Genomic DNA, 57,671 nt, shown 5'->3' with positions numbered 1-57,671 from the left:
TGCTATCGTTAAATGCAGTGATGCTTTCCAGGTCAAGATGGTTGGTTGGTTCATCCAGCATTAACACATTAGGATTCTGCAACATCATCTTGCTTACCATACAACGCACTTTCTCTCCTCCGCTCAATACATTCGTCTTCTTCATGATCTCATCTCCCGTAAACAACATTTTACCCAGGAAGCCACGTAAAAAATCCTCATCCACATCTTTTGTTCCGGGTGGTACATATTGGCGCAACCAATCCATTAAGTTGTAGCTGCTGCCGGTAAAATATTCGCTGTTATCGTTGGGCAAATAAGCGGTGGTAACCGTAGTACCCCATTCGTAAGTGCCTTTATCAGCTTTTATTCTGCCATTCAAAATTTCGAAGAATGTGGTGAGTGCCATCGGATCTTTACTTACAAAAGCGATCTTATCTCCTTTCTGAATATCAAAACGCACTTTGCTGAACAAGGTTTTTCCTTCTATAGTTTTAGTAAGATCCTCTACTTTTAAAATTTCATTACCCACTTCCCTCTCCTGCTTAAAAATAATACCGGGATATTTTCTGCTGCTTGGTGTAATATCTTCAAACACCAGTTTATCCAATGCTTTTTTACGTGAAGTAGCCTGTTTGCTTTTAGAAGCGTTGGCACTGAAACGGGCAATAAATTCCAACAGGTCTTTCTTCTTCTCTTCCATCTTCTTATTCTTGTCTCCTGCCTGCCTTGCTGCCAGCTGGCTACTTTCGTACCAGAAGGTATAGTTACCGGTATAAATTTTTATTTTGTTCTTATCCACATCAGCCACATGCGTACATACCGCATCTAAAAAGTGACGATCGTGACTTACCACCAAAACGATATTCTGATAATCGGCCAAAAAATTCTCCAGCCAGCTGATGGTTTCCACATCAAGGTTATTGGTAGGTTCATCCAGTAATAAAATATCAGGATTACCAAAGATGGCCTGTGCCAGCAATACCCTTACTTTAATGTTTGCCGCCACGTCTTTCATCAGCAACTGGTGCAGTTCATCATCCACTCCCAGTTCGCTGAGCATGGTAGCCGCATCACTCTCGGCAGTGTAGCCACCCATTTCGCCAAACTGTTCTTCCAGTTCACCAGCTTTAAGGCCATCAGCTTCGGTAAAATCTTCCTTAGCATAAATAGCATCTCTTTCATGCATCACTTTCCACATTTTACTGTGGCCCATCATTACTGTATTCAGTACCGTGATTTCATCAAATGCAAACTGGTTCTGGTTAAGTACCGCCATACGTTCGCCGGGAGTAATATCCACGGTTCCCTTATTCGGTTCTATCTCACCGCTCAATATCTTTAAAAATGTAGATTTACCGGCACCATTGGCACCAATGATACCATAACAGTTCCCTTTGGTAAAATTGATATTTACCTCATCAAACAAAACCCTTTTGCCGTACGCCAGCGTTATATTATTTGCACTTATCATAATTGTAAAAAAGTGTGCAAAGATAGGGAGGGATTGCGGATTTTAGATTGATGATTTTGGATTTAGGAAAAACAGGTTGCCGGCCAATAATAGTTTTAGCATTTATTTTGCCTGCGGCTGAAGCTAATGCGGATTATTATCCTCATATTTATGAAAACAACTTTATGAAACTTACCCTTTTATACGCTCTTTTGTTGTTGCCATTTTTTGCGGCTGCACAAAATGAAATCGGCACCGCAGTGTATTTTGATTTTAATAAACACCAGCTTACCCCTGCGGCAAAAGCAACACTGGATAGCTTTATCAATACCGCTGCCGGTCAGTCTGCTATTGAATTACGTGGTTATTGCGATGCCATTGGCAACAATGCTTATAATGACCGCCTGAGTGTGCAAAGGGTGCAGGCCGTAAAAAAATATTTACTGCAAAATAAATTACAACTGGCAGCTTTTAACATTACCAAGGGATATGGTAAGAGAAAACCGGTTAATAACAATTCCACCGCAGCTGAACGGCAGGCCAACCGGCGGGTGGATATTTTGGTATCTTCAGCAATTGTGACAGAAAATGTAAGTACACAATTGCAGGATACCGCTGTAAAAGCAGGCAGTAATATTGTGTTACAAAACATCAACTTTATTGGTGCCCGGCACCAGTTATTACCCGAAAGTTATCCTGTACTGAAAGACCTGTTAGGCGCTTTAAAGAAAAATAAAAACCTGGTGATACAGATACAGGGCCATATCTGTTGCCTGCCCGGTGATGTGGACGGATTAGACGAAGAAACGGGATTGAATAATTTATCTGAAGCAAGAGCAAAAGCTGTTTGGGAATACCTGGTAAAAAATGGCATTGCTGCAACAAGACTTTCGTATATCGGGGTTGGGCATAATCAACCGCTATATGCATATCCTGAAAAAAATGACACCGAAGCCAAATTGAACCGGAGAGTGGAGATAAAGATCATCAGCAAATAAAACAGCTCTGGATATTTTTTTAATCAGGCAGTATTTAATTTTTAAATTATTAGTTCTTTTCCACAAAGTCACGAAGACCACAAAGTATTTACCTGATAAGCTTTCTTAGTGTTTTTTGCGTCTTAGTCGGATACAAATTATAACTGCATCATTACTGTTAATTGCTTATTGCCAATTCGCAATTATCTTTGCACCATGTCAGTAGTAGAAAGTTTACAAAAAAGTGCCGTAGCAAGTTTAACTGCATTATTTGGCCAGTCCTTTACAGAAAAAGATTTCCAGGTTAACCAGACCAAGCCCGAATTTGAAGGGGATTACACCATTGTGTTATTCTCGTTAGTGAAATCATTAAAATTATCGCCGGATGCCATTGGAACTAAACTGGGTGATCACCTGGTTGAAAATAACCCTTTGCTTTTTACAAAATACAATATCATTAGTGGCTTTTTAAACCTTACTGTTGCTGATGCGTACTGGATGGATATTTTATCAAAGCATCACAACGATGAAAGTTTTGGCAAGCTGGCATTGAATGGCAAAAAAGTAATGGTGGAATATTCTTCTCCTAATACCAACAAGCCCTTGCATCTTGGCCATTTAAGAAATAATTTTTTAGGCTGGAGTGTGGCAGAAATTTTTAAAGCCAGTGGTTATGAAGTAATAAAAAGCTGCATTGTAAACGACAGGGGCATTCACATTTGCAAGAGTATGATTGCATGGCAGAAATGGGGTAATGGAGAAACTCCTGAATCAACCGGAACAAAAGGAGATCATTTTGTTGGGGATTATTATGTAAAATTTGAACAGGAATTAAAAAGACAATCTGTCGATTTAATTGCAAAAGAAAACAATAACGACTTCGCTCATTATACTGAGGAAGAAAAGAATAAAGTAATTGAATTATCAACATTAAAAAGCCGGCTACTGAGTGATAACAATGACAAGAATAAAGAAAAGATCATAAAACTTGATGATGATATTACTGAAATAAGAAGGTCGGCAACTGATATTATGAAAGAAGCAAAACAAATGCTTTTTGATTGGGAAGCCGGTAAGCCTGAGGTAATAGCCTTATGGGCAAAAATGAATAGCTGGGTGTATTCGGGATTTGACATTACCTATAAAACGATTGGCAGTGATTTTAATAAAACCTACTATGAAAGCAATACTTACCTGTTAGGTAAAAAGATTGTGGCTGAAGGTTTACAAAAAAATGTTTTTATTAAAGAAGAAGATAACAGTGTATGGATTGACCTTACCGCTGATGGTTTAGATAAAAAAATTGTGCAACGTAAAGATGGCACTTCGGTTTATATTACCCAGGACATTGGATTGGCGCAACAGAAATACGAAGAATATGGCATTGACCAGAGCATTTATGTAATTGGCGATGAACAGAATTACCATATGAAAGTATTGAAACTGATTGCTGAAAAATTGCAATTGCCTAATGCTGAAAATATTTATCATTTAAGTTACGGCATGGTGGAATTGCCTACCGGCAAAATGAAAAGCCGTGAAGGCACAGTGGTAGATGCTGATGATATTGTAGAAGAAATGGAAAAAGTAGCGCAGGAAAAAACAGAGGAATTGGGTAAAGTAAAAGATTTTACTGCTGAAGAATTAGCGGCATTGTATCATACCATAGGGTTAGGCGCTTTAAAATTTTTCTTATTAAGAGTTGACCCTAAAAAGAAAATGATCTTTAACCCCGAAGAGAGTATCGACTTTCATGGATTTACGGGGCCGTTTATTCAATTTAACCATGCAAGGATAAAATCTATATTGAGGAAATCGGCAGATGTGAATGGTGAATCGATAGTGGTGAGTAGTGAGTCGTCGGTTGGAAACAGCTTTCTGCCATTGGAAAAGGAATTAGTAGTAGCCTTAGAACAATACCCCACTATTGTTACACAGGCTTGTAGTGAAATGAATCCTTCTGCCATTGCAATTTATGTGTACCATATTGCTAAAACATTCAGTTCGTTTTATACAGAGCATTCTATTGCCAACGCAGAAACAGAAGAGAAAAAACAATTGCGTTTACAATTAGCTGCTATGACGGCGAATGTAATTAAGAGTGGGATGAATTTAATGGGTGTAGAAGTGCCTGAGCGGATGTAATTTAATTGCCCGGCTTAATATCAACAGTGTTTTGGTCGCCTCCGCCAACCTCAACATTGGTGGTGATTCTGTCTTCACTTATGCCTTGTTTCTCTATAAGGTATTTTTTTATATTGTAAACCCTGTAGCTGTAAATATATTGGCGGCCACAAGATCCTGCATAGGCATTAACTGTAATAAGAGCATCCGGTACTGCTTTCATTTTTGCCGCTACAGCCGCCAGTATGGCTTTATTATCAGCGTTTAGTTTATAGGCATTTGTTTTAAATAATAAACTGGGCAAAGCGCCTAATTGATCGGAAGGTGGCATAGCTATACCCATTGTATGAAAGCCCTCTCCTTTTTTATTCAGCACCACATCATAAGTGGTAGATAACATTGCCGGATGATAATTACGAACAGCGGTAATAAGGTCACCATAATTAAAATACAATGTGTGGCTGGTGGCAGCTGCTTCGGGCAATTCAAAACTAAATTTTCCTTCTTTATCTGTTACTGCAACCTGTGCCACATCAAATATTACTGTTGCATTTTCTAATGGATGGCCTTCACTGTCTTTTATAGTGCCGGATATTATCACCTTACCGGAGGTGGGTATTTTTTTAGCCGCATAATCGGCATCCAGGATAGTTGTTGTAGTTTTTTTATTGGCCTGTAAAGACAAAGAGCGGAAACTAAGTACTGCAAAAATGGCCGCAGCAATTTTAGTAAACTTATATGGTATTACATTTCTCTTTGAAGCTATAGGTAAAATATCTCTTTGCAGTTGTGTATTATGAAACCTGCCGCAATGTGTATCGGGCCGCTGTTTAAAAAAATTAAATAATTCAGTATCGCTCATTTGCGAAAAATCATAAATGGTAGTATGGCATTGCATACAATGCCTGCCCTCTCCTTCTCCGGGCATCGCATCCCAATTTTGTGAACAGGGTTTGGGAACGGTAATATGGAGTGGCGTATTTTCTTTCATTGCAATACGAATAACTTAATTAAAGTTACAAAAGAAAAGATTAAAATCTTATGAGCTGTTTTTTTGAAATTACGTTTCTCTTTATAGTATGGTCGGTGAAGACACCGACCATGGTGCGAAAGTTACAAAAGAAAAGATTATAATCTTATGAGCTGTTTTTTGAAATTACGTTTCTATTTATAGTATGGTCGGTGAAGACACCGACCATGGTGCGAAAGTTACAAAAGAAAATATTATAATCTTATGTGCTGTTTTTTAAAATTATGTTTCTTTTTATGTTGTGGTCGGTGAAGACACCGACCACGGAGTGAAAAGACACCGGCCACGGCAATAAATAAAATGTAACGATTTTACCCTAATGTTTTTTTAAGGCCTTCATTAAAACTCACTGGCTGGTAACCCAAATCCCGTTTTGCTTTTGTAATATCAAGCCCCGTTTTTAATGGCCGCTTCGCTGCCTGCACAAAATCTTTTGCCGTTATTTTTTTTATCAGAGAAGTATCCAATTGTAAAAAGGCGCCGGTAGCTACTGCCATTTCATAAGGTGTAAGTACATCTTCGCCGCAGATATTGTAAATGCCGTTTACATTTTTTTCCAGCATGGCATTAATTGCCCAGGCAAAATCGCCTGCATAAGTTGGTGTACGTACCTGGTCGTGAAAAACCTCATACGCTTCTCCTTTCTCTAATTTTTCCTGTACGATTGTTAAGATATTATTACGTTTATTAAAAGGCTTACCATAATTCAATACCGTTCTTACAATGTTCCAGTGGTGTGGATATTGTTGCACCAATGCCTCGGCCTTTACCTTGGTTTCGCCGTAATAATTTACAGGAGCAGGCGTATCTTCTTCATTGTACATGCCTTTTATACCATCAAAAATAAAATCGGTACTGCAGAATAAGAAAACTGCCGCATAATCTTTTGCTGCGGCTAATAAAATTGCGGTACCCTCTATATTTACTTTATCTGCTACTGGTTTATTTAATTCGCATTCATCGGGCTTGCTGATAGCGCCTGCATGAATAATATGTGTGGGCTGGTGTTTTGCAAAAATTGCAGCTACTGCTCCTGCATTGGTAAAATCCAGTTCCTCATACATAAAATGAGGGTGAATAAAAGGTAACCGGCTTTCTCCTTTTCCGGTTGCAATTACCGTGTGGTTATTGTTAAGCAATTGATCCACCATGTAATAACTTAAAAATCCGTTAGCTCCTGTAATTAATATTTTCATTAAAACAAAGATGCTGTATAAATTTTATCAGAACAATTTTTATTACCACTAAATATGCATGGTGTTTGTTAATCAGAATTTGTTGTTTAGAGAAGTCAAGTCTTAAAGACTTGAATTCTCTTCATTACTCCCGTATAACAGTTGGCGTATTACTTACCATCCAGGTGGCAAATGTTTCTGCTATCTTCCAGGTATTGCCGGCATATTTTTGAGGCCTTGCTATTACATAATCTAAAAAATCTTTTACGTTGGCATTGGTAACTATTTGCATAGCTGTAAACAATTTTTTACCATTAAATATTCCTCCGGTAATATCCTGGTCTTGCCCATTGTTTTGCTGCAGCATTTCTTTGCCGGTAAATTTTATATCGGCCACTAAAGAATCGATCAAGCTACTTTCCTGTTGTTCATTTAAAGTTGCCGGTGTATTAAAATCATAAAAATTGCCGCCAGTTACATGTTCAAAATAAACGGCATTTTTCACCATACCATATATCCGTCCTTTGTATTTTACGGGATAATTAACCATGGTGTATATCAGGTCATTTTTTTGCGGCTTTTTTTGGGGATCGTACAGATGCAAACCAAAATAATAATAGTCGCTCTTTATCAAACTACACTTGCCCCATCCTGTTTTTGCAGTATCAGTATTGTCGTTTGTAAAGTTGCGCCTGAGTAAGCCTGCCTGGCCTTTTTCAATAACGGCTTTAGCACCTGCCGGCATTTGCACCTGCACCACAGTGATACTATCGCCTGCGGCAACGATATAACCGGTAATAGTAAATACAAAAAGCTCTTTTTTACTCTCTTGCTGCGCTGTTAATTGCAATGCTGCAAAAAACATGATATAAATCATCACATAAAATTTCATTGCTATAAGTTTTAATAAATGTAAGTTGTTGTTATTATGCAGTAAATACCTTGTGCAGGGTATATTTATTTTGCTGCAACGTCAAAAAAGTATTAATAATTTGTGTAGAAAAGTATCGCAACCGCTAATGTGTATTTTTGACACATCAAAAAATCAAGTCTTTAACTTATCTTTGGCACATGGAAAAGAAAGTAACAAAAATAGGTGTACTTACTTCCGGTGGTGATAGTCCGGGCATGAATGCTGCCGTACGTGCAGTAGTGCGTACCGGTATCTACCATGGGATGGAAGTATTTGGCATTATGAGAGGCTATAGTGGCATGGTGGAAAATGACATTTTTCGTATGGAAAGTAAAAGTGTGGCCAACATTATTCAGCGTGGCGGCACTATTTTAAAAACATCACGTTGTAAAGAATTTTTTACCCCCGAAGGCAGAAAGATCGCTTACGAAAATTTAAAGAAGCATGGCATCAATGGCCTGGTGATCATTGGCGGAGATGGCAGTTTTCGTGGCGCACAGATCTTTAGTAATGAATTTGATATTCCCTGTATTGGTTTACCTGGCACTATCGATAAAGATATTGCAGGTACTGATTTTACTATTGGTTTTGATACTGCAGTAAACACTGCTGTTGAAGCTATTGATAAGATAAGGGATACTGCAGATGCTCATGATCGTTTATTCATCATTGAAGTAATGGGCCGTGATGCCGGCTATATTGCCTTACATAGTGGTATAGCAACAGGTGCCGAAAATATCCTGATCCCGGAAAGAAAAACCATCATCACAGATATTGTAAAAGCCCTGGAAGAAAAAGAACGCCGTCATAAACTGGTGAACCTGATTGTGGTGGCAGAAGGCGAAGAGTTTGGTGGTGCCGATGAGGTAGCTAAAGTGATCAAACAAAGATTACCACAACAGGAAGTAAGGGTTTGTATTTTAGGACATATCCAGAGAGGTGGCAGCCCGAGCTGTATGGACCGTTTACTGGCCAGCCGTATGGGTTACCATGCAGTGGAATGTTTAATGGAAGGCAGATTTAATGTTTTTGTTGGAATTGTAAATAACAAAATACATTACACGCCATTGAATGAAGCCGTAAAGAAAAAACAAAGGATCAGCGAAGAATGGATGACAGTGGTGAAAGTATTAAGCAGTTAAATAAGAGTTACGGGTTTGTTTTGTTACGGGTTATTTTATCGTTTGCGATTAATTCATACAAACAACAAAACAAACCCGTAGCCCGTAACACGTAACAAAAAAAAAGACAGAAACTATAAAACACGTAACTCGTTAAAAAATCATGAGCAAAAATCTTACGCAATACCTGCACCGTCAAATGGATAAACAGGCAGGTCTTGAACACTCCCAGAAAAGAACCAAAATTGTAGCTACTGTAGGCCCGGCTTGTGATACCTACGAAAAGTTGCTGGCACTAGTTAAAGCTGGTGTAAATGTATTCCGGCTTAATTTTTCGCATGGTGCTTACGATAGCAAAAAACAAATTATCGATTACATCCGTGAGATCAATAAAAAAGAACCTTACAATATCGCTATACTGGGAGACCTGCAAGGCCCTAAATTAAGGGTAGGCGAACTGGAAGGTGGCAGCCTGGAATTAAAGGAAGGCGATGAAATTATTTTAACCACCGAAAAGATGGTGGGCACCAAAGAAAAGATATATGTAAGTTATCAAAACCTGGCTACCGATGTAAAACCAGGAGAACGTATATTTTTTGATGATGGCAAAATGGAAGTACAACTGGTAAAAGTGTTAAGCGATAAAGAAGTTCTGATAAGGGTAAGCCTTGGAGGAACGCTGCTTCCTAAAAAGGGGGTAAACCTTCCCGATAGTGAACTGACCATGCCTTCACTTACACCAAAAGATATTGAAGACCTTGAATTCATTATTGATAATAACCTGGATTGGGTAGCGCTTTCATTTGTAAGAAAAGCCATTGATATTACTGATCTTAAAAAAAGAATTAAAGCAAAGGATAGTAAGATAAAAGTGATCGCTAAAATTGAAATGCCTGAAGCGTTGAAAAACATCAGGGATATTATTGTAGAAAGCGATGGTATTATGGTGGCCCGTGGCGACCTGGGAGTGGAAGTTCCGGTAGAGCAGGTGCCGATCATTCAAAAAGAACTGATACGCAAATGTATGCACCGTGCCAAGCCCGTAATTGTGGCTACGCAAATGATGGAAAGTATGATGGAGCGTACCAAACCCAACCGCAGTGAGGTTACCGACGTTGCCAATGCGGTACTGGAAGGTGCGGATGCCGTGATGTTAAGTGGCGAAACTGCTATGGGAGATTATCCGACACTCGTTGTGGAAATGATGAGCAAGATCATCCAGGAAGTAGAAAAAACGGTGTATGATTACGACAGAGATGATATCCTGAAGCCACAACCCCACTCCCCTTCATTTTTAAGTGATGCCATTTGTTACAGTGCCTGTAAACTGGCACAGGATACCAATGCCACCGCTTTGATAGGTATGACACAAAGTGGTTACACCGGATTTATGCTCAGTAGCTATCGCCCTAAATCCTTGTTGTATATTTTCAGTAAAGAAAGAACGCTGATCAACCAGCTTAGTCTAAGCTGGGGCGTTAGAGCCATTTATTATGCCGAAGAAGAAAGCCTGGATGATATCATTTCAGATGAAATAGAGATATTGAAGCAAAGAGGATTTTTAAAAACCGGCGATGTAGTGGTAAATACCGGCAGTACGCCTGTGGATCTTCATTTACCTACCAACATTATTAAAGTAACAAAAGTAGAATAGAGTAAAGCTGCCAGGCAAGCCTGACACTTCAATAAAAACGGTAAGACTTTAAAAGCCTTACCGTTTTTTTATGGTCTTATTTTTACTGCCAGCAGCAAACAATAATTGCAGCAATAATATTCCCCACCACGGTATAGCCACAGTTGATAAGGTACAAACCCCAGGGCCTTTTTTCGTACAGGTACGAAACAGATATGGCAGTAGTGCCAAATAACAAACCTGTTATGGCACCAATCTTTACGCCACTCATCCAGCATGCAGTAATATCCATACGGTGTACTAAAATTGAAAGACCTGCTGCAGTTAATACCATCAATACCAGGGAGCCGCCAAACATTATCCCCATTCCCTTTTTAGCTTCGGGGTCGTTAGGGTTAATTTTGGTATACTCCAGCCATTTTTTTGCAAATAGAACTTTTGAATACCATACTGCGCCAATTGCCCAGTAAGCAATGCCAGCTACCAATACGGCCAGCCAGTTAATGTCGTTTAAAAATTCGGTGTTCATGCCTGAAGGTTTAGGTTAAAGAAAATGATTAAACAAAATAGAAATAATTTTCTCAAATTGCAAGTATGTACAATTATCACAACAGAACTTTCCGCTCTGTTGCCAACAGCAGCAATGGAGAAGTGGATGCCACAACTGTCTTTACATACCAGCAATCGGGCATTATTGTTACCGCAACTTATAGTGGCGGCAATATTATCAGCGGCAGCTTAATTGCATTGGTTGATGCTAAAGGGAAATTAGATATGCGGTACCAGCATGTCAATACTCAAAACCAGTTAATGACGGGGATTTGCATTTCTACTCCTGAAATTTTACCTGATGGAAAAATAAGGCTGCATGAAAAATGGCAATGGACAAGTGGTGATATGAGTAAAGGAGAATCTGTAATTGAAGAGATGTAGTAATAAAAAAAGGAAAGCGTTTTAAACTTTGAGCATTCCCGTCGGTGAAGACACCGACCAGGGAAACAAAAAATAAGGCCGCATGAAAAATGGCAATGCACAAGTGGTGATATGAGTAAAGGAGAATCTGTGATTGAAGAGATGTAGTAATAAAAAAAGGAAAACGTTTTAAGCTTTGAGCATTCCGGTTGGTGAAGACACCGACCAGGGAAGCAAAAAATAAGGTCGTATGAAAAATGGCAATGCACAAGTGGTGATATGAGTAAAGGAGAATCTGTGATTGAAGAGATGTAGTAATAAAAAAAAGAAAGCGTTTTAAACTTTGAGCATTCCGGTCGGTGAAGACACCGACCAGGGAAACAAAATTAATACCGTATTTCTGACTTGGTACCCAAGCCACGTCGTGGCGGCATTTTGGTAACATGTCCGCTGTAAAGGCCCAAAAGCCCATCGGGGCGATATTTTATCGAAGCCTGCACTAAAGAAATGTCGCCCCGATGGGGCTTAGATAAAAAACCTGTTTTGTATTGTTACCAAAATGCCGCCACGATGTGGCTAAAACAATTTATTTCGCCTGCATAAACTTCAACAAATTCTTCTTCGCAGTATTTTTTATTTTATTCTGAAAAAACTTATTCCATCCCAGCAACCAACCGCTGAAGCCCAATGCCTGTGCACTCCATTTATGCAAACTGAAGGCATCACTATGTTCAATAATTTTACCACCAGCAAACTTCATATTCGCCCTCACTTTGTTTACCACTTTTCTACCTGTTTTACTAAATGTATACGTTGCTACCCAATCACAGGTGCTGTATTCTTCATCCAGATCGATAATGTTTCCATAGGTTAATGAAAAATCTTTGGCATTTTTACAAAGCATCTCCCACATACATTTTACTTCATCAGCTTTTAACAAACCAAAGGCAGGGTCAAAGAAAACAATATCATCGCTATAGCAACTGTTCATAGTTGCATAATCCTTTTTTTGAAATGCAGTATAAAATTGAGCAATCGTTTGTGCATTATTTGACATAGAAACAGTTTAGATTCGTTAAATTTAGCATTCAAATAAATACAAAATGAAAAAATATTTCCTTGTTCTCTTCTTTTGTTCTTTTATCGCAGTGCAACTTACTGCCCAGGATACCGATTCGCTTTGGGTAAGAGATAACTATTATAAAATTGAACGCATGATCACCATGAGAGATGGTGTTAAGTTGTTTACCGCCTTTTATATTCCTAAAGACAGTACACAAAAACACCCGATTTTGTTCAACCGTACCCCTTACACCTGTTCTCCTTATGGCGAAGACAAATTCAGCCCACGTTTGTACGGCTCTTACTGGATCAACTATTTAAAAGAAGGTTATATCATTGCCATACAGGATGTAAGAGGAAAATGGATGAGCGAAGGAGAATATGTGGATGTACGCCCATTTAATCCCAATAAAAAAGACAAGGAGATCGATGAGGCCAGCGATACCTATGATGCTATCGACTGGATGATCAATAATATTCCGGGCAATAATAAAAGAGTGGGTGTATTTGGAATTTCCTATCCCGGATTTTATAGCACCATGGCGGCATTAAGTAATCATCCTGCATTAAAAGCAGTGAGCCCGCAGGCGCCGGTTACCGATTGGTTTATTGGCGACGACTTTCATCATAATGGCGCATTAATGGTAATGGATGCTTTTAATTTTTATAGCGGCTTTGGTATTCCCAGGCCAAAACCAACCATGACGGGCAAACCTGGTTATGAAATTCATTCGCAGGATAATTATGATTTCTTTTTAAAGACAGGCGCATTAAAAAATTTCAGTAAAATAATGGGCGACAGTATTGCTTTCTGGAATGACCTGATGAATCATCCCAATAATGATGCCTGGTGGCAGGCACGCAATCCAAGAAATTTTGTTACCAATATAAAACCTGCTATATTGGTTGTAGGCGGATTGTTTGATGCAGAAGATTGCTTTGGAGCATGGAATTTATACAAAGCCATTGAAGAAAAAAGTAAGAACACCGATAACCGTTTAGTGATGGGGCCATGGTTTCATGGTGGCTGGGGTGGCAGAAGCGAAGGTGATTATTTAGGGAATGTTAGATTTGGCAGTAAAACAAGTGAATATTATCAACGCAATATCGAAATCCCGTTCTTTAATTTTTATTTAAAACTAAAAGGCACCGTACACGATATTGCTGAAGCCAATATTTTCTTCAGCGGTGCTAATAAATGGAAAACATTTAATCAATGGCCGCCTGAAAATATTGAGTACAAAAGTATTTACGCTAAATGGGATGGCACGCTAACCGAAATCAATGCAGCGTCGATGTTTAAACCAGAGGACAGGGCAAAGCGTCCGCAATCTTATAGTGAATACATCAGCGATCCGGCGCATCCGGTTCCCTATACCGAAGATGTACACCTGGGCAGAACAAGAGAATATATGACCGACGATCAGCGCTTTGCAAGCCGCAGAACGGATGTGCTTAGTTTTTCAACGCCTGTATTAAGCGATGAGGTGACTTTAGCAGGCCCATTGGTGGCCGACTTAATGGTTAGCCTCTCCACCACCGATGCAGATTTTGTTGTTAAACTCATTGATGTTTTTCCGGATGATTTTAAATATGATGAAAAAGAATCTGGCAAAGGAAACGGCAAAGATTACCCGATGGCTGGTTACCAGATGCTGGTACGCGGGGAAATCATGAGGGGTAAATTCCGTAACAGCTTCGAAAAACCCGAACCTTTTGTTCCCGGTAAGATCACCGAAGTAAAATACACTTTACCGGACGTTGCACATACATTTAAGAAGGGCCACAAGATAATGATACAGGTGCAGAGCAGCTGGTTTCCTATTGCAGATAGAAATCCGCAGACCTTTACAGATATTTATCATTGCAACGATAGTGATTTTCAAAAATCAACCATCCGCATTTATCATGATGTAAATAATCAAACCAAATTCATTTTGCCAATTATAAAATAATATGAGAAAAATATTTTTAAGTTTTTGCGGATTAGTGGCAATGCATACAATTGTATTGGCACAAGGTAGTTTTGTAAAAGAAAATTACACCAAGTTTGATACTACTATTACCATGAGGGATGGCATCAAATTATACACCGTGATCTATATGCCCAAAGACGAATCACAGTCCTACCCTTTTTTAATGGAACGTACGCCCTACTCTGCCGGGCCTTATGGTGCCAATAATTACCCCCGTTCATTAGGCCCTAATGAAAACCTGATGAAAGAAAAATACATTTTTGTTTACCAGGATGTACGTGGCCGTTACATGAGCGAAGGCACCAACTTAGAAGTAACACCTTATATCGCCAACAAAAAAAGCAAAGCTGATGTTGATGAAAGCAGCGATACGTATGATACAGTTGACTGGCTGATAAAAAATATTAAAAATAATAATGGCCGTGTGGGGTTAGCGGGTATTTCTTACCCGGGGTTTTATGCAACAGCATGTTTACCCGGCGCACATCCGGCAATAAAAGCAGTGAGTCCCCAGGCACCGGTTACGGATGAGTTTATAGGTGACGATGCTAATCACAATGGTGCTTTCTTTTTGTTAGACAATTTCAGTTTTATGAATTTCTTTGATATGGAAAGAAACGGCCCGGTTAAGGATTATGACAAACCACTTTTTAATGCAGGGTCGAGAGATGCTTATAAATTTTATTTACAGATGGGCACTATAAAAAATACCAATAGTGCAAAATATTACAATAACAAAAGTGTTATCTGGAACGAATATTTACAACACGATACTTATGATGCTTACTGGAAGGCAAGAAATATCCGTACACATTTAAAAAATATCAGTACACCAACATTGGTGGTGGGTGGCTGGTTTGATGCAGAAGATCTTTTTGGTGCATTACATACTTATGAAGCCATAGAAAAACAAAGTGCAAAAAACAATAACCGTTTGGTGATGGGCCCATGGACGCATGGTGCCTGGGCCGGTGGCGATTGGAGCAAATTTGCAACGCATGAATTTGGCAGCAACACCAGTAAATATTTTCAGGATAGTTTAGAAACCACTTTCTTTAATTTTTATTTAAAAGATAAAGGCAGTTTTACCGCCAGCGAAGCCACCGTATTTGAAACCGGCAGCAACCAGTGGAAAAGTTATCCTGCATGGCCTCCAAAAAATGAAGCACCAGTGGTTTACTATTTTAATGATAACAATACACTCTCTTTACAAAAAACAAATACACCCAATAGTTTTGACGAATACATCAGCGACCCTGCCAAGCCCGTGCCTTATACCAATGGTACATTCGGCAGGCGCAATAATGAATACATGGCCGAAGACCAGCGCTTTGCGGCTGTACGCCCTGATGTAGTGGTTTTTGAAACAGAAGAACTAACTGAAGACCTTACACTATCCGGAAGAATTAATGCCGATCTTTTTGTAAGCATTACCGGTACGGATGCTGATTTTATTGTAAAGCTGATTGATGTATTGCCTGATACTACTGCAACGCCTAAAGGTTCGCCAAGAGGTTTCAGTATGGCAGGATACCAACGTTTGGTAAGGGCCGAAGTAATGAGGGGTAAATTCCGTAACAGTTATGAAAAACCTGAGGCCTTTGTTCCCAATAAAATAAGCGAAGTAAAATTTGACCTGAATGATGTGGCACATACTTTTAAAAAAGGGCATAAAATAATGGTGCAGGTACAAAGCAGCTGGTTTCCGTTAGTAGACAGGAATCCACAAAAATTTATGCGGATACCCGATGCTACTGAAAAAGATTTTCAAAAAGCATCGATAAGGATTTATCATGATGCGGTGAATGCCAGTAAAATTGTATTACCGGTATTGAAAAATTAATTATACTGAATTGCCCCGGCCTGAAGGCCGGGGCAATAAAAAATAAAATGCTATGCAGAAAAATTATTTTTTAATCCTTTGCTTATTATTATCCTTAAAAAGTTTTTCGCAATTGAATATAGTTCCCATGCCTGCGGAAGTGAAGATGGGCAAAGGGAATATGCTGATCAATCCCAATACACAAATTGTTGTAGAAGGCAGCAACCTTGAAAAATGTGCTGCGGTATTAAACGATTACCTATTAGCCCGGTATGGAATGAAATTGAAAACGGTGAAAAAATATTCTTCCTCTAATTCAATAACACTGAATTACGAAAGACTGGATAATGAATTGCCCGGGGCTTATAATTTAACTGCTGATAAAAAAGGCATTTACATTACAGGTGACAATGAAGAAGGCGTTTTTTACGGTGTTCAAACTTTGTTGCAATTATTTGAATCACCGGACAAGAGTGCTGCCATTGTAAGAATAGCCCCACTGGCAAAAATACCTTATGTAAGTATACAGGACCATCCACGTTTTGCTTACCGTGGTATGCACCTTGATGTGGCCCGTCATTTCTTTCCGGTTTCTTTTGTTAAAAAATATATTGATTATTTAGCCGCTTATAAATACAATACTTTTCACTGGCACTTAACCGATGACCAGGGCTGGCGTATTGAAATAAAAAAATACCCGCTGTTAACACAAGTGGGTGGTTGCAGGGCACAAACATTAATTGGCCGGTACGGCAGCGATAAATATGACGGCACAAAATATTGTGGTTATTACACACAGGAACAAATAAAAGAGATCGTACAATATGCTGCCGACCATTACATTACCGTAATACCTGAAATTGAAATGCCGGGACATGGTATGGCGGCATTGGCAAGTTATCCTTTTCTTGGTTGTACCAAAGGGCCTTATAAAACTTTTGAAACCTGGGGTGTAATTGAAGATGTGTTTTGTGCAGGTAATGATAGCACTTTTACTTTTTTACAGAATGTGTTAGATGAAGTAATAAAATTATTTCCATCAAAATATATACATATTGGCGGAGATGAATGCCCCAAAGAAAGATGGAAGACCTGCCCCCTTTGCCAGAAAAGAATTAAGGATAATAACTTAAAAGATGAACATGCATTACAGAGTTATTTTATCAACCGCATGGAAAAATATTTAAACAGCAAGGGGAAAAATATTATTGGCTGGGATGAAATTTTAGAAGGCGGCCTTGCACCTAACGCTACCGTAATGAGCTGGCGTGGTGAAGAAGGTGGGATTGAAGCAGCCCAACAAAATCATGATGTGATCATGACACCGGGCAGCCATTGTTATATTGATCATGCTCAATCTGAAAATGAAGACAGTATCACTATCGGCGGTTATCTCCCATTAGAAAAAGTGTACAGCTACGAACCTATTCCTGCTGTTTTAAATGCTGCACAGGCCAAACATATTTTAGGCGCACAAGCCAATTTATGGACAGAATACATTGGTAATACCAGTAAAGTGGAGTACATGATCTTTCCCCGTATGATTGCATTGAGTGAAGTATTGTGGAGCCCGAAAGAAAAAAGAGATTGGAAAAATTTTGAAAGCAGGTTGCCTGCTGTTTTTGAAAGATTAGATAAACAGAAAATTAATTATAGTAAGGCGTATTATGATCCAAAAGTAAGTGTTACCGCCACAATAGATTTTGATGGAGTAAACATATCGGTTACTTCAAAACAAAAGAAGAGTATGTATTATTTTGGAAATAAAAATGAAAGCAAATTTTCTTTGTTCACAGATTCTATAAGTACAAAAATTAAAACATCAGGAGTATATGGCATTAGATTGCTTGGAAAAATGAATCCTTCCATTCAGGGAGAGAAATGGGGCGTAGCTATGCTCTCTCCATTTAATTACCTGTTTTCAACTGATATCCCATTCCATTTCAACAAAGCTACTGGCAAAAAAATAACCCTTGCAACTGAACCCAGCAAAAACTATCCCGGCAATGGTGCATTCACATTAGTAGATGGAGTGCAGAATGAAAAAGGCCTTGCAAAATCAAATGAGTTTTTAGGTTTTGCAGGAAAAGATCTTGATGCGATGATCGACCTGAAAACAACAAGCGACATCAGTAAAATAACGGTTCATGTAATGGATCAAAACGGCAGCTGGATCTATTTACCATCAGCAGTGGAAATAACTTATTTGCCTGACAGCGACCTTACTCCAGAACTTATTGCCGCTGCTCCAAAGGAAACAAAAATTATTGATCCTATAAAAGATAAAGGTGCTAGAACGATTGTGTTAGAAGCTAAACATGGCTGCAGGTTTGTGCATGTGGTGGTGAAAAATTTTGGCATCATTCCTTCCGGTAATCCCGGTGCCGGTTCGGCAGCCTGGTTATTTGTGGATGAGATTGAAGTAGAATAGGTTTCACGCAAAGAAAAATAAGAAAGCAAAGAGGCAAAGGGAATCTTTCTTTGCATCTTATGCATTAAACTTTTGCAGCTTTACGTGAAATTGTAAAAAATGAAGATGAAAAAAAACTTACTATACATTTTATTACTTTCTTTTTGCAACGTTAGTGCACAGCAACATTATATTGCACCAACGGATTCATTAGTGATAAAAAAATTATCCCAATGGCAGGATTGGAAATTTGGTTTATTGATGCACTGGGGTACGTACAGCCAGTGGGGTGTGGTAGAAAGCTGGAGCATTTGTCCCGAAGATGAAGGCTGGACACAAAGAGACAGCACCCATGGCAAAACCTATAATGAATACAAAAAAAATTACGAAGCCTTACAAACCACTTTCAATCCCCAAAATTTTGATCCTGCAAAATGGGCTGCAGCAGCAAAAGACGCCGGAATGAAATACGTGGTGTTCACCACTAAACATCATGATGGCTTTTGTATGTTCGATACTAAAGAAACAGACTATAAAATCACTTCGCCTAAAACACCATTTTCCACCAATCCAAAAAATAATATTGCAAAAGAAGTATTTGATGCTTTCCGTAAACAAGGTATTGCTACCGGTGCGTATTTCAGCAAACCTGATTGGCACACACAAAATTACTGGTGGCCTTATTTTCCTCCTAAAGACAGGAATGTAAATTACGATCCTAAAAAATATCCGCTGCGTTGGAATGCCTTTAAAGATTTTACCTATAACCAGATAAAAGAACTGATGAGTGAGTATGGCAAAATGGATATCCTGTGGTTAGACGGCGGTTGGGTAAGGCCGAAGAACACTATTGACACTGCAGTGGAATGGCAACGCACCATCACTTACGAGCAGGATGTGGACATGGCTAAAATTGCGGCTATAGCAAGGCGTTATCAACCCGGTTTACTGGTAGTTGACCGCAGCGTAGGCAATGAATATGAAAATTATGTAACACCGGAACAACAGCTCCCTTCTACCCTGTTGCCTTATCCCTGGGAAACCTGTATGACGATGGCCGGTAGCTGGAGTTATGTGCCGCATGACAAATACAAATCCACCAACGAACTGGTACATACCCTGGTGAAAATTGTTGGCACCGGAGGTAACCTGTTACTGAATGTTGGCCCTGATGCAAACGGCGAATGGGACACAGCTGCATACACAAGATTGAAAGAAATTGGTGAGTGGATGAAGATCAATGGCGAAGCGATCTACAATACCCGGCCTGCATCCATTCCAATTTATGACCATAGTTATTATACTATTTCAAAAAATAAATCTGCTGCTTATATTTTAACATTGTTAAAGGAGCAGGACCATTACTTTACTAATGGCGCTCTTTTCCAGGTGGAAGATCTGTATGGAGGAAAGTTTAATCATATCCAGATATTAGGTACCAACATTAAGTTACCGGTTAAAAAGTACAGGGCTACCAATGGTTTGCCCATGCTGGAGATCAGTTTTCCCAATGATAATGGCATCCGGAACCTGAAACATGCAGTTGTTTTTAAACTCATCAAATAAATGCAATCGTTACCGGTAAAAAGCCCTGCTCACCAGCAGAAAACCCTCCGCCGTAAACTGTTTTTAATTATCTTCGCTAAAACTTTATAAATCATGAATCTTCACGAGTACCAGGCTAAGGAATTGCTTAAGAAATACAATGTTCCCGTGCAGGAAGGCATCCCCTGCAACACCCCCACTGAAGCGGAAGAAGCTTACCGCCAAATTCATACCCAATACGGCAGCAAGTTTGCTGTTGTAAAAGCACAAATACATGCAGGCGGACGTGGTAAAGGCAAAATTGCCGGTACCGAACAACGCGGTGTGGCTGTGGGTAAAAATGCTGAAGACGTAAAACAAATTGCACAAAATATATTGGGTGGCACTTTGGTGACCATTCAAACCGGTCCTGCCGGTAAACTGGTGAATAAGATCATTGTTGCACAAGATGTGTATTATGAAGGGCCTACCCCGGTGAAAGAATTTTACCTGAGTATTTTAATGGACAGGGCCAAAGGACAAAATGTAGTAATGTACAGTACCGAAGGCGGTATGAACATTGAAGATGTGGCACATGATACACCAGAAAAAATATTTAAAGAATGGGTACACCCAAGTGGTGGCTTGCAGGGTTTCCAGGCACGTAAAATTGCTTTTAACCTGGGCTTAAGCGGTAATGCTTTTAAAAACTGCGTAAAGTTTGTAACCAATTTATACAATGCTTATGTTGGTTTAGATTGCGGTATGTTGGAAATAAACCCTTTGTTTAAAACCAGCGATGATAAAATTATTGCCGTGGATTGCAAGATGAATATTGATGATAATGCATTGATGCGCCATCCCGACCTTGCGGCGATGAGAGATATCAGTGAAGAAGATCCTACAGAAGTGGAAGCAGGCAAATTCAACCTGAACTTTGTAAAATTAGATGGTAATGTAGGTTGTATGGTAAATGGTGCCGGCCTTGCGATGGCTACTATGGACATGATTAAATTAAGTGGCGGCGATCCTGCCAACTTCCTTGATGTAGGTGGTACAGCTAATGCACAAACAGTGGAAGCCGGTTTCCGTATTATTTTAAAAGACCCGAAAGTAAAAGCGATCCTCATTAATATTTTTGGTGGTATTGTACGTTGCGACCGTGTGGCGCAGGGTGTTATCGATGCCTACCAGTCTATCGGCAATATCAGCATTCCTATCATTGTACGTTTACAAGGTACCAATGCAGATGTAGCTAAAAAATTAATTGACGAAAGTGGCCTTAAAGTACAAAGTGCTATCTTATTAAGCGAAGCCGCAGCATTGGTAAACAAAGCTGTAGCCTAAGCGATACCTTTTTAGATTTTTGTAACCAAACAAACGAAAGATCCTGTCTTTATTGACGGGATTTTTTTGTGGGTGGATGTGGTGTTGTGATTTTTGTTAGATTGCAGTAGATGAACCAGGTAACAAGATTGATACAAGCATAATTAAATGACAACCAGGAATCAAACCATATTAGTAATTTTTTTTGCCGCCTATCTTTTTACAGTTTTATTTACTGATATATCTTTAGTAGGATTTTGGACAGATATCATTTTTTCAATTTTGTTATCCCAGTTTGCACTGCGGATTGTTTTTAGGAAAGGCATTATAAAATCATGGTTAACTGTTATACTAAAGATTTCAACAGTTTTTCTTTCCGCAATTGTGTTTGGTTTAATAGCGTATAGTTTTACAAATATGTTTATCCTGGATACTTTTAAAATGCGTAGCTTTTACTACCAAAAAGTTAACGGCAGAATTTTTCATGCTTACTTTAAACCTGTTGGAGCTTATGCTGGTGGCTACGGAAATTTTTGGATAACAGAAAGCCCGAAGTATTTTCCGGTAATTGAAAAACGTATTTATTATGACAGAACAGTGCATTGGAATTTTAATGACGATACCTGGGAAGGACAGCCGGTTGACAACTACGAAATGGTAAGAAATTATATTAAGGATGAAATTATCGATAAGGGAAAGTAACAACCAGGTCTAAAAAATTTATAATCATAAAAAAACATTTCACTCATGAGTATGATCGGCAATTTACTTCGGGTAACCAAAACAGACCTTGAAGCTTATTTAAAAGACAGTTCCTTATTAGAGAGCAGTATTTATGACGAAGAAACGGATGATGAAAATCCTAACCTGACAGACATTGACAAATCATGGGATGGCATTTTATTTTTGCTCACCGGGCAAAATGTTGCCAATACCGATCATCCATTGGCAAAGGTTTTATTCAGCGGGCAAATTATTGATGAAGAGCAGGACCTGGGTTATGGCCCGGCACATTATTTAACACCTGAACAAGTGGCTGACCTAAATGATCAGCTTTCAAAAATCACCACTGCAGAGCTGAAACAAAAATATGATCCTGAAAAAATGGAAGCCATAGAAGTATATCCATCCATCTGGACCGAAGAAGGTGATGGAGCTTTTGAGTATTTAAGTGAATATTTTAAAACTGTACAGGAAGTATATTCGGAAGCTGCAAAAAACGGGGAAGCGATAATAACTTTTATAAATTAAAAGAATCAGGCAAAAAATGACTTGCAGAATTGCCATTTGGAAAAAGGCTGATCTAAAAGGTCACCTGCTTTCTACTGGCGCTGCTACTACTACGTTTAAGTATGAAGAACAAACAGTCCCAAGTAAAAAATAAATAACCTGTCATGAAACCAATCTTTTCAACATTTTTATTCTGCTTTATTTGTACCGGCCTTTTTGCACAAACTCCTGCAAAGCTTTTAGCCGATACAAAAACTATAGCGCAGGCAAATAAAGTTGTAAAAAACTATCCTCAACTTGATGCTAAAATGTTTATGTTATTTTCTAATAAAGATACTTCCGACATTACGCTTCCGCTATTTGCTAAAAAAAACGGCTTTACTTTTAGCATTGATAACTATAGCTATAAGATCATCGATTCTATCACCTATCCCGAATTCAGGGCAAGCTATATTTATTTAGATGGTAACCAGCTATCTTTAAAATCAATTGACAGCATAAGAAATATCATTCTTGCAAAATTCAAAAACGGCAGTTCCTTTTTTGACCTCGTGAAAGAATATACGATGGATGGGAACCCCACAGGCGACTTAGGATGGTTTACAGAAAGCATGATGGCAAAAGAATTTGAAACGGCCATCCGGCAACATAAGAAAGATGACATCTTCACCATCGACATTCCTGAAAATAAATGGTACTATGTAACACTAAAAACCTTTGATGACAGAAAAGTAAAAGAGTTGGCGGTGCTAAAAATAAAAACAGGTCATTAAGATTTGTCAGCAGCAATTAAACTGAACCCGATACTCATGCCTAACTTCTTTTACAAAACGCTCTACTTTGAAAGTTTTACTTATGTAACAGACACCACTCCGCAACTGTTAACCGGTAAGCTGGAAGTACTATTTAATGAAAAACAAGGCTGGTTTAAATCGCCCAATTTAAAAGGCGAATTTTTAGAATACCCTGCTATATTTAGTATAACACCCAAAAGATGGTTGGTGCAAATACGGGGCGGAGAAGAAAGGGAACCGGCAAAATTAAGCGGCATCATTTCTTCCCTCAATACCACACAAACAAAAATAGACATTGTAGTAAAGCCTAATGCAGTATACCGCTTGTTGTTTTTTGTTTGCTTACCCTTTGCAGTTTTCATCATTATCAAATCATTGCTAACAATGGAATTCCATTTTTCGCTGTTGGGCCCCTGGCCTTTTGTATTTGGTTTGTTTTTTTTATTTATCAGTGCAAAAAATGCAGCTACCAAACTTAGGAATAACTTTGAAAAATATTTAAATATTACGCCTGTTGACATAAAAAATGGGCAAGTCAATAATGAGTAAAACCAACAGAGCCGTCCATATTTATGCAATTCCTTCTCTCTCTGCATCTCAATAGTATTATGCGAAAACTATTATTCCTGTTATGTCTTTTTAAAACAGGTAACCTGTTGGCACAGGAAATAAACTTACAGGGCAGTTATGGCGCCAGCTTCATCGGCGGAGAGAGCATCAACTTTGTTGGCAAAGATTCTTTTTATTTCAATGGCTTTTATTGCACTTATGGAGTTCAGGGTAAAGGCACCTGCGAAATCAGAAATAATTTTTTATACCTGTATTTTGAAAAAGGTAAAAGCAAATTAAAAAAGGATACTTTAAAAAAAGCCATCGTTACAAAATCAGTAACTACCGATAGCAATTCAGTGATCCTGGTAAGAGTCAGCGATAATCATGGTATTCCAATACCCTATGCCACTGTATTTATAGAAGGAGAACATTCTTTATCCACTGGTACTACTACAGATTCATCAGGACAAGTGACATTGAAAGCTAAAAGTAATAACTACCCTCTTCTTATTAAAACCTATGCCTTTGGTATTGAACCCGGGCAATTAAAACTTGACAGTAGTGCCGATTACCACATTACGTTATTTCACCGGCAAGACCAGGCAACAAATAAAGAATTAAATCACGGCGAAGTGTATGTGTATGAAATTGATGAGCTTTCAGAAGACCAGATAGTAATGCGGCCGGAAAAATCTTCTGAGCGGTTTAGAAAATACAATAAGAAAAAAGAATAGTGTGATATTGCTGTAATTACATTTCGTTACCATCAGCATACATAAACAATTCAAACTCCCCTATTTTTGTTGAAACTAAAAACCGGCCTATAATTTTGACGCAGCATACTATTCAGCTTTTAATTATCGGAAGTATTTTTTCCATTATAGGAATAGCTACGCTTGTATTTAAAAAACAGAAAAAAAAGACGGGATTTATTCCGCTTACAATCGGGTTACTTGCCATTACATTAACCATTGCCGGCCCGCTTTCGCAAAGTTATAAACAACTCGATGCCATTCTTACCATTGACAAAAACGATATTTCAGAAATCCAGATCAAGCCTGCAACATACAAAGGAAACGAAACGTTAAGCTTACTTAAGACTACTATTTCCATCACCGACCAGGCAACCATTGACAGTTTGTGTACTGCTATAAACTCCGGTACTATAAGAAATGCAGTAATAAAAAATCCTGCATGGGTCTGCCTGGTAAGGCTGGAAAAAAAGCATGATTCATCTATAGAATTTGCAGTAAAAAATGCAGGCCAGAATACCATAATAGAAGTAAATTCGGATGTAGAGCACGGCTGGAATTATGGCACTATTGATGTACCGCTATTAGGCCAGTTGCTTACACGCATTTCAAAATAGAAATAAGATTTTTCTTTGTATTTTTAATACCGTAACCGTTTTTACCAATAAACTACCTTATCTACTTTTATAATCCTCTTATGCGCCTTACAACCCTTCTTTTACTCTTGTTCCTGTATTCCGGCATTGCATTTTCTCAAACCACTCCAACACCCAAAACTATGTTGTGGAAGATAACCGGCAATAATTTGAAGCAGCCTTGCTATTTATATGGCACCATGCATTCAAGAGATAAGAGGGTCTATTATTTAGGTGATTCTGTTTATAGCAGCATGAAGTCCTGTACCGGTTTTGCAATGGAAATTGACCCGGGAGAATATGTAGATACGTTTATTAATTCAATAGAAAATGAACACCTTGATATCAGCTACCGCCAGGCAGTAGAAAGCGACTTGTTGCAAAAGAAAACAGACCCATACAAAAACAGCAGCCGCCAGTTTGATTCTTTAATGATAAAAATGAGGGAACGCTATAATGATATTTCAGCCCGTGATATTGCCCGGCTGCGAAAGGCCTATCGCAGAAGGGACAGGAATGATATGCGTACAGCACTTGACCTGTATCTTTTTGACCTTGCAAAAAGACAAGGCAAAATAGTGGGTGGCATTGAGGATATTACTGACCAGACTTCTTTAAAGGATGAACTGGGTAATCCATTTGACCCGGATGAATTTTTAAAAAATCAACGAAAAAAATATGCCGATGTGGAAGAATGGATGATAGATAACTATACCAAAGCGGAGCTTGATAATATACACGAATTCAGTAAACAAAGCCAGTCGAAAGAACAGTTTAGTTTAATGCTGAGCAACCGCAATTATAAAATGAGCAGGCGTATAGATAGCCTGGGAAAGATCAGGAGTACTTTTTGTGCAGTAGGTGCAGCGCATTTGCCCGGTGATTCGGGAGTGATAAACCTGTTGCGAAAAAGAGGATTTACTGTTACCCCGGTTTTCTCTTCCAAAACAATTGAGCCCGGAGATATTAAGATCGATAACCAGTTACAAAAGCTGATCAGCATTTCTGATGCCGATTCTAATTATATAGTACAAATGCCCGGAAAGCCAACCATACTTACCAGTATTACCAACAAACTCTATGTTAAAACTTATAAAGAACTGTCGAATGAAATTCTTTTGATGAGTGGTGTTTATGAAGATGGTAACCTGGCGAAAACGATTGACGAGGAAGTGGCAGAAATGACAAGATTCTTTTCACGCAATGACATAAAGCTATATTCCAGCAATAAGATAGTACGGCAGCAATTAAATGGCTATGATGTAAATTTTAAAAGCCGTGAAGGTTTTATCAGGATACAGTTATTTTATAATGCCGGAAAAACCTACATGTTTGCCGTTGGTTCTAAATACAAAGACAGCCTTGGTTCTGCCCGTTGCGAAAATTATATCAACAGTTATACCATGATCCTCAACAGGCCGAAGCCTGCAAGCAATATGCTTTCTTTTACCTGTCCCGACAAAGCCTTCAGCGTGTCATTACCAGCACTGCCTAAAAAAGAAATAGTAGCAGGTGATAACACTTTCACTAAAGAAGATGTTACACTTTTCAGTAGTGTGGATACCAAAGCAAAAATCAATTACCTCGTACTTTTAAAAGAACCTTTTAAAGGATACTTCTTTGATTTTGACAGTACAATTTTTGTGCAAACTGTAAATGAAATTAAAAAAGGTATCAGGCAGACAGATATGTCTGTAGAAAATATTATCCTTGACGGATACCCTGCATTAAAAGTAAAAATAAGAGGAGAAGCAGACGATAAAAATTTTGTGATCTATGCTGCATTAGCCATACGCCATAACAGAATGTACAACCTTACCACCCGTAGTTTGATAACAGAGGATAATGAAGTATTATTTGACCAGTTCATTAATTCCTTTCGTTTTCTGCCTTATACTGCAACTCCTTTTGAAAAACAAGCTGGGGGCGATAACCTGTTTTCTGTAATGGCTCCATCTCCTGTTTATTACCTCCGTAACAATGTGTATGAACAGGAAAAACATAAAACCACATCGGTAAAGCGTACGGATTATTTTTCGGTTGATAGTAATACGGCCATGTCTTATGGCATTACAGCACTGGGTCTGGGTAAATATTATTGGGTGGAAGAAGAAAAAAAATTGTTAGATGATTATGCCAGGATCAATTTTAACGATTCGCTTGCTACGGATAATGTATTGAACACTGATTCTCTGGTATATAAAAAAAATGTTTACAACGGTGGCATTGAAGGAAGAGAATTATTGCTGAAGAACCTGGTCAACAATTCGTTTGTAAGATTACGTATCATGCATTATGCAGATTCTGTTTTTATCCTTAATTTAAAAGGAGACCAGGAGCTGGTGATGAATGAAAATACAGACCTGTTCTTCAACAGTTTCAGGTTTATTAATGAAAATTTTTCAAGCACTGCGTTTACTTCCAAAACTGCACTGCTTATCAGCGACCTTCAATCTGCTGACAGTAGTATCTGCATCGGTGCAGCGGCTGCATTGAGAAAAGGTTTCCGCTTTCCGAAGCAAGACCTGCCACAATTATTAGATGCATTTTTATTCCCGTACAAAACAATTAAAAACAACAGCACTAACCAGGCTGCACTTTTGGCACAAACAATTGCCCCCTATACCGGAACAACAGTTTTTGATTTTATAAAAGCAAACTATCCTGCATTACAAGGCAAACGTGAAGATATAAGAATGCTGATGCTGAATATTTTATCTGCAAGCAACAATGCAGCAGCTTACCAGGTATTGAAAACACTTTTACTAAATGAACCGCCGCCTCTTGCTGCTGACTACGGAATTGTATTAAGTAATCTGAGTCATTCGCCTGCAATTACAGCAAGCTTGTTTCCGGATATTGCTATTAAGTTAAAGAATGACGACCTGGCTCCTCTTATCATTGATATTGCCAATATGCTTACCGACAGTAATCAGCTGCAATATGCATCTTTAAAAAATTATGAGGATGATATTATACATGCCGGCAAACAATTACTGAAGAAGTACCGGGCTGAGAACAATGATAATTTTTATGCACCGCACACTATTGGTATATTACAAATGCTGGCCAAAATAAATCAGAAAACTGCAAGAGCTGTGCTGAATGATTTTATTGAATTAGGAAATTACACTTTAAATTCGGTAATTATTGTAGCCTTACTGCAGAATGATCAACCTGTAGCTGGTTCTGTAATAGATAACTTCTGCTCTAATCCTGAACGCCGTATCCAGTTATATGATGCTTTAATAAACGTTGGCAGGCAATCATCATTCAAAGGAGAATATGCAAGCCAGCGATCTTTTGCCGAAGCTTTTGCCACTGCGTATACCAACAATGAAATAACTGCAGACATCCCCAAATATTTTGACATTGCAGCCATTAAAGATGTAATGGTGAATGACACCATGCGCCGCTTTTATGTTTTTAAAGTAACCTGCCAATACAGGCGCAGCAATGAATTTTATACCTGTATTATCGGGCCGTTCTCAACAGTAACAACTGATCTTTCAATTAAGGCAGGCGAAGAAAAATTTATATTGTACAGGAGTAAATTTGACACCAATAATATTGATAAACTTTTTTCTGATTATATTGATAAATTTAAAAAATAAGAGTGGCAGAAAATAAAGACAATTAAGTACATAACACTTTTAATAGTAAAAAGCAAAATACTATCACCATATGAAAAAAGCATCATTGATTATCGTTTTTCTCTTCGGCAATTTTTTGCTGTGTGCAGCGCAGGAAAAATTTTTGTATACCAAAGACTTTAAAATTATTCTTGCTAAAACAAAAGATGCCGGCAGCAACCTGTTTTATGATAAACTGCTTAAAAGATTCCAGGCTGATGATTCCACTTTAACAAGGCCCGAGATCTTATCATTATTAATCGGTTTTACTGATAAGCCTGCATATAAACCTTACACCGTTCTTGAAACGGAAAGGCTGATCTACAAACTTAACGACGACGGGAAATTTAAAGCAGCACATGATACTGCAGTAATACTTTTAAAAACATACCCGTTAAGTTACCAGGGATTAAAAGAATTATCATACAGTTACAGCAAACTGGATAAAGCTGATAGTGCAGAATATACTTTGAACCTCGTGGCTAAGATCATGTCGGCCATGATGTATAGCGGTGATGGCAGATCTGCAGAGACTGCGATGTTTGCACTGGGCCCTGCTGATGGACAACATTTAATTACCGGTGCAGGATTAAGCCTTGGAAGCATGGGTTCGGGAAGAGATAAGAGCGGCAATTTTTTAGATATGCTGCAGGCGGTAACAAAAGAAGGCGATAAAATTCAGATGTACTTTAATATTCAACATGCTGTTTTAAAAATGTTTGATGGCAAAAGCGCTAAAGAAATGATGGAAGAACAGGATAAGAAAAAAACAAACAATAAAAATTAAGCACCATTTGCTGCCGGAAATAAAAACTCCGCCACGTTTGCATTTGCAAGCCCGGCGGAGTTTGTGGTTACTTAAAGGATACGGAAGTTGAAACCGGTGCCCGCTGCACCTTATAAAACTAAAACTGCCGAAATTACTATACCTGGATAATAATTTCAGTATGCAAGAATACGACTGTAAAACAACCTGGCTTATGACGGGCATCATAAGAGAAGGTGATTCTTGTGTTTTGTACCGGTTTTTGATTACCTGACCAGATTTTGCTGCGTATTTTAACCTGTTTCTAATCTTTACTTTAACCAGCCCTCGGTATTTAATCTTAAATTTGAATACAACGCATTATATACAGCGGCATTGGATTGCGTTAAAAGAAACAACATGAACCCATTCCTTACAAATATTGTCATTCAAACCACACTCAGAAAAAAGGGTGAGCAAACTGGTAAAGAAAAAAAATATTCTGATTTTGAATTGGCTAAAGGTTGGTGGGAATTGAAGCTGACTATAATGCGTCATATCAGAGATTTTGTGCTCATCACACTTGGCATTTTTTCTGCAGCTTTTGGATTTAAGGGTTTTTTGTTGACCAATCATTTTATTGATGGAGGCGCCACAGGCATTTCATTATTAATTTCGGCATTAACAGATGTGCCGCTTTATCTTTTACTGATTGTAGTTAATATTCCGTTTATTATTCTTGGGTATAAAACTATTGGTAAAGCTTTTGCTGTTAAAACAGCGCTGGCTATTTGCGGTCTTGCATTAGTAGTAGGTACAGTACACTTTCCCGATGTAACAAAAGATAATTTATTAGTGGCTGTATTTGGCGGCTTTTTTCTTGGTGCCGGTATTGGTCTTTCGGTAAGAGGGGGAGCTGTGATTGACGGCACCGAAGTACTGGCTATTTATTTAAGCCGTAAACTGGGTACTACCATCGGCGATATCATTATCCTTATCAATGTAATTATTTTTTCTGCAGCTGCTTATTTTTTATCGGTTGAAATTGCATTGTATTCTATGGTTACTTATTTAGCCGCATCTAAAACACTCGACTTTATTATTGAAGGTATTGAAGAATATACCGGCGTTACCATCATTTCTTCTCACAACGAAGAAATAAGAGAAATGATCATTAATACTATTGGCCGTGGGGTAACGGTGTATAATGGCAAGCGTGGCTTTGGCAAAAGTGGTGAGGCAAAAAATATTGATATTGTGTACACTGTAGTTACCAGGCTGGAATTGAACCGCCTCAATTCGGAGATTGAAAAAATTGACCCTCATGCTTTTGTTGTAATGAGCAGCATAAAAGATACCAAGGGCGGCATGATAAAGAAAAGGCCATTGAAACATTAATTTCACCCTATAAACTTTCAGGGCTTATAAGAAACATAGAAATAGAAATGTTGACCTGTATAAGCTGCAAGTTACAAGCTCCAGGAGATAAGCATGCCGGTTAAATTCTTTTGCTTTCCCTTGTAGCTTTTCCCCTTGCAGCTATTAAAGTTTTTATATTGTTGATTATATTATTTGTCTTTGGTAAACAAGAATGTTCCACCACCCTGCTTTAAAGTCATCTCATTTTTTGTAGTGTCAAATTCAAATACAGCTCCTACTGCCACATAGCTGAATGTATCTTTACCCGTGCTCTCTAAAGTAACTTTATCCTGTCCGCTTGGTTCAGCTATTAATTTATTATCGTCTTTACTAAATGTAATTTTAAGGGGTATTTGTTTGGAACTGTAAGTGCCCATATATTTACTCAGATCTATATTGCTTATTGCAGCTGCCTTTGTTTTTGATGTGCCCCAGCTATTATCTTTTTCATTTGCATCTACATAAATGCCGCCATCTAATTTTAAGTAGCTGATTTTTTTTGTAGTCCTGATATCTATTGTAACTAATTGCTGATTTTTCTCCCACATTGCTGCAGTCTGGTGCAGGGTTTCGGTTGTGCCATCAGCATATTCCATTACAATATCTAACGGTATAGCAAAGCCGCCAATATTTTTTACTGTTATCGAATAACCGGTTTTTGTTTGTTCTACTTTATCTGCTGCCACATCCATATAATTACTGGTGAAGAACCAGTTGTTCCAGTACCAGCTTAGATCTTTACCGTTGATATCAGAAAAGCTGTTGAACATATCCCATGGTATCGGGTGTTTACCATGCCAGCGATCCATAAAACCGTGCAGGCATTTTCTAAATTGGTCATCTCCCAGCATATCCTTTAATCCTAAATAAGCCAATGCTGGCTTGCCATATTCATTATGGCCCATTGCCGGTCCGCTTAAAATATTTACCGGTGTAATAATCGGAACCTGTGTTTCATCAGTAGGATTCATTGCCCAGCCATTTACCCTGAACTGTTTAAAGAAAGTATTGGCTCTGTCTTTTCCTAAATCAACAATGCCGATCATATTTTCAAATGCGGTTGTCCAGCCTTCGTCCATAAAACCATACCGATGTTCGTTAATGCCCATATAAAAAGGAAAATAACTATGGCCTACTTCATGCTCTGCAATAAAACGTTGCATCACATCATCATCCTGCCTGCTGTCATTGGCCATCATCGGGTATTCCATATCTGCAAACCCTTCAATAATGGTACTCTTTGGAAAAGGATAAGGTACACCCGGCCAGTTATTACTATACCAATCCAATGAATGCTGAATATGTTTTACCTGGTTGTGAAAGTTTACCGCTTTATCATTAAAAGCTGCCTGCGTACTGGATCTTCTGCCTGTTTTTTTATCTACCACCACACTTGCAGCATCCCATACATAATGATCGCTGATGCAATACGCCATATCACTCACATTGGTGGCTTTCCATTTCCAGGTGTTGGTGGTATTTTGTGTGGTGATATTTTTTGTATCCAGGTCTTTTTGCGTAACCACATTGATCACTTCATCACTGGTAAGGCTTTTTTTGAATTTATCTGCATAAGGTGTTTGTAACACTTCATTTGCATTTAACAGATCACCGGTGCCCCACACTAAAAAGTTTTTAGGCACTGTAACCGAAACTTCGTAGTCATTAAAGTCGTTATAAAATTCCTGGGCATCAGTAAAGTTCATCCTGTCCCATCCGTTTACATCATCCATTACGGCTACACGAGGATAAAAATAACCCAGGAAAAAACTGGTACTGTCTAATTTACCTTCTCTCCCGCTCTCTTCGCTCAAGTCATAATGCCAGTCGAAAGTTAGTTTTACACTATCTCCGGAGGGTACGCCTTTATTTAAACGCACTCCAAAATTAGTGGAGCCATGTGGGTCACCAAATGGCTTTTCCGTGCCGTTCTCTGTATACTTATCAATATGAATACCTGTTGTTAAATAATCTGCTGAAGCATTGCCCTGCCTTGCGGTACCAGGACTGTGAATGTTTACAATTAATTTGATGGTTAATCTTGTTAAGGTATTCGGGCTGTTATTAATATACGTAATTGTTTCTGTACCCTTTACGCCTTTGGCAGGTGGCATAGTGGTAACACTGATATTGTAGCGGCCAAAATTCTGCCAATACTTATTTCCCGGTTTTCCATCCATGCTACGGGTGCCGTTATCAAATGCTTTTTTTACATTCTGCGGAATAAACAATGGCTGTTGTGCAGTGGCACCTGCAACAACCAACAGGCAAAGTAATGTGAGTGTTTTATTCATGGCTTTATTTTTTAAGAAGGGCTGAAATTAGGCTGTTGAATATTTTCAACCTATTTTTTATACCTGTTTTATATAAACGGTAGCAGCAACTTATTTAAAGGATACAGGTAAACAAACAAAAATCCCTTCGCTTAATGGCGAAGGGACTTTGAATTATTACAGGTTAGATAGAATCAATCTTGTTACCAGAACTTAACATATAATGCCAAAAGGATCAGTAGTGTAGCTACGATCATTGCAATTACAGAAGGCTTTAATTTGAACATAGTTTTGTCCAGTTCAAACGCCTTAGGATTAATTTTAGGGCCCGCAAGACTTACACCAATCATCACCAGCATAGTAATTACAAAAGCCCAACCCATGTTGATGAGGAATGGAATTTCATACACGCCATCATTATTTTTAAAGGCGGTATACATAAAATTTTCATGCCCCAAAACGGATACTGCAAAACTGTTAAAGAAGATCGCCATAACAAAGCCGGTAAGTAAACCTGCTACAGCAGCGGCTCCCGTAGTACGCTTCCAGAACATACCCAATATGAACATAGCGAATACACCAGGACTGATAAAGCCGGTATATTTCTGAATGAAAGTAAAACCACCGGCACCGCTTATCCCTAAAAGATCTTTCCATTCAAATATCACGGCCAGTACAATAGCCACCAATGCTACCATTCTGCCGATCCAAACCATATTTTTTTCTTCTCCTTCTTTGTGTGCTTCAGCAGCAACTGTTGTTAACGCATCATCTTTAGAGCCGGCATCCGTTACCGGTTTTTTTCTGAAATACTTCATGTAGATATCTAAAGTAAAGATGGTACCAATACTATTTAATTTACCGGCAAGTGATGCAACAATTGCTGCAGTCAATGCTGCAATAGCCAATCCTTTTAAACCTGAAGGAAGAAAGCCTAAGATAGCAGAGTATGCACCATCCATTCCGGATAAACCAGGAAGATGGCCGTTTTTATGTAACACATACGCTGCAATACCTGGCAACATTACAATGATCGGCATCATCAGTTTTAAAAATCCGGCAAACAAAATTCCTTTACGTGCAGTTTGCAGATCAGCGCCTAATGCTCTTTGTGTGATGTACTGGTTACAACCCCAGTAATTTAAATTCACTATCCACTGCCCTGCAAAATACATCGCAATACCAGGGAGTATTAAATATTTATTTACATCTTCCTGAGGTGTAACCCCTTCTACAGGTTTTTGCAGTATCATATGAAAGTGATCAGGTGCCTGTGACATCAAAGTTTTAAAACCTGCTAATGCATCGCTTCCCAAACCAAATTTTTCACTTACAATAGTTAATGCAAAATAAATAGTGGCAAAACCACCAATGATCAATACGGCAACCTGTATAACGTCTGTATAACCGATTACCTTCATTCCACCCAATGTAATGATGAGTGCGAATACCGCTAATGCAACCATTACAATGTGTAAATATTCCGGCCCTATCAAACCACTAATGGCAATTGCACCCAAATACAAAATTGATGTAAGGTTTACAAATACATATAGAAATAACCAGAAGATAGCCATGATCAGCGACACCGTTTCATTATACCGTGTTTTTAAAAACTGCGGCATGGTGTATATCTTATTCTTTAAATAGATGGGCATGAACCATACTGCAATAATGATCAATGCCAATGCAGCGATCCATTCGTAAGCTGCCACAGCAACACCTACAAAATAACCATTACCACTCATGCCTATAAATTGCTCTGCAGAAATGTTAGAGGCAATAAGTGATGCACCGATTGCCCACCAGGTAAGTGAACCTTCGGCTAAAAAATAATCATGCGATGCAGAGATCGCTGCTTTCTTCTTTTTACTGTATACCCAATAACCGTAACCGGCCACCAGTATAAAATAGACCACGAAGATCAGCATGTCTAAAGATGATAAACCATTCATAAGCAAGTTGCTGTTTTATAATTATTAAATATTATTTGCCGTTTATTTTGTAAAATACATCATTCCATCTTAATTCATTCTTTAAATTGTAAATGTTAGTATCCTTATTGATACAAACAAATTCAATTCCCGCCATGCCTGCAAAGTCTTCCATATTTTCTGCTGTAAGGTTCTGGCTGTAGCCCGTGTGATGTGCACCGCCTGCATGTATCCATGCAGCACAACCGGTTTGCATATTCGGATGTGGTTTCCACAACACTCTTGCCACAGGTAACTTAGGCAGATCATGCGTTGCTTTTACTGCATCAACAGTATTTACCAACAACCTGAAACGGTTGCCCATATCCATGATAGAAGCATTTAATGCAGGGCCTGCGCCAACATTAAATACCAACCGAACCGGATCAGCTTTTCCTCCAATACCTAAGGGATGAATTTCGCAACTGGGTTTGGTATTGGCAATGCTCGGGCAAATTTCCAGCATATGACTTCCCAATACCATTTCATTGCCTGGTTCAAAATGATAGGTATAATCTTCCATAAAAGAATTACCGCCGGGCAATCCTGTTCCCATTACCTTCATCGCTCTTACCAATGCCGAAGTTTTCCAATCGCCTTCGCCACCAAAACCATAACCATCCGCCATTAAACGTTGTGTGGCAATGCCTGGTAATTGTGGTAAACCATGCAGGTCTTCAAATGTATCAGTGAATCCTTTGTAATTGCCTTCTTCTAAAAATTTACGCATGCCCAATTCCATCTTTGCCGCATCACGTAAAGATTGATGTTGTGCATTACCCTTTTTTAAAGAGGGCATTAATTTATACAACTCAGCATACTCATCACACAATTTTGTTACCGCAGTTTCTTTTACACCATTGATAACACCAGCCAAATCACCAATGCCATAAGTATTCACGCTGTAACCAAATTTTAATTCAGCTTCTACTTTGTCGCCATCAGTTACGGCAACGTAACGCATGTTATCGCCAAAGCGTACAAATTTTGCGCCCTGCCAATCATTCCAGCCCAATGCAGATCTCGTCCAGCCTGCGATCTGTGCAATCACATTTTTATCCTGCCAATGCCCTACCACCACTTTTCTTTCCATACGCATACGGCTCATCATAAAACCAAACTCACGGTCACCATGAGCCGATTGATTCAGGTTCATGAAATCCATATCAATTTCTCCCCATGGAATATCACGATTGAATTGTGTATGCAAATGCAATAGTGGTTTTTGTACAATCTTCAATCCATTGATCCACATTTTTGCGGGAGAAAAAGTGTGCATCCAGGTAATGATACCTATACAGTTTTTATTACTGTTAGCATCAATTACCAGGTTGTAAATTTCTTCGGTAGATTTTAAAACGGGCTTAAAAACAACTTTTACAGGAATGGCTTCCGCATCATTCAATGATTTTGCCAGCATGGTAGAATGTTTAGCTACCTGCTTTAAAGTCTCTTCTCCATATAAGTTCTGGCTACCGGTGGCGAACCAAACCTCTAATCCTCTTGTGTTGATACTACTTTTCATGTTACATTTTTTTCAGAGAAGTCTTCTTTTAAAAAGAAGGCTTCTCTATGTTATTTAGTTAAGATTTCGATATCCTTTACTTGTGTTGGAAACCATACTGTCATTTCGCCTTTGCCCCTGTTGGCCCAACTATAATATGGTATTGCCGTAAAACTTTGTTTTTGTGTTGAGATATTATCATTGTTGACAATGATCACCGCAGGCACTTCGGCTTTTAATGTCATTACTCCATTTAGAATATCTTTATTGAATTCACTTTTAAAAACAGTGTTAGCAGGAATGATGAGGTTGCTCGTCTTACTGTTATTATCCACCCACTCGGCACAATACATAATGGGGCCACGTTGCAAGGCCACTTTACCAATATCATTTTTTACATTTTCATTAGCCACCACTCTTTTTACATCCATTGGCAGCTCCACTTCCACCACATCATTTTTTTTCCACGGCCTGTTAATGACCGCATAACCATTTTGCATTGCGTACTCTGTTGCCACACCATTTACTTTTATTACCGGTTTTACAGAAGATACGCTTGTAAATTTATAGAGGTCAGAAGGGATAGCATCGTTATTTACCCAACCCGGAATTCTTACCAGTAAATTAAACGCATTTACTTTGGCAGTACTAATAGTAAATTTCAGGTTACCATCCCATGGATAATTATTTTGCTGAGCGATCTGAACCGCTTTATTATTTACAGTAAGATCAACTGTGCTGTTGATAAAAAGGTTGACAAATAAATTATCGTCCTTTTGCGCATACATATAGCCCGGCACCGAAGGGATTAAACGGGTTAAATTAGTAGGACAGCAACTGCATTCAAACCAACCCGACCTTGTGGCTTCCATATCCGGGTGTGTAAAGCTGTTGCGTATTTCCATAGCATTAGTGTAGAAAAAAGATTTGCCATCCAAACCAATGCCGGATATCAAACCATTGTACAAAGTTTTTTCCAGTACATCAATATATTTAGCATCGCCATGCAATAAGAACATCCTGTAATACCAGTACACTTCTGCAATAGAAGCACAGGTTTCGTTATAAGCAGTGTTGTTGGGCAATTCGTAATTATCACCATAACGTTCGCCGGCACCAATGGCACCAACACCGCCCTGCACATAAATTTTCTTACTTACCACGTTGTCAAATATCCTGTCAATAGCTTTGGTCAAACTATCGTCACCAGTAAGCGCCGCCACATCTGCCACTGCTGAATATAAATAACCGGCACGTACGGCATGCCCTTCGGCCACATCCTGCAACACCACAGGTTTATCATCCTGCCAGTATGATCCGTTCTTCCATTCATCTTTATTCTTTGGATCGTATCCGTTATAGTGCCCTCTTGCTTCTATAAAAAATTTTGCCGTATTTAAATATTCTTGTTTGCCCGTAACACGAAATAATTTCACCAATCCCATTTCCACAATTTCATGTCCCGGTGCCACTGATTTTTTTCCTGGTCCAAAAACACTACAAACCAGGTCGGCATTTTTTAATGCAATGTCTAAAAGGTTCCTTTTTTTAGTTGCGAAAAAATGTGCTACTGCTGCTTCGTACAAATGGCCGGCATTATATAATTCATGGCTAAGTTCCCTTTCTTTCTCCCATCTTTCTTTACCTACCCAACTTCCCACATGCAGCGGATCAATTGTTCTTGCAGTATATAAATAGCCATCAGGTTCCTGTGCTGCTTTAATGATGGCGATTAAAGAATCTACATAAGCTTCTAATTTTTTATCGGGGTGTACGGCTAAAGAAAATGAAGCACCTTCAATGGTTTTATAAATATCCGTATCATCAAATGGATAGCGGGTGCAGAACTTACCCTGCTTTTGCGCTGCCATTACAAAATTCTTTACCCGCCCTGTATTCTCACAACGTTCAAAAGAAGCAGGAATAGTAACTGTACGATTGGTCTCTATTCTCGGCAACCAGAAATTATCAGACAATTTTACCTGCGTAAAATTTACTTCTTTAATAGCATAATCTTTTTGCTGAGCCATTACAGGCAAGGTTAAAAAGAAGGTGGCTGATAAAAAATAATTTTTCATACAATTATTTTAACAAAGAAGCCTTCTTATAAAAGAAGACTTCTTTACCAATTATTTTACTGAAAACTTATACAATGAAGTGTGGGTATATTTTTCTCCCGGTTTTAAAACGGTGTTAGGAAAAGTTGGTTGATTTGGACTGTCCGGGAAATGCTGTGTTTCCAGGCAAAGCGCTGCATGCTGCACATATTTTTGCCCGCCATTGGTATTGGTTAATGTACCATCTAAAAAGTTACCACTATAAAATTGTATGCCCGGTTCTGTAGTAGATACTTCCATATAACGACCACTTGCAGGATGGTATAAAGTTGCTATCACTTCCAATGTATTGGCGTTTTTACTTAATACCCAGTTATGATCGAAACCACCTTTTACTGCGGCTATATCTTTACCTATTTTTTTTGCAGTAGTAAAATCCATCGGCGTTCCTTTTACGTCAGGCAGTTTTCCTGTTGGTATTAAAAAAGAATCCACTTCAGTAAATTTATCTGCCTTCAGCATTAATTCATGATCTAAAATGGTAGAATCCTTTCCTGCTGATAAATTAAAATAAGCATGGTTAGTTAAGTTAACCGGAGTTGCTTTATCTGTAGTAGCAGCATAATCAATTTTCAATGCATTGTCTGCAGTTAAAGTGTAAATAACTTCCACCGATAAATTGCCGGGATAACCTTCTTCACCATCTTTACTGAGATAAGTTAATTTTAAACTGCTGTCACCTGCCTGTTTTTCTGCTTTCCACATTACTTTATCATAACCTTTAAGGCCACCATGTAATGATTGTCCGTTATTATTTTGCGCTAAAGTATAAGTAGTACCATCCAAGGTAAAATGCCCTTTGGCAATACGGTTGCCGTAACGGCCGATCAATGCGCCAAAAAACGGGTTGCCCTTTTGGGTGTATCCTGCAATAGAATCAAACCCCAGGATAACATCACCCAATTTTCCGTCTTTATCTTTTGTAAGAATTTTTGTGAGCGTGCCGCCATAATTTATAATGCCCACCTGCATGCCATTGGCATTGGTTAAAGTGTATTCAGTAACTGCTTCGCCATTGAAGCTGCCGAATGATTTTTCTGTAATGCCCATTTTAGTAGTAGTATTTGCGGCAGTAGTATCTTTATTTTCAGTACTGTTATTGCAGGAAAATAAAAACACCGATGCTGCCAGGATAAGTGATGATAATTGTTTCATAATTAGCTTTCGTTTTATTTTAAAGATGTTAAGTCTGTTTTTTATTTAAATATTCTAACTAACCCCCGGCTGGATCTGTAACTGCCGTCGGGGGATATACGAATTCTATGATTGCCCATAGTAAGAATCCGGACCATGTTTCCGTTCAAAATGTTTTTGAATTAAAGCATCTTTTAATCTTGGTGCATTAAAATTAATTTGTTCTGTAAGCAAGGCCATTTTTGCAATGCATTCTAAAACGGCACTATTGTGTACTGCTTTAGCCGCATTCTTTCCCCAGGTAAATGGCGCATGATTGCCTACCAATACCATTTCCACTTCTTCGTATTTTAAATCATTGGCTTTAAAACAATTCATGATCTGGAAACCGGTTTCATACTCGTAATTACCTTTTATCATTTCATCATCCATTGGTGGTGCACAGGGAATATCAACGGTGTTGTAATCGGCATGTGTTGTGCCGAAAATAGGAATATCTCTTTGCGATTGCGCCCATGCAGTTGCGTAAGTGGAGTGTGTATGCACAATGCCGCCAATCTTTTCCCAATGTTTATACAGCACCGCATGTGTTAATGTATCAGAAGAAGGTCGAAGATCACCTTCAACGGTCTTTCCTTCAAAATCAACGATCACCATTTTTTCGGGTGTAAGATCTTCATAAGCAACACCACTTGGTTTAATGGCAAATACGCCCAGGCTTCTGTCTGCCGCACTTACATTACCAAAGGTAAAAAGCACTAAACCCAATTTGGGTAATTGCATATTGGCTTCGTAAGCCTCTTGCTGAATGTGTAGATATTTGTTACTCATGATGCCCCTAGCCCCTAAAGGGGGACCAACCATTTTTTATGATTAATTATTTTCGATTTTCTTTTCTAACTCCGAATACATTTACCATCGGGTGAGTCACCCCATTAAGGGTGACTCACCCTGTACTAGCTGGGTGGGTCACCCCAGTAAGGGTGGCTCACCCCTGTATTAGCCGGAGACTCACTCCTTAAAAGTACCGCCCCTGCATTAGCCGGGTGAGCCACTCTTAAGGAGTGACCTACCCTAACTTTTTTCTATTTTGTTGCCTAAATCCAGATACATTTTGTAACGCTTTGCATAGTAAGCCACTTTATCTGCCTGCGGCTCGTATGTTTTTTCAAAGCCTTGCCCCATGGCATTCATAGCATCTTCTACTTTGCTGTATAAGCCAGCTGCAGTTGCTGCAAACATAGCCGCACCATTGGCGCAGGTTTGTTCGCTGCTATGGATGCGGATGGGCATGTTCAGCACATTTGCCATTACCTGCATTACATAAGTTGATTTTTTTGCAACTCCGCCTAAGGCAATAATTCCTTTTACAGGAATGCCTTCAGCAATAAAACGTTCTACAATAGCTTTGCTGCCAAAGCAGGTGGCTTCTACCAATGCTTTAAATATCCTTGGCGCATCACTACCTAAATTAATATTGGCAATCACGCCTTTCAGTAGTTGATTGGCATCAGGCGTTCTTCTGCCATTCATCCAATCGAGTGCCAGTTCATCTTTTTCGTTCAATTCAATTGTAGCAGCTTCAGTTGCTAATGCTGCAATTATTTTATCGGTGATAACTTCTTTTTCTTTTTCATCTGTTACAAACTGATTGATTGGCCAGCTGATAAGGTTTTTAAACCAGGCATAAGCATCGCCAAAAGCAGATTGCCCTGCCTCCATACCAATCATACCTGGAATTACAGAACCGTTTACCTGTCCGCAAATACCTTTTACCAAAGTATCTTTTACTTCATTAATGGGCGCTACTAAAATATCACAGGTAGATGTACCCATTACTTTACTCAGGTAATATGGTTCTATCTGCCCGCCTACTGCACCCATATGGCAATCGAATGCACCTGCACCAATCACCACATCTTTTGGTAATCCTAATTTTTGCGCCCATTCGTTACTGATAGTACCAACAGACTGAGCAGAAGTATAGGTTGCTGTAAATAATTTTGCTGTGATACCATCCAGTACAGGATCCAGTGATTTAAAAAAATCATTGGGCGGCAAACCGTCAAACTCTGCAGCCCATAAGGCTTTATGGCCGGCGCTGCAAACGCCACGTTTTAATTTTGTGGCATCGTTACCCCCTGTTAATACAAATGGTATCCAATCGCAATGCTCTACAAACGAGTGTATATTTTTTCTGATGGCTTCATCTTCTCTTAAAATATGTAACAGCTTTGCCCAAAACCATTCGCTGCTGTAAATACCGCCTACAAATTGTAAATAATTAACGGGGAATTTTGTGGCATGTGCATTGATCTCTTCTGCTTCTTTGGTTGCAGTATGATCTTTCCACAACACAAACATGGCGTTTGGATTTTCTTCTAACCCGGGCACAAGTGCCAACGGCGTTCCTGTGGCATCTACTGCAATGGGTGTAGAACCCGTGGTATCAACAGAAATGCCTTTTACATTCGCTGCTACTTCGGCTCCTGCTTTTTGCAGACAGGCTTTTATCGTGGCTTCCAATCCCTCTGTATAATCTAAAGGATGCTGACGGAACTGGTTCGCAATGGCATTGCAATACTTTCCTTCTTTCCATCTTGGATAATAAAAAACTGAAGCGGCAATTTCTTCACCATTCATGGCATTCAATACAACAGAACGAACAGAGTCCGTTCCATAGTCAACGCCTATTACATATTTATTTTCAGCAGCCATCGTTATCTTTTTAACTTACCAGTTTTTCGAATAAACCGTTACTATAATTTTCTATAAAACAAATGATATTATCGCCGTAAAATTCTTCTTTGGTATGCATGGTAGTAATCACTACGGCTTTCATTCCTGCTCTTGCAGCCGCTTCAACACCTTTGGGTGAATCTTCAAACACAATGCAATCTGCCGGAGCCACATTCAATTTTTCAGCACATAGTAAAAATGTTTCCGGATGGGGTTTGCTTTCCACTACATCATAAGCACTTACCACCACAGGAAAATATTTATGCAACTGCAAACCATCCAATATATAGTCTATATTAAAAGGAATGGCTGCAGAGCCAATCGCCATTTTAATTTTTGCCTGATATGCCTCTTCTAAAAATTCTCCCAGTCCATCAATCAGTTTTAAATAAGGCCTGAAATTTTCCTGGTATCTTCTCTCCTTTTCGATGATCATTTCTTTTATTTCATCCGGCTTAAACCTGCCGGGAAAGATCCTTTCCAGTAATTCTTCATTTTTACCGTAGCACTGCAATTTTGTTTCTTCTAAAGAAATTGTTGCACCCAAACCATTTAAAATCTGGTACCAGGATTGAATATGAAACTGCATATCGTCTATTACCGTACCATTCAGATCAAATAAAAAAACCTTCTGTTCTGCCATATTTTAATCACAATATTTTTTGCCACGGATTGTACGGATTTTCACTGATTTTTTTACTGAATTTCACAACAATCTTTAACCTATTATTGTATTATCCGTGAAAATCCGTGGCGAACTCTTCTTAAATAAACCTGTTGATAATATTTTCCAGGTATTCCTGTCTGCCACTGATCACTGCAGGTTCGCCATTTTTCACTGCATAATCTCTCAGATCTTCCAAAGTTAACTTACCATTTTCAAAGTCCTTACCTGTACCGTTATTAAAGCTGGCATACCTGTCTGCACGGAATTTTTTATAATCAGATTTATTTAAAATATTATCTGCTACAATTAAAGCCCTTGCAAAAGTATCCATGCCACCAATATGTGCATAGAAAAGATCTACCAGGTCGGTTGAGTTACGACGGATCTTTGCATCAAAATTGATACCGCCACCACCAAATCCATTGGCTTCCACAATCACCAGCATCGCTTCTACCAGTTCATTAATATTATTCGGGAACTGGTCGGTATCCCATCCATTTTGATAATCGCCGCGGTTGGCATCAATGCTACCTAACATGCCTGCATCTGCCGCCACCTGTAATTCATGTTGAAAAGTATGACCAGCCAGCGTTGCATGGTTCACTTCAATATTTAATTTAAAATCATTCAACAGATCAAACTGGCGTAAAAAACCAATTACAGTTTCACTATCATAATCATATTGATGTTTGCTCGGCTCACATGGTTTTGGCTCAATAAAGAAAGTACCGGTAAATCCATTGCGCCTTGCATAATCTTTTGCAGTATGCAAGAATTTTGCAAAATGTTCTTTTTCTTTTTGCATATTGGTGTTCAGCAAACTCATGTACCCTTCTCTTCCGCCCCAGAAAACATAGTTTTCTCCTTTTAAAGAAATAGTTGCATCTAGTGCCGCTTTTACCTGTGCGCCGCCATGTGCCAGCACATGAAAATCAGGATTGGTAGTAGCGCCATTCATGTATCTTGGATTAGAAAATAAATTTGCAGTGCCCCATAATAATTTTACGCCACTGGCATCTTGTTTTTGTTGCAGGTACGCCGCAACCGCCTGTAATCTTTTTTCATTATCCACTACATCATTGGTATAATCCACCACATCCACATCATGAAAACAATAATAAGGCAAGCCTAATTTGGTAATAAATTCAAATGCTGCATCCGCTTTATCTTTTGCTCTTTCCACCGCATCGGTTTTTACATCCCATGGATGCAAATGTGTTGGTGCACCAAAAGGATCGCCACCGTTGCCGCAGAAGCTGTGCCAGTAAGCACACGCAAAGCGTAAATATTCTTTCATGGTTTTGCCACCAATCATTTTGTTTTCATCATACCACCTGTAGGCTAGTGGATTATCTGATTGAGTGCCTTCAAATTTAATCTGGCCGATGCCTTTAAAAAATTCTTTGTCGCCTGTAATAACTGACATGGTTAATTTGTTTATGTGTTTGTGAATAGTCAATAGTGAATTGTCAATGGTGAATCACAAGTGTGAGTGGTCTACTCACAACTAACGATTTGCCACTCACGACAATGATTTTTCCAAGCCTTGTTTCCATCTGTTGTATAATTCGTCGTATAATTTTTCTTTTGCTGGTTCAACCAGTTTTACCGGTTTAAAATTTTGAAAGGCTTCTTTTGCGGAAGCGTAAATACCTGCGCCAATACCTGCACCTGTTGCAGCGCCCACACTACCATCGCAATTGTACAATTCAACCGGTACATTGGTGGCATTCACAAAACTTTCGGTAAATACATCACTTAAAAACATATTGGCTTTGCCTGCTCTTATTACGTTAGGTTGAATGCCATTTGATTTCATAATATCCAATCCGTATCTAAAAGCGAATGCAATACCTTCCTGCGCTGCTCTTACCAAATGCCCCGTAGTATGAATATTAAAATCGATATTCTGAATATCGCTGTTGAGAATTTTGTTTTCAAATATACGTTCTGCTCCATTTCCAAATGGCAATATCACTAAGCCATTGCTGCCCGGCTCAACTGCTGCAGCTGCTGTGTTCATTTGTTGGTAACTAAGGCTATTGCCGGTAATATTTTTTACCCAACGATTTAAAATACCAGTACCATTGATGCACAACAAAACACCCAGTCTTTTTTTTGTTTCGGTATGATTAACATGAGCAAAAGTATTGACCCTGGATTTTTTATCATAAGCCAGTTCATCAATCACACCATAGATAACTCCTGAAGTGCCTGCAGTGGCCGCTACTTCTCCAGGTTCCAGTACATTTAGCGATAAAGCATTATTGGGTTGATCACCGGCTTTATACGTTACAGTCACTTTATTATTCAATGAAAGCTTTGCTGCAATATCATTTTTTATAGTACCGTGATCAGTGAATACATCTTTTATAGCAGGTATCACCGATTTATCAAAACCATAATAATTAAATACGTCATCAGATAATTGCTGTTGCTGAAAATCCCAGAATATACCTTCTGATAAAGCGGAAATAGAAGTAGTGATATCGCCGGTTAATTTCATTGCAATAAAATCACCAGGCAACATTATTTTATCAATGCGGTTATAGATTTCCGGTTCATTTTGTTTTACCCATGCTAATTTAGAGGCGGTAAAATTGCCGGGAGAATTTAATAAATGCGATAAACATTTTTCGTGGCCAATAGCATCAAAAGCTTTGTTACCAATTTCCACCGCACGGCTATCGCACCAGATGATACTGTTGCGTAAAACGTTTTGGTCTTTATCTACTAATACCAAACCATGCATCTGGTAACTGATGCCGATAGATTTAATGTCTGCAGGATTGTACTTGTTTTGTGCATGTGCTTTCAATATTGCTTGCTGCACATTGTTCCACCATTCATCAGGTGATTGTTCTGCCCAACCGGGTTGCGGGGCAATGACGGCCGTTTCAATTTCGGGGTATTGTACTGATGTAAGGATACTACCATTGGCAGCATCAATTACAGCTACTTTAACAGACGATGTTCCCAGGTCAATTCCTAATAAAAGCATACAGCAATTTTAAACTACAGTTCACAACCGTTTTGAACATCAAATTTGTATCTAATTAGCTGTTTATACAACTGCTATTTTAGAAATAAAATATGCTATCTTATCAAATTATAGTAATTTAAGGCCTTAAAAATGATAATATAACGGCTTTTACGGCTTTGTATCTTGAGAAATTCCTGAGGGAAGTCAAGTCTTTAAGACTTGACTTCCCTGGTAAAAACGCTTTTAAATAATAATGAGAACATTAATTCAAAAGATTCATGTAGAAGAACAATATTCCTTTGCCTGCCGGCATTACCGCACGCCGGATTTTGAAACCAGCTGGCATAAACATGAGGAATGTGAACTGATCGTTATAACCGAAGGCCATGGCACTGCCATGATAGGAGATTTTGTTGGTGAATATAAAACCGGGGATATTTATTTTATTGCCAGTGATATCCCTCATTCCTTTCGTAAACGCCACCATAAAATGATTGGTGATGCGGTAGTGGCACATTTTAAAAAAGATGTTTTTGGTGAAAGCTTTTTTTTATTGCCGGAGATTAAACATGTGTTCACATTTTTAAATAAAAATGATGCCATCCAATTATCCAATAAACTAAAAAAAGAAGTCACCGCTTTATTATTGAGCATGGAAACTGCTAAAGGATTTGACAGAATTAACCTGTTGCTGCAGGCGTTGCAGAAAATGAGTTCTTCCAATAGCTTTGCCAGGTTAACACAGGATTTTTCATCACCAGATAACAATATCAATCCAGCTATTGAAAAGATCATTGATTATTCTTTTAAACATTATTTAGAACCCATTACATTGGAGCAAGTGGCTGCCATTGCAGAGATGAGTATTCCCACTTTCTGCCGTTTTTTTAAAAAGAATATCAAGAAGACCTACTTTAATTTTTTGCAGGATCTGCGGGTGAGTCATGCCTGTAAATTATTAACTACCACCAATAAAACAGTGATGGATTGTTGTTACGAAAGCGGGTATAATAGCTGGGCGCATTTTAGTAAACAGTTTAAGCAGATCAAACAAATTACGCCTTCGATGTACAGAAGGGAGTTTGTGGATAAGAGTAAGCAGTGAAAAGGAAGACAAATGTTCAATACTCAATTTTCAAATTTCAAATTTCAATAAAAGGCAAATACTTTTGATTAGATGCATGTTTCATGGTAGCAAGTTTGTAAACTATGCGTTTTATTTTGAACATTGAGTGTTGAATATTCAACATTGAAAATTTTCTCTCTTCGCCCTCACTTCTCTACCCTGAACCAATCCACCTCAGCAAATCCTGCATCATTGATCACTTGCGTTCTGGTACAAAAGAAACCCATTGTTGCGCCGATCCATTTGCCTGGTGTGGCTTTAAAATTTTCAGCAATAGCAGTAAATATTTTTCCATCGCTGCTGTAGCTAAAACTACAAACAGCATCTTTGGTTACTTTTAATTGAAAATATAAATCGCCGGAAGAAATTTTTGTCAGTTCAGTTTCTGTTTCGGGTTTGCCATGTTCGGCATCAATACATTTAGCATAACTTAAATAAAGTCCATCTGCTTTTTTGGTAACGGCAATATCAGCATAGCTCATACCTAAAACCACCAGGCCAAATTTTTCTCCGTTTGTCTTTGGTGTAAATAAAAATTTTGCAGTGGCTGTAAATTCTTCTGCAGGGAATTTTTGAGTGAGGATGTTGGGAATATCCCACAAACTTTTTGCCGTATCCGGCCTTAGTACACTATTAAATCGTAGTACACCTTTAAAAGGATAACAATAGCCCCAGTTTAATTTGGTATTGGCATGCCATTGCCATTGTAAGCCTGTTTTGCTATCATTAAATTCATCGCTTTCAGCAGGTGTAATTACCGGGTATTTTTTTCCAATGTTTGGTTTCCTAAATACCATTACCGGCTCTCCTATACCGTTATTATTGTTATCCACGCCCATTACCGGCCAGTCGTTTAACCATTTCATTGGCTCCAAATGCACTACTCTTCCATAAGCATCTTTATCCTGGAAATGAATGAACCAATCCTCCCCGGTTTGTGTTTGCACCCAGGCGCCCTGGTGTGGCCCGTTGGTAGTTGTAGTGCCTTGTTCCAGCACTACTTTTCTTTCGTAAGGGCCATAAATATTTTTACTGCGTAAGATAGTTTGCCAACCAGTACTTACTCCGCCAGCGGGTGCAAAAATGTAATAGTAATTATTTCGCTTGTAAATTTTAGGCCCTTCAATAGTACCATCTGCTTCATGCCCATCATATACCAATACCCCATCACTGATCACTTTATCCCCTGCTGCATTCAACTCTTTCATTAATATAACAGATTTAAATCCTGCCCTGCTGCCGGCTAATGCATGCACTAAATAATTTTTACCGTTATCATCCCAAAGCGGACAAGGATCAATCAAGCCTTTGCCTGCCTGTACCAATACAGGTTCTGTCCATGGGCCTGAAATATTTTTTGCCTTGGTGAGATAAATTCCAAAATCAGGATCGGGATAATAAATGTAAAATTCATTGTTGTGATAACGGATAGATGGTGCCCACACACCATTGCCATGTTGTACTTTACTGAAATGTTCAATGGGTGGTTGTTGCTGTAAGGCATGGCCAATGATGGTCCAGTTGACCAGGTCTTTACTATGCAAAATGGGCAAGCCCGGGCTTTGATTAAAACTGCTGCTGACCAGGTAATAATCATCGCCTACACGAATAGCATCAGGATCACTGTAATCTGCATTGATGATGGGATTTTTGTAAGTGCCATCGCCATTATCTGCAACCCATGTTTTGGAAATGGTTTGTGCGTTTGTTATTGAGGAGATAATTACTGCAATAAGTAAAAGAGGTATTTTATTTTTTTTCATAACGAAGAATATTATTGTGATTGGGTGGGTCACTCCTTAAAGAGTGGCTCACCGGGCTAAAACAAAAGTAGCTCCCTGTGAACGGGGTGAGCCACCCTTATTGGGGTGACCCACCCTATTAACAAATTTTTACTACCTGCATATTTAATAAAGCACCTAATTTTTCAATTTTAGAACTGATATGACCAATACCCACAGCGCAATGGTGTGCAGGGCCATAACTATTCCAGTCGTGAGTAAATTTTCTGGCGCCGATAGAAAATTTATAACGGCTGTTGGTATTACCAATTTGTAATATCGGGCCTGCAACAGATTCACCTTCGGCAACTTGTAACATTAATTTACCATCGTTTGTTTCTACAACAGATAATAAAGTTACGGGGCCGTTCTTCACCGACATTTCAACAGATAAACCACTGCCTACTTTTCCGTGATACACTCCTAACGGACGTACTTTTGTTTTACCTTCTGCAATAGCTATATGGCCGGGGCCATCATGCCCCATCAACACTACATCGGCAGTAAAATCCATTGCATAGTATTCTGTAAAAGATCCGCCGGCACCAAAGCTATCCATGATCTTCATGGCCTGTGCATTTTTTATTTCGTATTCTCCTGCAACAGGAATGCCGTTTGCTGTTAATAAAGAATTACCAATGATGATGGATGCAATGGCATTTTCATTTTCTGCATTGCCTGAACCTTTGTAATAGTAAGCCATTGAGCCGAGTTGGTGTTGTGCTACTAATTTATCTAATGCAACAGAAGTGATAGCTGCATTCTCTAATTCCTTTTCAGAGCAATCGGGTTGCACATCAAATTTTTCGTGCAATAATTTTATCCGGTCTTTTATTTCTGCTTCGGTAATTGTTTTACGATGCGCTACTAATTCTTCCACTTCTAATAATTCAATATGCCCACCGAAGTAAGCGTATTGTTTAGTAAGGTCAGTGTAGATATCTAACATGCCGCTGTAATAATGCCCCATGCAGCCCATACGGTTGTATGCCATGATGTGTGCTACTTTTGCTGCTTGCAGCCATTCCGTAATTTCATTCCAGCATTCATCATCGTTATGCAACATACCTGTTACCTGGTGAAATTTTATTCCGGTGCGGCTGAACACATTTGCAATTTCAGGAACAGGGCATGCAGAACAATACGCTAACCACTCTCCTGTCATTTTTGTACGATCTGTCATTGCATTAAAAGACGTGTAATCAATGGCAGCTTCGGGTGCTAAGTTGAGAATGATGACAGGCACTTTTGCTCTTTGCACAACAGGCAATACGGTTGATGATAAAGCGTAAGTGGTAACGTATAAGAAGATAATATCAACATCTTCGGTCTTAAATAATTTTCCTGCAGCAAACGCTTTGTCGGTAGTGTCAACCAACCCTGCATTTACAATACCGGGATTAATAGCCGCTAATTTATTTTCTACTTGTTGCAAATAATTTTTAAGGCGTTCCTGTAAACCTTCAAACTGCGGCCAATAAGTGTCAAGGCCAATGCCAAATAATCCGATTTTCATTCTATAGCAATTTTAATCGTTTTTTAATTTACTGAATTCATTGTTAAAGATAAAGCTATCATCAATAGAAAAACTAACAGTTATGAGCTGTGCAGTTATACAATCCTTAGCTTTTTAACTTTATGGTATAATGTTTGACTATAGCATAATAACCCTTCTATAGAAAAGCACTTTATGGGAAAAACAATTATCATCTCCAACAGATTACCGGTTAAGATTGCAGTTAAAGATGGCAACTATACATTTCAAGCCAGTGAAGGTGGCCTTGCAACAGGCCTTGGTTCAATTTATAAAAATGGTAATAGTGTGTGGCTGGGTTGGCCGGGATTATTTGTAGATAATGAACAACAGAAAAAAGAGATCGATAAAAAACTGGAAGCGCTTAACCTGCATCCTGTTTATTTAACCAATGAAGAGATCAACCAGTATTATGAAGGTTTTTCCAATGAGATTTTATGGCCCGTGTTTCATTACATGTCAACCTATGCCCGTTATGAAAATTCATACTGGGAATATTATAACGTAGTAAATAAAAAATTCTGTGATGCCTTCTTAAAAATTTATCAACCGGGTGATGTGGTATGGATACATGATTACCATTTATTGCTGTTACCTAAAATGATACGAACAGCACAACCACTGGCCACCATTGGATTTTTTCAGCATATTCCTTTTCCCTCTTTTGAATTATTCAGGCTATTACCCTGGCGTGCAGAATTGCTGGAAGGATTGTTAGGTGCTGATCTTATTGGCTTTCATACTTACGATGATGCCAGGCATTTCCTGGGTGCCAGCAGTCATATTCTTTCTGTAAAATCTTCGCTGAACACTGTTTTGCATGACGACAGAAAAATAGTGGTGGAATCTTTTCCTATGGGAATTGATGATAAAAAATTTATCGGCCTCACAAATGATAAAGAAGTGCTGCAGCATATTGAACATTTAAAAAACAGTTTTACCAATGTTCGGCTCATTCTTACTATCGACAGGTTAGATTACAGTAAAGGTATTTTACAACGCTTGCAGGCTTTTGATCTGTTATTGGAGAACCGCCCCGACTGGAGAGAAAAAGTTTCCTTATACATGATCGTAGTGCCATCGAGAGATACAGTGGCCATGTATAAGGAATTAAGAAACGAGATTGATAAACTGGTAGGCAATATTAATGCACGGCACAGAACCAATACCTGGACTCCGATCAATTACTTTTATCGCTCTTACCCTATAGAAATGCTATCGGCCTTATACCAGTTTGCAGATGTGTGTTTGGTTACACCCATGCGTGACGGGATGAACCTGGTGTGCAAAGAATTTGTTGCCAGTCGTGTGTCGCATGATGGTGTTTTAATACTGAGTGAAATGGCAGGCGCTGCAAAAGAATTGATTGATAGCATTATTGTTAATCCCAACAATATTGTTGAGATAAGCCATGCCATGCTTGCTGCATTAAATATGCCTGCCACAGAACAACAACGTAGAATGAAACAGATGCAGGAACTGGTAAGCAAGTACAATGTGCATCATTGGGTGGAAACTTTTATGCATCGCCTGAACGAAATGGAAAAACCAAGGCAGGTTGAAGTATCCAAATACCTGAACTTCTTTACAGGTCAGTACATTCGTAATCGTTATGTAAGAGCAAAAAAAAGATTGCTGTTGCTGGATTATGATGGTACGCTGGTAAATTTTGCTACCGATATTAATGCAGTTTCGCCAGACAAAGAATTACTTGATATTTTGCAGGACCTGGTAAATGATGAAGGCAACAAGGTAGTGATCATCAGCGGAAGACAACACACCACTATGGAGGAATGGTTTGGAAACATGGCAGTTGATATGGTGGCAGAGCATGGTGTGTGGTTAAAAAAAGCCGGCGGCAACTGGGAGGAAACCATACAGTTTAATGTAGATTGGAAAAAACAACTGTTACCGATTTTAAAAGTGTATTCAGACAGGGCTCCGGGTTCATTTGTAGAAGAAAAATCACATTCACTGGCCTGGCATTACCGGGGTGTGGAAGGTGGTATTGGCGAATTTAGAGCGAATGAGTTGATGGGAAATATCCGTTACTTAATTGCCGATCAACCTTTACACATGTTGCAGGGAAATAAAGTAATTGAAATAAAAAGCAGTGAGATCAATAAAGGTAAAGCTGCCTTAGCTTACATTACAGGCGGTCATTATAATTTTATTATAGCTATTGGTGATGATGTTACAGATGAAGATATGTTTAAAGTAGTAAGGCCCTTTGGTATCACTGTAAAAATCGGTACCAACAAATCAGCAGCAGCATTTCATTTTAATAATTCTAAAGAAGCAAGGGCTTTGTTACGCAACCTGCCCTCTAAGTTACTCATCACAAAAATATTAGATAAGCTGATACATATTTTACCATATCCATCATTTGGAAGAGAAGGATAAATTAATATAGTGGAATAAAAAATCCATTGCGATTGCTCTGCAACGGATTTAATTTTAAGACACAAACAAAAGATTTAACCTCTCATTATACCTGGTCCAATAGCTGCTCAAAAAAACCTCCAATATTATTCACCCTGTCTACAAATTGAATCTCTAATATCCAATGCCTGCTGTTACCATTTTTATCTGAAAGCAAAATACTGCTGTGATTATCCGGGTGAATATCAAAACACAGATCTTTAGGATCATCAGGTTGCTCATGAGGATACAGCCCAACTAAATGCCCGGCAATTGCATTTCCAAATTCATAACCATATCTTTTTGTCAGATCGATCACATAGTTGAAAAATTCAGTACCGGTGAGACTGCTTTGATCATTATACCAATCCTTCGCTTCATGCCATGCAGTTTCAACATCTTTTTTTATTTTTTGTTTTACAGGATCAGTCCCTATAACATAAGTTCTTCCCAAGTCTGATTCAAAGCCTTGAAAAATGGGGCCGAAATCTAATACCACGATATCGTCATCTTGTATAATTCTATCAGGCGGATTACTATTAAAAGGTTGCATTGTATTAATCCCGGCACGTACAATTTTTTTATGCCAGTAATTTTCAATTCCAAAATCTGCCCTGGCTATTTGTACAATTTCTTCAATTAATTGCGATTCATACTTTCCCGCAATTATTAATCCACGTTCCTCAACAGTATTAAATAATGCTTTTGCCTTTTGCTCGGCAAGCAGCATTTTTTGTTTTATTTCGTTCATAAATTTTTAAGATTAGATATTTTGTTTTATAAAAGAAGTTGTTACCACTATTGCAAATTCTTCGTTCAAACTTGCAAGAGCCGTTTCATGAATTAGTTCAGCAGGATAATTCCGTCCGTCAATTCCTTTTTTATTAAAAGTGGCGGTGGCATCAGCTACCAAAAAAGTTTGAAAGCCCAGATTGCCAGCCATTCTTACCGTAGTTGAAATACAATGGTCAGTAGTTAAACCAACAATTACAAGCGTGGTAATGTTAGCCTGTTCCAGGCGCATTTTCAGATAAGTGCCGATGAATGCACTGTTTACCTTCTTCTTAATAATTTCTTCGTCTTGTGCCGGCGTAACCAAATCATTAAATGCATTGCCGGCATTGGTTTGGTGGAGAGGAGATAATGGATTGGTTGAACAATGCTGGATATGAAAAACAGGCCATTGACGTTCTCTCCAATAACTGAGTAATTCACTGGCTTTTACTTCTGCATCAGGATTATTTCTTTGCCCTCCCCAATACGCTATATTGTCAAACCCTTTTTGAATATCGACAAGAATTAATGCCGGCTGCCCTGATGCTGGTAAAGTCATTGATTGAAAAGATTTAGTTTCTTAAAGAGCAAAGCAACACCGTTTAATCGATACAATAAAATGCTTAATTTTGATTGATTGATAACATATTTTGATTACAATGGATATTCAGCAAATCAAAAATTTCCTTGTTTTATGTGATACACTCAATTTCAGAAAAGCTGCTGAGCAGATCAATATTGTACAACCAGCTTTAAGCAGGCAAATACAATTGCTGGAAAATGAAGTGGGCGCTTTATTATTTAACAGGAGCAAACGTACTGTTTCCTTAACTGCAGCAGGTATCTTTTTTCAAAAAGAGTCTGGCAGAATTGTACAAGACCTGGATAAAACAATTATACGAACAGGGCAATTGCATAATGGTGAAGCAGGCGAAATAAAAGTGGCCCATTCAAGTTCTGCTATGAACACCGTGGTGCCTTCTTTTTTAGTGCAACTTAAACATAAATGGCCGCTCTTTAAAACTATTGTACAGGAAGCCTCCAACTTCCGGCAAATAGAAATGCTGCTGGCGAGAAAAACGGATATTGGCATTGCTCCCAATATTATCTTACCTCCCGAAATAAATTCAAAAATTTTATACAAAGAAAATTTTGTGTTGATCTTGCCAGGTAACCATCCTTTAGCAAAAAAAAGAATCACTGATCTGTCTATTTTAAAAAATGAAATATTTATTTTACCGCAGCTTTCCACAGGTACGGGCTATGTTGAAACCATTTTGCAGATCTGCCAGGCTTATGGTTTTAAACCAAAAGTAGCACATGAGTCAGCGCATGCTGCAGGTGTACTACGCCTTGTAGAAGCGGGACTTGGCATTTCCATTGAACCCATTTCTTCAGTTCGTGGCACCAATATGAATATCAAACTGATCGAATTAAAAACCCTTCCTCAAAAAGCAGTGATGACATTATTTTGGTTACAGGAACGGGAAGACGAATTGAGTAAGTTTATAAAAATGTTTTGAGGTATTATTATCACGATCAGGGTTTTACAGTTGTAGAAGAATAGCCGATCAAGGATACAAAAAAATCCCGGCGAAGCGGGACAAAATTCATGGAGAATAAAGGACAGTTATCGAAATTACTAATAGATGATGTAAAGCTTTTGGCGAGAGTATCAAATTACGAAAATCAATAACTATCATCAACCCAGAATATAGAGTTATTAAAATAAGATAAACGCAAAATAAAATTAGTTATAAAAAACTCATTTCTCTATACACTGAGCCATTTATAACGGACAACTATTATTAAATAAAAAAGATCCTTAATTATTGGCTTTGCGAAGATTTTAAATTCTTTATTTATAATCCCAATCCTTGAGCTTTTTAAAAAAGTTAACTTGTTCTTTTTTTTCTAATGATTTAATTACATCGATTGACATAAAATAAATTCCTTCCATTTCATTAGTTGATAAACTATATATTGTTCTATTTTTTGTAAGAAAAGGCGCAATTATTACCCTGGTTTTCTTAAACTTAATTAAAAATTCCATATACCCCTCCAGTGTAAAATTTACCTCTGACCTTATTTTTGCAACTACTCTTGAGGTTTTACACCATTTTTTTATTTCACTAATTAATCCTGTATTGTTAAAACAAATACCTTTTTTAAGATTGGCAATAATAGCACTATCCTTTCTTTTTATTATAATGACATCTGCCGTATCTCTATAAAAAGAAAGATTATCTAAGATTGTATCCGCACCAGAAAGAGAAGTAGCTTTCGGAAAATAATAACAACAAAAAATCAGGTGAAGTTTCTGCTGCTTATATAATTGATCTATTCTGTCTGAACAATTATATTACTCTCGCTGCTGCAGTACACATAAAGATAACCATTTTTAGGTACGTTTATATTCTGCATTACATGGTTTTTAAGGCCAAACATTACCGGAAACATTATCTGAATAGATCACTATAGTATTCTTGCTAATAGTATTTCTATTTCCTTATAGAATTTTGTGTTGGCGTTAATCAACTCCAATTGCCCCTGAAAGAACATACGACTTTTCTCCTTTGATTCAATTATATATTCAATCTTTTTAGAACCCCAGAAATAAATTATTTTGTAAGACCCGTATTCATAGTCAGTCTTAATTTGTACTGGGTTTTCGTTTAATTTATTCCGAACATATTTCAATAATAAACTAAATGTTTTTTTATCTACTGTAAATACATTTCTATTCAAATCTTTATATTGTTTTGTAATTATTTCAATAGTCGGTAAGGGTTTATCCATTATTCCCAGTGGCTCGTAAACCAATTTCTGTGAAGAACATGAAGACAGAACTGAGAAATAAAACAAAATAAATGCTATAACCTTATAATTTGATTTTTTCATATTTTAATGATTTAGAAAGACCCATCTTGCTTTCTCGGGCCGACAGCAGGTGGTAAAGTTTTATTATAATTATCAATAGTAGTTTTTTGAAAATTCGATTCTTGGTTACTTACTTTCAATTCAGTAGGTACTGCGACACCTCCTTTAATTTCAAATCCATAAGTGACTGTAACTACAGGCTTATAACCATCTCCATTATTAATCACTAGAGTTAATTCACCCTCCCAACTTTTACCAGTTTGACTTCCTAATCGGGTGGGTCTATCATAAAAATCTAAATCATTGCCATTCTTATTTTGATAGGTTGGCAATTCTGCATCTGTCCAATAAAACGGTTTGTTATCATCTGCTGGTTGAGGGTCATTATAAGGTGATACCGTTCCATTAAGTGGTGCATCTGTTCTGATAGTTTGAATAAATTCTGCATTTGCGGTTCCATTTTTTCCATCATTATAGGAAGCATCAATTTCAACGCCAATTCCATTTGTAGTATGTGCGCCGTAACTCTTCACGCTTAATCCCTTATATTCTTTACCCATATAATCATA

At 38.4% G+C, this 57,671-nt stretch carries 45 protein-coding genes (2 of these 45 cut by a window edge); 22 read left to right on the top strand and 23 right to left on the bottom strand.

Features of this window, described 5'->3' with window-relative positions; all coding sequences use genetic code 11:
- Window positions 1-1,453: the 5' portion of an ABC-F family ATP-binding cassette domain-containing protein gene (locus ACQ334_RS18020; RefSeq protein WP_430989646.1), read on the bottom strand. 176 nt of this gene lie to the left of the window's left edge; the window shows 1,453 of its 1,629 coding nt (coding positions 1-1,453); it begins with the start codon at window positions 1,451-1,453; its stop codon lies beyond the left edge, outside the window.
- Window positions 1,454-1,617: 164 nt separating this feature from the next.
- On the opposite strand from ACQ334_RS18020, the gene ACQ334_RS18015 reads away from it, so the two are divergent.
- Both ACQ334_RS18015 and argS read left to right on the top strand, forming a co-directional pair.
- Window positions 1,618-2,430: an OmpA family protein gene (locus tag ACQ334_RS18015; protein ID WP_430989645.1), complete on the top strand. Its 813-nt coding sequence runs from the start codon at window positions 1,618-1,620 to the stop codon at window positions 2,428-2,430.
- Between the two features lie 195 nt (window positions 2,431-2,625).
- Window positions 2,626-4,554 carry an arginine--tRNA ligase gene (argS, locus tag ACQ334_RS18010; protein ID WP_430989644.1) on the top strand — a complete coding sequence of 643 codons (1,929 nt, stop codon included), beginning with the start codon at window positions 2,626-2,628 and terminating at the stop codon, window positions 4,552-4,554.
- A gap of 1 nt (window position 4,555) precedes the next feature.
- Here the strand turns inward: argS and ACQ334_RS18005 are convergent, their stop codons facing one another.
- From ACQ334_RS18005 to ACQ334_RS17995, 3 genes are all read right to left on the bottom strand, one after another.
- A complete protein-coding gene (locus tag ACQ334_RS18005; protein WP_430989643.1) occupies window positions 4,556-5,524 on the bottom strand; it encodes a hypothetical protein in 969 nt (322 codons plus the stop codon).
- Window positions 5,525-5,874: 350 nt separating this feature from the next.
- A complete protein-coding gene (locus ACQ334_RS18000; protein ID WP_430989642.1) occupies window positions 5,875-6,759 on the bottom strand; it encodes an SDR family oxidoreductase in 885 nt (294 codons plus the stop codon).
- A 124-nt stretch (window positions 6,760-6,883) separates the two neighbouring features.
- Complete coding sequence (locus tag ACQ334_RS17995; protein WP_430989641.1) at window positions 6,884-7,630, bottom strand: hypothetical protein; 747 nt, start codon at window positions 7,628-7,630, stop codon at window positions 6,884-6,886.
- Window positions 7,631-7,809: 179 nt separating this feature from the next.
- On the opposite strand from ACQ334_RS17995, the gene pfkA reads away from it, so the two are divergent.
- Together pfkA and pyk are read left to right on the top strand one after the other, a co-directional pair.
- Window positions 7,810-8,793: a 6-phosphofructokinase gene (pfkA, locus tag ACQ334_RS17990; protein WP_430989640.1), complete on the top strand. Its 984-nt coding sequence runs from the start codon at window positions 7,810-7,812 to the stop codon at window positions 8,791-8,793.
- Between the two features lie 142 nt (window positions 8,794-8,935).
- On the top strand, window positions 8,936-10,426 hold the full coding sequence (pyk, locus tag ACQ334_RS17985; protein ID WP_430989639.1) for a pyruvate kinase: 1,491 nt from the start codon (window positions 8,936-8,938) through the stop codon (window positions 10,424-10,426).
- 82 nt (window positions 10,427-10,508) lie between these two features.
- Here pyk and ACQ334_RS17980 read toward each other — a convergent pair whose 3' ends face one another.
- Window positions 10,509-10,934: a DUF1761 domain-containing protein gene (locus ACQ334_RS17980; RefSeq protein WP_430989638.1), complete on the bottom strand. Its 426-nt coding sequence runs from the start codon at window positions 10,932-10,934 to the stop codon at window positions 10,509-10,511.
- A 65-nt stretch (window positions 10,935-10,999) separates the two neighbouring features.
- Here ACQ334_RS17980 and ACQ334_RS17975 point away from each other — a divergent pair, with 65 nt between their 5' ends.
- Window positions 11,000-11,338, top strand: a complete 339-nt coding sequence (locus tag ACQ334_RS17975) for a hypothetical protein (protein ID WP_430989637.1) — start codon at window positions 11,000-11,002, stop codon at window positions 11,336-11,338.
- A 565-nt stretch (window positions 11,339-11,903) separates the two neighbouring features.
- On the opposite strand, the gene ACQ334_RS17970 is transcribed toward ACQ334_RS17975, so the two are convergent.
- The gene (locus ACQ334_RS17970; RefSeq protein ID WP_430989636.1) at window positions 11,904-12,374 is read right to left on the bottom strand and encodes a nuclear transport factor 2 family protein; all 471 of its coding nucleotides are present in this window, start codon (window positions 12,372-12,374) and stop codon (window positions 11,904-11,906) included.
- Between the two features lie 46 nt (window positions 12,375-12,420).
- Here ACQ334_RS17970 and ACQ334_RS17965 point away from each other — a divergent pair, with 46 nt between their 5' ends.
- From ACQ334_RS17965 to ACQ334_RS17900, 14 genes are all read left to right on the top strand, one after another.
- The gene (locus ACQ334_RS17965) at window positions 12,421-14,334 is read left to right on the top strand and encodes a CocE/NonD family hydrolase (protein ID WP_430989635.1); all 1,914 of its coding nucleotides are present in this window, start codon (window positions 12,421-12,423) and stop codon (window positions 14,332-14,334) included.
- A gap of 1 nt (window position 14,335) precedes the next feature.
- The gene (locus ACQ334_RS17960) at window positions 14,336-16,198 is read left to right on the top strand and encodes a CocE/NonD family hydrolase (RefSeq protein WP_430989634.1); all 1,863 of its coding nucleotides are present in this window, start codon (window positions 14,336-14,338) and stop codon (window positions 16,196-16,198) included.
- Window positions 16,199-16,250: 52 nt separating this feature from the next.
- A complete protein-coding gene (locus ACQ334_RS17955) occupies window positions 16,251-18,608 on the top strand; it encodes a beta-N-acetylhexosaminidase (RefSeq protein WP_430989633.1) in 2,358 nt (785 codons plus the stop codon).
- A 105-nt stretch (window positions 18,609-18,713) separates the two neighbouring features.
- Window positions 18,714-20,153 (top strand): alpha-L-fucosidase, encoded by a 1,440-nt coding sequence (locus ACQ334_RS17950; RefSeq protein ID WP_430989632.1) that lies wholly within the window; start codon window positions 18,714-18,716, stop codon window positions 20,151-20,153.
- Window positions 20,154-20,246: 93 nt separating this feature from the next.
- Window positions 20,247-21,458: an ADP-forming succinate--CoA ligase subunit beta gene (gene sucC, locus ACQ334_RS17945; protein WP_430989631.1), complete on the top strand. Its 1,212-nt coding sequence runs from the start codon at window positions 20,247-20,249 to the stop codon at window positions 21,456-21,458.
- 147 nt (window positions 21,459-21,605) lie between these two features.
- Window positions 21,606-22,139, top strand: coding sequence for a hypothetical protein (locus ACQ334_RS17940; RefSeq protein ID WP_430989630.1), 534 nt, complete (start codon window positions 21,606-21,608; stop codon window positions 22,137-22,139).
- Between the two features lie 51 nt (window positions 22,140-22,190).
- Entirely contained in the window at window positions 22,191-22,688 is a 498-nt protein-coding gene (locus tag ACQ334_RS17935; protein ID WP_430989629.1) for a YfbM family protein, read from the top strand.
- A gap of 143 nt (window positions 22,689-22,831) precedes the next feature.
- On the top strand, window positions 22,832-23,440 hold the full coding sequence (locus ACQ334_RS17930; RefSeq protein WP_430989628.1) for a peptidylprolyl isomerase: 609 nt from the start codon (window positions 22,832-22,834) through the stop codon (window positions 23,438-23,440).
- 36 nt (window positions 23,441-23,476) lie between these two features.
- Window positions 23,477-24,010: a hypothetical protein gene (locus tag ACQ334_RS17925; RefSeq protein ID WP_430989627.1), complete on the top strand. Its 534-nt coding sequence runs from the start codon at window positions 23,477-23,479 to the stop codon at window positions 24,008-24,010.
- Between the two features lie 59 nt (window positions 24,011-24,069).
- Window positions 24,070-24,747 (top strand): Ig-like domain-containing protein, encoded by a 678-nt coding sequence (locus ACQ334_RS17920; protein ID WP_430989626.1) that lies wholly within the window; start codon window positions 24,070-24,072, stop codon window positions 24,745-24,747.
- A gap of 95 nt (window positions 24,748-24,842) precedes the next feature.
- Entirely contained in the window at window positions 24,843-25,382 is a 540-nt protein-coding gene (locus tag ACQ334_RS17915; RefSeq protein WP_430989625.1) for a hypothetical protein, read from the top strand.
- Between the two features lie 80 nt (window positions 25,383-25,462).
- Window positions 25,463-29,014 (top strand): TraB/GumN family protein, encoded by a 3,552-nt coding sequence (locus ACQ334_RS17910; protein ID WP_430989624.1) that lies wholly within the window; start codon window positions 25,463-25,465, stop codon window positions 29,012-29,014.
- A gap of 70 nt (window positions 29,015-29,084) precedes the next feature.
- A complete protein-coding gene (locus ACQ334_RS17905; RefSeq protein WP_430989623.1) occupies window positions 29,085-29,819 on the top strand; it encodes a DUF4919 domain-containing protein in 735 nt (244 codons plus the stop codon).
- Window positions 29,820-30,197: 378 nt separating this feature from the next.
- Entirely contained in the window at window positions 30,198-31,175 is a 978-nt protein-coding gene (locus ACQ334_RS17900; protein WP_430989622.1) for a YitT family protein, read from the top strand.
- Between the two features lie 170 nt (window positions 31,176-31,345).
- Here the strand turns inward: ACQ334_RS17900 and ACQ334_RS17895 are convergent, their stop codons facing one another.
- The 10 genes from ACQ334_RS17895 to ACQ334_RS17850 form a co-directional block, all read right to left on the bottom strand.
- Entirely contained in the window at window positions 31,346-33,490 is a 2,145-nt protein-coding gene (locus ACQ334_RS17895; protein WP_430989621.1) for a M1 family metallopeptidase, read from the bottom strand.
- Window positions 33,491-33,672: 182 nt separating this feature from the next.
- Window positions 33,673-35,424 carry a sodium:solute symporter family transporter gene (locus ACQ334_RS17890; protein ID WP_430989620.1) on the bottom strand — a complete coding sequence of 584 codons (1,752 nt, stop codon included), beginning with the start codon at window positions 35,422-35,424 and terminating at the stop codon, window positions 33,673-33,675.
- Window positions 35,425-35,455: 31 nt separating this feature from the next.
- On the bottom strand, window positions 35,456-36,967 hold the full coding sequence (araA, locus tag ACQ334_RS17885) for an L-arabinose isomerase (protein ID WP_430989619.1): 1,512 nt from the start codon (window positions 36,965-36,967) through the stop codon (window positions 35,456-35,458).
- Between the two features lie 50 nt (window positions 36,968-37,017).
- Window positions 37,018-39,024 carry a glycoside hydrolase family 127 protein gene (locus tag ACQ334_RS17880; protein ID WP_430989618.1) on the bottom strand — a complete coding sequence of 669 codons (2,007 nt, stop codon included), beginning with the start codon at window positions 39,022-39,024 and terminating at the stop codon, window positions 37,018-37,020.
- Between the two features lie 51 nt (window positions 39,025-39,075).
- Window positions 39,076-40,218: an aldose epimerase family protein gene (locus ACQ334_RS17875; RefSeq protein ID WP_430989617.1), complete on the bottom strand. Its 1,143-nt coding sequence runs from the start codon at window positions 40,216-40,218 to the stop codon at window positions 39,076-39,078.
- 105 nt (window positions 40,219-40,323) lie between these two features.
- Window positions 40,324-41,061, bottom strand: coding sequence for an L-ribulose-5-phosphate 4-epimerase (locus tag ACQ334_RS17870; RefSeq protein ID WP_430989616.1), 738 nt, complete (start codon window positions 41,059-41,061; stop codon window positions 40,324-40,326).
- A 210-nt stretch (window positions 41,062-41,271) separates the two neighbouring features.
- Window positions 41,272-42,915: a ribulokinase gene (locus tag ACQ334_RS17865; RefSeq protein ID WP_430989615.1), complete on the bottom strand. Its 1,644-nt coding sequence runs from the start codon at window positions 42,913-42,915 to the stop codon at window positions 41,272-41,274.
- A gap of 10 nt (window positions 42,916-42,925) precedes the next feature.
- Entirely contained in the window at window positions 42,926-43,579 is a 654-nt protein-coding gene (locus ACQ334_RS17860; protein WP_430989614.1) for an HAD family hydrolase, read from the bottom strand.
- Between the two features lie 121 nt (window positions 43,580-43,700).
- A complete protein-coding gene (xylA, locus tag ACQ334_RS17855; protein ID WP_430989613.1) occupies window positions 43,701-45,029 on the bottom strand; it encodes a xylose isomerase in 1,329 nt (442 codons plus the stop codon).
- A 96-nt stretch (window positions 45,030-45,125) separates the two neighbouring features.
- Window positions 45,126-46,604: a xylulokinase gene (locus ACQ334_RS17850; RefSeq protein ID WP_430989612.1), complete on the bottom strand. Its 1,479-nt coding sequence runs from the start codon at window positions 46,602-46,604 to the stop codon at window positions 45,126-45,128.
- A gap of 235 nt (window positions 46,605-46,839) precedes the next feature.
- On the opposite strand from ACQ334_RS17850, the gene ACQ334_RS17845 reads away from it, so the two are divergent.
- Window positions 46,840-47,691 carry an AraC family transcriptional regulator gene (locus ACQ334_RS17845; protein WP_430989611.1) on the top strand — a complete coding sequence of 284 codons (852 nt, stop codon included), beginning with the start codon at window positions 46,840-46,842 and terminating at the stop codon, window positions 47,689-47,691.
- A gap of 167 nt (window positions 47,692-47,858) precedes the next feature.
- Here the strand turns inward: ACQ334_RS17845 and ACQ334_RS17840 are convergent, their stop codons facing one another.
- Entirely contained in the window at window positions 47,859-49,475 is a 1,617-nt protein-coding gene (locus ACQ334_RS17840; protein WP_430989610.1) for a glycoside hydrolase family 43 protein, read from the bottom strand.
- A 118-nt stretch (window positions 49,476-49,593) separates the two neighbouring features.
- Entirely contained in the window at window positions 49,594-51,009 is a 1,416-nt protein-coding gene (locus tag ACQ334_RS17835; RefSeq protein ID WP_430989609.1) for an arabinose isomerase, read from the bottom strand.
- Between the two features lie 174 nt (window positions 51,010-51,183).
- Here ACQ334_RS17835 and ACQ334_RS17830 point away from each other — a divergent pair, with 174 nt between their 5' ends.
- Window positions 51,184-53,430, top strand: coding sequence for a bifunctional alpha,alpha-trehalose-phosphate synthase (UDP-forming)/trehalose-phosphatase (locus ACQ334_RS17830; protein WP_430989608.1), 2,247 nt, complete (start codon window positions 51,184-51,186; stop codon window positions 53,428-53,430).
- A gap of 85 nt (window positions 53,431-53,515) precedes the next feature.
- Here the strand turns inward: ACQ334_RS17830 and ACQ334_RS17825 are convergent, their stop codons facing one another.
- Window positions 53,516-54,199, bottom strand: coding sequence for a M24 family metallopeptidase (locus ACQ334_RS17825; protein WP_430989607.1), 684 nt, complete (start codon window positions 54,197-54,199; stop codon window positions 53,516-53,518).
- A gap of 12 nt (window positions 54,200-54,211) precedes the next feature.
- The gene (locus tag ACQ334_RS17820; protein ID WP_430989606.1) at window positions 54,212-54,781 is read right to left on the bottom strand and encodes a cysteine hydrolase family protein; all 570 of its coding nucleotides are present in this window, start codon (window positions 54,779-54,781) and stop codon (window positions 54,212-54,214) included.
- Between the two features lie 100 nt (window positions 54,782-54,881).
- On the opposite strand from ACQ334_RS17820, the gene ACQ334_RS17815 reads away from it, so the two are divergent.
- Complete coding sequence (locus tag ACQ334_RS17815) at window positions 54,882-55,745, top strand: LysR family transcriptional regulator (protein ID WP_430989605.1); 864 nt, start codon at window positions 54,882-54,884, stop codon at window positions 55,743-55,745.
- A 335-nt stretch (window positions 55,746-56,080) separates the two neighbouring features.
- On the opposite strand, the gene ACQ334_RS17810 is transcribed toward ACQ334_RS17815, so the two are convergent.
- The 3 genes from ACQ334_RS17810 to ACQ334_RS17800 all read right to left on the bottom strand — a co-directional run.
- Window positions 56,081-56,275, bottom strand: a complete 195-nt coding sequence (locus tag ACQ334_RS17810) for a hypothetical protein (RefSeq protein ID WP_430989604.1) — start codon at window positions 56,273-56,275, stop codon at window positions 56,081-56,083.
- Between the two features lie 422 nt (window positions 56,276-56,697).
- Window positions 56,698-57,123: a hypothetical protein gene (locus ACQ334_RS17805; RefSeq protein WP_430989603.1), complete on the bottom strand. Its 426-nt coding sequence runs from the start codon at window positions 57,121-57,123 to the stop codon at window positions 56,698-56,700.
- Window positions 57,124-57,134: 11 nt separating this feature from the next.
- Window positions 57,135-57,671 carry the 3' end of a DUF6443 domain-containing protein gene (locus tag ACQ334_RS17800; protein WP_430989602.1) on the bottom strand. The gene runs 3,816 nt beyond the window's last position, so only the last 537 of its 4,353 coding nucleotides appear in the window; its start codon lies beyond the right edge, outside the window; it ends in the stop codon at window positions 57,135-57,137.

Origin of the sequence: Ferruginibacter sp. SUN106 (assembly GCF_050611765.1) — a bacterium.
Taxonomy (GTDB): Bacteria; Bacteroidota; Bacteroidia; order Chitinophagales; family Chitinophagaceae; genus Ferruginibacter.
This window is presented reverse-complemented; position numbering and strand designations above follow the sequence as displayed.

What these genes read in the sequence shown, in the direction of transcription:
- ACQ334_RS17805 (WP_430989603.1), bottom strand. Translation starts at nt 57,123, where the DNA reads ATGAAAAAATCAAATTATAAGGTTATAGCATTTATTTTGTTTTATTTC.
- ACQ334_RS17845 (WP_430989611.1), top strand. Translation starts at nt 46,840, where the DNA reads ATGAGAACATTAATTCAAAAGATTCATGTAGAAGAACAATATTCCTTT.
- pyk (WP_430989639.1), top strand. Translation starts at nt 8,936, where the DNA reads ATGAGCAAAAATCTTACGCAATACCTGCACCGTCAAATGGATAAACAG.
- pfkA (WP_430989640.1), top strand. Translation starts at nt 7,810, where the DNA reads ATGGAAAAGAAAGTAACAAAAATAGGTGTACTTACTTCCGGTGGTGAT.
- ACQ334_RS17965 (WP_430989635.1), top strand. Translation starts at nt 12,421, where the DNA reads ATGAAAAAATATTTCCTTGTTCTCTTCTTTTGTTCTTTTATCGCAGTG.
- ACQ334_RS17935 (WP_430989629.1), top strand. Translation starts at nt 22,191, where the DNA reads ATGATCGGCAATTTACTTCGGGTAACCAAAACAGACCTTGAAGCTTAT.
- ACQ334_RS17925 (WP_430989627.1), top strand. Translation starts at nt 23,477, where the DNA reads ATGCCTAACTTCTTTTACAAAACGCTCTACTTTGAAAGTTTTACTTAT.
- ACQ334_RS17835 (WP_430989609.1), bottom strand. Translation starts at nt 51,009, where the DNA reads ATGAAAATCGGATTATTTGGCATTGGCCTTGACACTTATTGGCCGCAG.
- ACQ334_RS17980 (WP_430989638.1), bottom strand. Translation starts at nt 10,934, where the DNA reads ATGAACACCGAATTTTTAAACGACATTAACTGGCTGGCCGTATTGGTA.
- ACQ334_RS17860 (WP_430989614.1), bottom strand. Translation starts at nt 43,579, where the DNA reads ATGGCAGAACAGAAGGTTTTTTTATTTGATCTGAATGGTACGGTAATA.
- ACQ334_RS18015 (WP_430989645.1), top strand. Translation starts at nt 1,618, where the DNA reads ATGAAACTTACCCTTTTATACGCTCTTTTGTTGTTGCCATTTTTTGCG.
- ACQ334_RS17815 (WP_430989605.1), top strand. Translation starts at nt 54,882, where the DNA reads ATGGATATTCAGCAAATCAAAAATTTCCTTGTTTTATGTGATACACTC.
- ACQ334_RS17875 (WP_430989617.1), bottom strand. Translation starts at nt 40,218, where the DNA reads ATGAAACAATTATCATCACTTATCCTGGCAGCATCGGTGTTTTTATTT.
- ACQ334_RS17850 (WP_430989612.1), bottom strand. Translation starts at nt 46,604, where the DNA reads ATGCTTTTATTAGGAATTGACCTGGGAACATCGTCTGTTAAAGTAGCT.
- ACQ334_RS17880 (WP_430989618.1), bottom strand. Translation starts at nt 39,024, where the DNA reads ATGAAAAATTATTTTTTATCAGCCACCTTCTTTTTAACCTTGCCTGTA.
- ACQ334_RS17975 (WP_430989637.1), top strand. Translation starts at nt 11,000, where the DNA reads ATGTACAATTATCACAACAGAACTTTCCGCTCTGTTGCCAACAGCAGC.
- ACQ334_RS18005 (WP_430989643.1), bottom strand. Translation starts at nt 5,524, where the DNA reads ATGAAAGAAAATACGCCACTCCATATTACCGTTCCCAAACCCTGTTCA.
- ACQ334_RS17865 (WP_430989615.1), bottom strand. Translation starts at nt 42,915, where the DNA reads ATGGCTGCTGAAAATAAATATGTAATAGGCGTTGACTATGGAACGGAC.
- ACQ334_RS17825 (WP_430989607.1), bottom strand. Translation starts at nt 54,199, where the DNA reads ATGAACGAAATAAAACAAAAAATGCTGCTTGCCGAGCAAAAGGCAAAA.
- sucC (WP_430989631.1), top strand. Translation starts at nt 20,247, where the DNA reads ATGAATCTTCACGAGTACCAGGCTAAGGAATTGCTTAAGAAATACAAT.
- xylA (WP_430989613.1), bottom strand. Translation starts at nt 45,029, where the DNA reads ATGTCAGTTATTACAGGCGACAAAGAATTTTTTAAAGGCATCGGCCAG.
- ACQ334_RS17960 (WP_430989634.1), top strand. Translation starts at nt 14,336, where the DNA reads ATGAGAAAAATATTTTTAAGTTTTTGCGGATTAGTGGCAATGCATACA.
- ACQ334_RS17820 (WP_430989606.1), bottom strand. Translation starts at nt 54,781, where the DNA reads ATGACTTTACCAGCATCAGGGCAGCCGGCATTAATTCTTGTCGATATT.
- ACQ334_RS17910 (WP_430989624.1), top strand. Translation starts at nt 25,463, where the DNA reads ATGCGCCTTACAACCCTTCTTTTACTCTTGTTCCTGTATTCCGGCATT.
- ACQ334_RS17895 (WP_430989621.1), bottom strand. Translation starts at nt 33,490, where the DNA reads ATGAATAAAACACTCACATTACTTTGCCTGTTGGTTGTTGCAGGTGCC.
- ACQ334_RS17970 (WP_430989636.1), bottom strand. Translation starts at nt 12,374, where the DNA reads ATGTCAAATAATGCACAAACGATTGCTCAATTTTATACTGCATTTCAA.
- ACQ334_RS17890 (WP_430989620.1), bottom strand. Translation starts at nt 35,424, where the DNA reads ATGAATGGTTTATCATCTTTAGACATGCTGATCTTCGTGGTCTATTTT.
- ACQ334_RS17995 (WP_430989641.1), bottom strand. Translation starts at nt 7,630, where the DNA reads ATGAAATTTTATGTGATGATTTATATCATGTTTTTTGCAGCATTGCAA.
- araA (WP_430989619.1), bottom strand. Translation starts at nt 36,967, where the DNA reads ATGAAAAGTAGTATCAACACAAGAGGATTAGAGGTTTGGTTCGCCACC.
- ACQ334_RS17930 (WP_430989628.1), top strand. Translation starts at nt 22,832, where the DNA reads ATGAAACCAATCTTTTCAACATTTTTATTCTGCTTTATTTGTACCGGC.
- ACQ334_RS17955 (WP_430989633.1), top strand. Translation starts at nt 16,251, where the DNA reads ATGCAGAAAAATTATTTTTTAATCCTTTGCTTATTATTATCCTTAAAA.
- ACQ334_RS17810 (WP_430989604.1), bottom strand. Translation starts at nt 56,275, where the DNA reads ATGGAATTTTTAATTAAGTTTAAGAAAACCAGGGTAATAATTGCGCCT.
- ACQ334_RS18000 (WP_430989642.1), bottom strand. Translation starts at nt 6,759, where the DNA reads ATGAAAATATTAATTACAGGAGCTAACGGATTTTTAAGTTATTACATG.
- ACQ334_RS17830 (WP_430989608.1), top strand. Translation starts at nt 51,184, where the DNA reads ATGGGAAAAACAATTATCATCTCCAACAGATTACCGGTTAAGATTGCA.
- ACQ334_RS17840 (WP_430989610.1), bottom strand. Translation starts at nt 49,475, where the DNA reads ATGAAAAAAAATAAAATACCTCTTTTACTTATTGCAGTAATTATCTCC.
- ACQ334_RS17940 (WP_430989630.1), top strand. Translation starts at nt 21,606, where the DNA reads ATGACAACCAGGAATCAAACCATATTAGTAATTTTTTTTGCCGCCTAT.
- ACQ334_RS17900 (WP_430989622.1), top strand. Translation starts at nt 30,198, where the DNA reads ATGAACCCATTCCTTACAAATATTGTCATTCAAACCACACTCAGAAAA.
- ACQ334_RS17920 (WP_430989626.1), top strand. Translation starts at nt 24,070, where the DNA reads ATGCGAAAACTATTATTCCTGTTATGTCTTTTTAAAACAGGTAACCTG.
- ACQ334_RS17905 (WP_430989623.1), top strand. Translation starts at nt 29,085, where the DNA reads ATGAAAAAAGCATCATTGATTATCGTTTTTCTCTTCGGCAATTTTTTG.
- ACQ334_RS17950 (WP_430989632.1), top strand. Translation starts at nt 18,714, where the DNA reads ATGAAAAAAAACTTACTATACATTTTATTACTTTCTTTTTGCAACGTT.
- ACQ334_RS17870 (WP_430989616.1), bottom strand. Translation starts at nt 41,061, where the DNA reads ATGGTTGGTCCCCCTTTAGGGGCTAGGGGCATCATGAGTAACAAATAT.
- argS (WP_430989644.1), top strand. Translation starts at nt 2,626, where the DNA reads ATGTCAGTAGTAGAAAGTTTACAAAAAAGTGCCGTAGCAAGTTTAACT.